Origin of the sequence: Paraburkholderia kururiensis JCM 10599 = LMG 19447, from assembly GCF_003986935.1 — a bacterium.
Classification (GTDB): Bacteria; Pseudomonadota; Gammaproteobacteria; order Burkholderiales; family Burkholderiaceae; genus Paraburkholderia; species Paraburkholderia kururiensis.
This window is the reverse complement of sequence record NZ_RJZE01000008.1, coordinates 114,203-171,873: the sequence shown is the minus strand read 5'-3', so window position 1 is coordinate 171,873 and position 57,671 is coordinate 114,203. Positions and strand designations below refer to the sequence as shown.

Sequence of the window (57,671 nt, the reverse complement as noted above, 5' to 3'; positions counted from 1 at the left end):
GGTCGATCTTCGGTCTCTCCGTAACGGGTCTGGAAGACGTGATGTGGGCCGTGCACAGCTTCATCGGCCAATGGGTGGCCTGGCCGCTCGTCGTGATTCATGCGGGCGCGGCTCTCGTGCATCACTTCGTGCGTAAAGACGCGGTGCTCAAACGCATGCTGCCGCTCGCGCAGCACGACGAACCCGCCACCGGGGCGCCCACTGCCGCCACTCAGCCCAACCACCGTTAGCCCCGCCGCAAGCCGTTCCCGTACTTCCGAAGCGATCCCGAAATCACGAAGCACCGCGCTCAAGGCTGGAGTCTCTCCGCCTTGAGGCCGGCTTCGTGAGGGATGCGTTCGTCCGCGAAATGCCGGTCGTTCCCACGCATGTGCAGATCGCGCCCACTCCATCCGCAAGCATTGAAAGCGATTCAACTCACTCGAGGAAACGACATGAAGACAAAACGATTCCGGCGCACCGCCTGTGCAAGCACCACCCTGAAAACCACACTGAGCGCCACGCTCGCCGCCAGCCTCCTTTTCGGCACCGGCATGGCCGTGGGCGCGGACCCCGCTGCACTGGACCGGCTCACGCCATCGGGCGCGGAAAAAGAAGCCAACAAGGACGGCACCATTCCCGCGTGGCAAGGCGCCGAAGCGCCGTTGCCCGGCTGGGAATGGGGCAAGCTGCGCCTCGCGTACTGGAAGCACAAGGACGAAAAGCCGCTCTTTTCCATCGATGCCTCGAACGTCGATAAATACGCGGACCACCTTTCCGCCGGCGAGGCCGCCATGATCCGGCAAACGAAGGGCTATCGCATGGACGTCTACCCTTCGCACCGCACCTGCGGCGTGCCCGACTTCGTTGCGGCCAACACGCGCAAGAACGTGGGCACGGCCAAACTCAACGACGACGGCTGGAGCATCAAGGACGCCACCGTGCCGGGCTACCCGTTCCCCATTCCATCCACCGGCGTGGAAGCCATGTGGAACGCGAAGCTGCGCTATCGCGGCGTGGGCATCGACTACAAGAAGACCATCACCGCCGTGTCGCCACGCCGCGGCGGCAGCGAATGGATTCGTGCCGAGTCCGAGCAGACGCTCTTCATTCCGTGGGGCGAGAAAGGATCGCACGCGCTCTCGTCCTACCCGCCCGTCGAGTTCTATGTGTACTTCGCCTATCTCTCGCCCACGGCGCTCGCGGGCCAGGCACTCGCCATCACGCAGTATCTGAACCAACCGGAAAACGAGACCTTCTATTACTTCCCGGGCCAGCGCCGCGTGCGCCGCATGCCGGCCTACTCGCATGACGCGCCGCAGATCGGCATGGAAAACCAGTACACGCTGGACGAACCGAACGTGTTCAACGGCGCGCTGGACCGCTTCAACTGGAAGCTCGTGGGCAAGAAGGAAATCTACGTGCCCTATAACGACTTCGGCGCCTTCGACTTCCAGTCGAAGTTCGAAGACATCGCCCAGAACAACTTCATCGCGCCGAGCCATCGCCGCTACGAGTTGCATCGCGTATGGGTGGTCGAAGCCACGGTGAAGGCCGGCATGCGGCACTCGGCCCCGCGGCGCGTGGTGTACCTGGACGAAGACAGCTGGGCCCCCGTGCTGATGGACGACTTCGACGGTCAGGACAAGCTTGCCAAGATGCGCGAAGGCTTCCTCATTCCCGTCTACGAAACCGGCACCTGCGACGTGATGGCCATGGTGCAGAACAACCTGGCCGAAGGCCGCTACGTGTTCGACACGCACGCTGCCGGCGTCGGCAAGGACGTTCGCTATTTCACGGAACCCACGGGGCCGCGCATGCGCGCTGACTTCTACACCGCTGAAAACCTGCGCGCCATCAGCGAGCGCTGAGTCGTTCCCGCTGGGTCATTCCCGCTCAGTCATTCCGGGTCGTTCCAGCACCCACAAAACAGACAAGCCAAGGAGATCAACCATGTCCGGTGTCCAGGGGATTCGCATGCGCACGGCCGCCGCATCTGTCTGCGGTCTGCTTTCAGCAGTCGGCGCGCAAGCGGCCGACTTCGAGTTCAGCGACGTAAGAGGCAGTTTCGATTCGACCATCTCGGTAGGTACCGGCATACGCGCCAAGTCGCCCGCCTGCGATCTCATTACGGCGGGCGCGACCGGAGCAGGCGCCCCGGCCGGCTGCCTCGCGCCCACGTCTTCCATGGGCGATCAGGGCAACCTGAACTACGCCAAAGGCGATGCGTTCACGACGTACCTGAAAGGCAGTCACGAACTGCTGCTCAAGATGCCGGACGACTTCACCTTCCTCGGGCGGGTGAACTGGATACGCGACTTCACCGCCACGCACACCACCGGCTACCTGAGCCCGGCCACGCCGTCGTATCTCACGAGCGGCCAGGCGTCCGATGCGAGTTCGGACCTGCGTTTCAAGGCTCGCCTGCTCGACCTCTGGGTCAGCAAGTCGTTTCAGCTGTTCGGCGAAACGGCGCGCGTGCGCGTGGGTAATCAGGTCATCAGCTGGGGCGAAAGCCTGTTCCTGCCGGGCGGCATCAACGCCACCAATGCCATCGACGTGATGCGCCTCTCGCAGCCGGGCACGCAGCTGAAAGAAGCGGTGCTTCCCGCGCCTATCGCGAGCTTCGCAACGGGCCTCGGCCACGGGCTCAATCTGGAGACCTATATCCAGAGCAACTGGAACGGCAACTACCTGCCGCCTTCGGGCAGCTATTGGTCGTTCGCCAACGGCATGGGCCGGGGCCACGACGCCTACGGGCTCATCGAGGTCAAGCCGAAGAACGGCGGGCAATGGGGCACCGCGCTGCGCTGGCAGCCCGCGGGCACGCCGGTGAATCTCGGCTTCTACGTGATGAGCTACAACGACAAGTCGCCGAATTTCAGCACGAACGCGGGCGGCACGGGCCATTCGGGCTGGGCGTATGCCGAAGACCGGCGCCTCTTCGGCATCAGCGCGAACATGCCGATAGGCGACTGGGCCATCGGCACCGAACTGTCGTATCGCCCGCGCGATGCCGTCGCGCTCAACCCGGCCGTGAGCGGCTGCGCGTCGAACAACGGCAACTGCTGGGCCAACGAAAAGAAGTTTCAGTGGCACCTTACGGGCATGCTGAGCCTCACGCCCAGCAACGCCCACACCATCCTGAAGCTGCTGGGGGCGGACACCGCCACGCTCATGGCCGAAGCCGTGGTGGTGAGCTACCCGGGCCTCAAGCAGTACTACGGCAACGACCCGATTTCCGCAGGCGCATGGGGATGGGGCCAGGAGTACAGCGCCAACGGCACGCCCAGGCCCGTGGGCACGAAAACGTCGTGGGGCTATAACCTGGACTTCAGCTGGGTGTACGACGGCAAACTGATTCCGGGCTGGCAGGTGATTCCCGAGGTCTATTACTTCCAGGCCGTGAGCGGTAGAACGCCGAATGCCGTGGGCCAGTTCATGGAAGGCGCGAAGTCGGTCAATCTCGTCGTGACGTTCATCCAGAACCCGGCGAACTGGCAGGCCGCTATCAACTACTCCGCATTCTTCGGCGGCAAGAGCGTATTCGACCAGCCATATCGCGACCGCAATTTCGTCGGCCTCACGCTGTCGCGCAACTTCTGACCGAAGCCGTCCCCTCTCAAGCAAACCGTTCCCGCGCCATGCCCACTCCGCCCGACACCACCACGGCGCTGCAACGCGCCGTGCTCCGCTTCGAAGCATTCGTCTTTTCTCACCGGCGCCTCATTCTTGCCGCCCTCGCCGTGTTCACGCTCGTCATGGCGTGGTTCGCCACGCAGTTGCGCATGGATGCGGGCTTCGACAAGCAGATGCCCGTCGGGCACGAGTACATCCAGACGTTCGAGAAATATCGCAACGACACCTTGGGAGCGAACCGCCTGAACATCGTCGTCAAGGCGCGCCACGGCAACATCTGGAATGCCGCGGCGCTCAAGCGGCTTTACGACGTGACGCAGGCGGTCATCTTCCTGCCCAACATCGAACGGCTGGGCGTGCAGTCGCTGTGGACGCCCAACAGCTTCGTGAATGAAATTACCGAGGACGGCTTTCGCGCGGACCCGCTGATCGACAGCACGATCACGCCCGCGCAACTCGATAGCGAAACCATCGGCAATATCCGGCGCGCGGCAAGACAAGGGGGCTTCGTCGGCACGCTGGTCTCGCGCGACGAAACGAGCGCGATGATCACCGCCGAGCTGCTCGAATACGACGCCCACGGCGCCAAGCTCGACTACGTGGATTACAACCATCTGCTCGAACAGCGCATTCGTTCGAAGTTCGAAGACGGCGACTTCGAAATCCAGATCATCGGTTTCGCCAAGCAGATAGGCGACATCGCCGACGGCGCGCGTTCCGTGTTCAAGTTCTGCGCCATTGCGTTGCTGCTCACGGCCGCCGCCGTGTACTGGTACTGCCGCTCGCTGCGCTTTACCCTGCTCCCCGTTCTGTGTTCGCTCACGTCACTGGTCTGGCAGTTCGGCACGCTGCGCCTGCTCGGCTTCGGGCTCGATCCGCTCGCGGTGCTGGTGCCGTTTCTTGTGTTCGCCATCGGCGTGTCGCATGGCGTGCAGCAGATCAACTACATCGTGCGCGGTATTTCGCATGGGCATTCCAACTTCGACGCGTGCCGCGACAGCTTCAGCGGACTGCTGATTCCCGGCACGCTCGCGCTCGTCACGGCGTTCGTCTCGTTCATCACGCTGCTCTTGATCCCCATTCCGATGGTGCGGGAGCTGGCCATCGCGGCTTCGCTCGGCGTGGCGTACAAGATCGTCACGAACCTCGTGATGCTGCCCGTGGCAGCCTCCTTCTTCAACGTGAGCAAGGCCTACGCGGACAAGGCGCTGGTTCGCCGTGAACACCAGGCGTCCTGGCTGCGCGTGGTGGCTCGCGTGGCGGAACCGCGCAATGCGCTCGTCGTGCTGGCGCTCACCGCCTGCGTTTTCGCGGTGGCGGTATGGCAAGGCCGCGATCGCGTGGTGGGCACGTTGCAGCCAGGCGCTCCCGAACTACGCGCCGATGCACGTTTTAACCGCGACGCCGTGGCTATCTCCAGCAACTTCGATACGGGCCTCGACTGGCTGACGGTGATCTTCGAAGCGCCGCCGGAGAGTTGCAACAACGTCAACATCGGCCTCTACCAGGACCGCTTTACGTGGGCCATGCAGCACGTGGACGGCGTGCTTTCCGCAGCGTCTTACTCCGCACAATTGAGGCTCTACAACGAAGGCTATAACGAAGGCAATCCGAAGATGAGCGTGGTGCCCATCGACCCTGCCAATTACGCCGCGCTCTCCACGGAAATTGCGCGCGTGCGCGGCACGATGCGCAAAGACTGCAGCATGACCGCCGTGAACCTCTTCCTCACCGACCACAAGGCCACCACGATCCAGCGCGTCATCGACGCGGTGAAGGCGTTCCGCACCACCAGCGCGCCGCCGGGCGTGAGCATGCGGCTCGCCTCGGGCAATGCCGGCGTGCTGGCCGCCATCAACGACGAAGTGGCCAGAAGTGAACTGCCGATGATGCTTTACGTGTACGCGGCCATCGTGATTCTGGTGTTCCTGGTCTATCGCGATCTGCGCGCTGTTATCGCGTGCTGTCTGCCGCTGACGGTGGGCACCTTCGTGGGCTACTGGTTCATGAAGGAACTGCAGATCGGCCTCACGGTAGCCACGCTGCCTGTGATGGTGCTCGCGGTGGGCATCGGCGTGGACTACGCGTTCTATATCTACAACCGCCTGTTGCTGCACGTGGCCAACGGCCAGCCCACCGTGAAGGCCATCGAGCACGCAATTCTCGAAGTGGGCACGGCCACCATTTTCACGGCCATCACGCTCGCCATTGGCGTGGCGACGTGGTCGTTCTCGCAGCTGAAATTTCAGGCCGACATGGGCAAGCTGCTCGCCTTCATGTTCATGGTGAACATGGTGATGGCGATGACCGCGCTGCCCGCCATGGTCGTCTGGCTCGAAAAGCTCTTCCCGCGCCGCCGCCCCGTGCACGCAACCGGACTCCAACATCATTGAACGCCGCCATGACTTCTCGCCTCTCTGCTCTCGCCTGCGCGGCGCTTCTGTCTTTGCCGCTCGTCGCCCTGGCCGCCGTGACGACGGACAACGTGCCACCCGCACCGTTGGCTGCACCGGCCGCCTCCGTGCCGTATGCGGCCTCGGCCACGATGCTGGGCACTGCCACAGCCGGCTCGCGCATCGTCGCGGTGGGCGACCATGGTGTCGTTCTGCTCTCCGATGACGGCGGCAAGACCCACCGGCAGGCGAAACGCGTGCCGGTGGACGTCACGTTGACCTCCGTCTCGTTCGTCGATGCGCGGCAAGGCTGGGCCGTGGGCCACTGGGGCGTCGTGCTGCGCACCACGGACGGCGGCGAAACCTGGCAACTGCAACGCAGCGACACGAAGACCGACCGTCCGCTGTTCGCGGTCCACTTCTTCGACGCGGATCACGGTGTGGCCGTCGGCCTGTGGTCGCTGACGCTGGAAACGTCGGATGGCGGAGCGCACTGGCGAGCAGTCACGTTGCCCTCCCCCGGCGAGGGGCAACGCGCGGACCTGAATCTGCAAGGCCTCTTCGTGGACGCACAGGACCGGCTCTACGCGCCGGCCGAACGCGGCATGGTGCTGCGTTCCGACGATCGCGGCGCGCACTGGCGCTACCTCAGCACCGGCTACAAGGGATCGTTCTGGACCGGCGCAGCCGCTGCCGACGGCACGCTGTTTGTCGGCGGCCTGCGCGGCTCGCTGTACAAGAGCGCCGATCACGGCGAAACGTGGCAACGCGTGGAAACGCAGAGCAAGTCGTCCATCGCGTCGCTCGTGCTGTGCGGCTCGACTATCGTCGGCGTGGGTCTGGATGGTCTCGTCGTGCACAGCGACGATGGCGGAGCGTCGTTTGCCTCCAACGTGCGCCAGGACCGCTTGCCGTTGACGGCCGTGGCCTTCGATGCGTCCTGTCATGCCGTGCTGTATTCGCGAGAAGGTGTAGTGGCCGACGCACCCATCCAGGCACTCGCAAAATAAGGCACATCAGGCGCGACGGCGGAAGCGAAAGAAGCGCCTGCGCCTACATCGCGCAGACAGCGCTTTCGCGTCGCTCACTGCACCGCATACGCCAGTGTCGGCGCCGTCTCCTTCCGTGCGGGCGGATCGCTGCGCGGCGAGCTCTCGTGCCTCACGCGCTCCACGCAGTACCGAAGCTGTTCCTTCATCTGCGCGATCAATGTCTGCCGGCGCCGGAACGCCGCTCGCTTGTTCGACGGCACCTGGTCGATCGTGCGATGCGGCGGCACCAGCGGCAACGCGAAACGGTCCCCCGCTCGCGTTCCGCCCAACTCTTGCCAGAACGCGTCGTAGTCGGAGCGGAACGCGTCGGTGCCTGCACTCGATACATGCGCCGAGCGCGCCACCGCTGTGAGCGAGCGGATATCCAGCAGCTCGCACAACGCGCCGATCGCCTCCATGACCGCCGCCTTCGGGCGCAGCCCATGGCTCGCCCGCGTGGCGATGCGCACGCGCTCGCGGTGCTCACCGCCCGGCCCCTGCAGGCCACCGATGAAGAGCCCCGGCGTGCGCGTGTCATATCGCATTTCGAGCGTGAGCGTGGCCCATGCGAGATCGACGCCGGTTTCGGCGTCCGTGCATGCGACGGTCAACAGTCCCTCGCGCCGGCAGCGCGTCACGCTCTTCAGCACGATCGAGAACGGCGGACACGCGGCCAGCACGACGTGCTCGCCCATCAGATAGATACGCCGCGTGAGCGCGTCGCCCAGCAGGCGTTCCATCAGAACGTGGTGGTCCCGAATCATCGCTACACGCTCAAGCGCGCCCAGATGCAACTGCGCGAGCCCATGAAACGGCCGCTCCGCAAAGCGCCGGTCGTGCCGCGCGATATCGGCAAGCACCCGGTGCTCCACAAGCGCGTTGAACCAGCAACGGGCGGCGCGCGGATGAAGCGCCGCATACATCCAGATGCGCACTCTTCTGAACCGCGATTTCAGATCGCTGCCTGGAACGAACTCGGGGAGAAAACGCAATGCGTGTGCGACGAGCATGTTGGTGTCTCGCGTAGTGAGGTCAGTCCCGCGTCGTGTCGAGATGCGGGCCGGTGTGGGCGTCGACGACTTCCGGCGTCGACGTATCGATGTGTCCGTTCCAGCCGCCGCCCAGCGCCTTGTTCAACGCGACGTAGTGCGTCGTGAAGAGCACCCGGCTCTGGATCAGCGCGTCCTCGGCCAGATAGAGCGAGCGCTCTGCCGTGAGCACGTCGAGAAAGCTCGTGGAGCCGGCGCGATACAGCAGGCGAGCCAGATCCGCGGCGGTGCGGTACGAGGCAGCGGAGGTGCGCAGCGCCGCGATGCGTTCGTTCTCCTGGTACAGCGCGACGCTCGCGCCTTCCACGTCCTTCAGTGCGTTCAACACGGCCGCGCGCCACGCGATGAAGGATTGGTCCCGCTCGGCCTGCGCCACTTCGACACCGGCCTTGAGCCGCCCGCCGTTGAAGAGCGGCACCGTGAGAGAAGGTCCGAACGCCCAGCCGATCGAGGAGCGCTGGCCCAGGTCGCCCGGCCGCGTGGCCGAGGTTATGAGACTTCCCGTGAGGCTCACGCTCGGGTAACGCGCGGCCTCGGCTTGCCCCACTTTGGCCGTGGACTGCGCGTACCGACGCTCCGCAAGACGCACATCGGGACGCGCAAGCAGCACGTCTGCGGGCACGCCGAGCGAGACGGGCAGCGTCGGCGTGGGCAGCGGCTCCGGCTGTTCCATGCGGTCGAGCAACGCCTCGGGCGGCTGGCCTGTCAGTACGGAAAGGCCATGCACGGTCTGCGCATAAGCGGCCTCGAAAGCAGGAATGGCGGCCCGCGTGCTTTGCGCCTGCCCCGCCGCGTTGGCTGCATCGAGCCCCGAGGAAGCACCGGCCTCGAACTTGAGGCGCGTGATGCGCGCTGTTTCCTCCTGCGATGCAGCCGTGTCGCGCGCCAACGCGAGCCGCGCCTGATAACCGCGCGCCTGCACATACGACGACGTCACATCGCCGATCAGCGTGAGGAGCGCTGCACTGAGCCCCCACTGCGCCGCGTCGACGCCGTACTTCGCGGCCTCCTGGGCCCGCCGGCTCGCACCGAACAGGTCGAGTTCCCAGCTTGCGTCGAAGCCTGCCTGGAACAGGTCGCCTGCGTTGCCCGTGCCTGAGTTGATGTTGGTGGTGGACGAAGTGGTGGACGAAGTGGTGGAAGAAGCGCCCGGCGACATGCGGCCCGGTCCCCCGGAGCGCGTTCCGGAAACGCTTGCCCGCAAAGACGGCCACGCAGTGCCCGCCGCCTGCCGATAGAGCGCACGCGCTTCGCGCACCTTCGCCCGCGCCGTGGCCACGTCGAGATTGCCGGCAACCGCTTCGTCGATCAGCCCATCGAGCAAGGGATCGTTGAGCCGCGTCCACCACTGCGCGAGTTCGGGCCGGCTGGCGGGCGTCATGGCGCCGACGCTGGCCCATTTATCGGGCACAGCCATCTCGGGTTGCCGATAGTCGGGGCCCACGGCGCACCCGGCGAGCACGAGACCGCTTGCAAGCGTCACCGCGGTGCGCGCATGGCATGTCGCGGTCACGCTCATGACGATCGATGTGATGGCGTTCATCGCGGACCATCCCTGTCGTCTTCCTTGTTGTCGTCCATTCGCGCGGCCGGGAACGCCATGCGCACCGCCACGAACAGCAGCGGTACGAAGAACGCGCCCAACACCGTGGAGGCAACCATGCCGCCCATCACGCCTACGCCGATCGCGTTCTGCGCGCCGGAGCCTGCGCCTGTGGCAAACGCGAGCGGCGCGACGCCAAGAATGAAGGCGAACGAGGTCATCAGAATGGGCCGCAGCCGTTGCGTGGCCGCTTCGAGCACGGCATGAGCGGCGCTGGCGCCGCGGGCCTCGCGATCCAGCGCGAACTCCACGATCAAAATGGCGTTCTTCGCCGCAAGCCCGATGGTGGTCAAGAGCCCCACCTTGAAATAGACGTCGTTGGTCTGACCGAAGGCGAGCGCGGCCACCACGGCCCCCGCAATGCCGATGGGCGCGGCCAGCATGACGGCAAGCGGAATGGTCCAGCTTTCATAGAGCGCGGCGAGGCAGAGGAACACGACGAGCACCGACATGGCGTACAGCGCGGCCGCCTGATTGCGCGAGAGGCGCTCCTGCCAGGACAGCCCGGTCCACTCGTGGCGGTAGCCTGCAGGCAGTTGCGCGGCAATGCGGTCCATCTCCTTCATCGCCGTGCCGGAACTGACGCCCGGCGCCGCTTCGCCCTGAATTTCCACGGCGGCGCTGCCGTTGTAGCGCTCCAGTTGCAGGGGACCGGACGTCCACCGGCCGCTCGCGAACGACGAGAACGGCACCATTGCGCCACCCGCGTTGCGCACGAACCAGCTGCCGAGGTCGGACGGCTGCATGCGGAAATCGGCGTCGGCCTGCAGATAGACCTTCTTGACCCGGCCCCGGTCGATGAAGTCGTTCACGTAGTCGCTGCCCCACGCGATGGAGAGCGTCGTGTTGATGTCGTGCAGGTTCACGCCCAGCGCGCTCGCCTGTTCCTCGTCGATGTCCACGGCGAATTGCGGGGCGTTCTCCTGGCCGGCCGGGCGCGTATTCGCGAGCAGCGGGCTGCGGGCCGCCGCGCTCAACAACTGGTCGCGCACGCCCATCAAGCGGTCGCGCCCGGCGCCGTTGCTGTCTTCCAGATAGAGATCGAACCCGTTCGAGGTACCCATGCCTTCGATGGTGGGCGGCAGCAGCGCATACACCTGCGCGTCCTTGATACGCGCGAACGCTTCGGTGGCACGCTGCACGACAGCCTCGGCCGAAAGCCGCTTCGAGCCCCGCTGGTCGAAGTCCTTGAGCCGCACGAAGGCGAGCCCCACGTTCTGCCCCGAGCCGCCAAAGCCGAAGCCCTCGATCGTCATGACGCCTTCCACTGCGTCGCGCTCGTTGTGCAGGTAGTAGTGCGTGACCTCGTCGAGCACGCGGGCGGTGCGGTCGCTCATGGCACCCACCGGCAACTGGACGGACGTCATCACCATGCCCTGGTCTTCCACCGGCAGAAACGACCCGGGCAGCCGCGTGAAGAGCCACGCGAGCGCAACGAGAAGCGCCACGAACGCGAGCAGGAACCGGGTGCCGCGCGCCATGACGCCCCGCACGCCCTCGCGATACGTGAGCGAGCCGTGTTCGAAGGTACGCATGAACCAGGCGCCAAAGCCGCGTCCGTTGTGATTGCCCTTGTGGTTTGCATCGCGGCGTTTGAGCAGGGTTGCGCACAACGCCGGCGTGAACACGAGCGCCACAAGCACGGAAAGCAGCATGGCCGTGACGATGGTGATAGAGAACTGGCGATAGATCACGCCGGTTGCGCCGGAGAAAAACGCCATCGGCACGAACACGGCGGAGAGCACCGTGGCAATGCCGATCAGCGCGCCCGTAATCTCGCCCATCGACTTGCGCGTGGCCTCGCGTGCGGAAAGCCCCTGCTCCGCCATCACGCGCTCCACGTTCTCCACCACGACGATGGCGTCGTCCACCAGCAGGCCGATGGCGAGCACCATCGCGAACATCGTCAGCGTGTTGATCGAATAGCCGGACACGGCGAGCACGCCGAGCGTGCCGAGCAGCACCACGGGAATGGCGAGCGCCGGGATCAGCGTGGCGCGCACGTTCTGCAGGAACACGAGCATGACGATGAACACGAGCACCACGGCTTCGGCCAGGGTCTTCAGCACTTCGTCGATGGAGCGCGTCACGAACGGCGTGGTGTCGTACGGATAGAACACCTTGACGCCCGCGGGCAGCGTGCCGGAAAGCGCATGGATGGCAGCCTTGACCGCTCTCGCGGTATCGACGGCATTGGCGCCCGTGGCGAGGTTGATGCCAAGGCCCGACGCCGGCATGCCGTTGTAGCGCGAGACATAGGTGTAGTTCTCCGCGCCAATCTCGACGCGCGCCACGTCTCGCAGGCGCACGATCGCACCGTCTGCCGCGCTCTTCACGATGACGTCGCCGAATTCCGCCGGCGTTTGCAGGCGGCTGCGCGCCGTGACGGTGGCGTTGAGCTGCTGCCCGGAGCGCGCCGGCTGGGCGCCGAGCTGCCCCGCCGATACCTGCGTGTTCTGCGCTCTAAGTGCAGTCTCGATGTCGCTCGGGATCAGCGCATAGCGCGCCAGCTTGTCGGCGTCGAGCCAGATCCGCATCGCGTAGCCCGAGCCGAACAACTGCGTGTTGCCGACGCCGGGCACGCGCTTGATGGTCTCGTTGAGCGTGCTGCCCACGTAGTCGTCCAGATCGGCGGACGACAATTTGCCGTCCACGGACGCGAAGCCGATCACCATCAGAAAGGCCGCCGACGATTTCGTCACGGAAAGCCCTGTGCTCTGAACGATCTGCGGCAACTGCGAGACGACGAGTTGCAGCTTGTTTTGCACCTGCATCTGCGCCACGTCGGCGTTGGCGTCCTGCGTGAACGTGAGCCGGATCTCCACCTCGCCCGTGGCGCTGGAGGTGGCCGACATGTACAGAAGATGGTCGAGACCCGTCATGCCCTGCTCGATCACGCGCGTGACGGAGTTCTCCACCGTCTGCGCATCGGCGCCGGGGTAAGACGCGCTGATCGATATGGTGGTGGGCGCAATCTCGGGATACTGCGCGACAGGCAGCGTTCGCAATGCAAGCAGCCCGCCCAGCATGACGGCAATGGCGATGACCCACGCGAATACGGGGCGCCTGATGAAGAATTCCGACATCGCGCCCTCAGCTTCGGCTTGCCTGCCGGTCGCGGATCAGCGCCGGGCGTGGGGCGCCCGGCGAATCGGCGTTATCCGCGCGAGCTACGGCACGCGTGGGACGAACCGCGCCCGTCGCCTTGTCGAGTTCGACGTGCACCGCCGTCACGGCGTCGCCTTCTCTTACGAGCTGGCTACCTTCCACGATCACCTGGTCGCCATCGGCCACGCCAGTCTGCACGAGCCAGTCGTTGCCGACCTGCCGCGCACCGGTCAAGGTCTGCTCCACCACCTTGCCGTTGCGCACGAAGAGCGCCGTGGCCTCGCCGCGCAGGCCCCGGCTCACTGCGCGCTGCGGGATCAGAAACGCGTGGGGCGCAGTGCCCTCGTCGACCCATGCCCGCACGTACATGCCGGGCAGCAGCAGACGCGCGGGATTGCGCAGCACGGCTCGCAGGACGTAAGTGCCCGTCGCCTGGTTCACGCTCGATTCGGCGAATTCGAGTTTGCCGGCGTACGGATAAAGCGTGCCGTTCTCGAGTTTCAGCCTCACGCCTACGCCGGAACCCGCCGACTGAAGACGTCCCGATTCGATTGCCTCGCGCAGCGCGAGCAGACTCGCGCTGGACTGCGTGAGGTCCACGTTGATCGGATCGATCTGGCGGATGGTGGTCAACGCTACGGCCTGACCCGCCGTGACGAGCGCGCCTGGCGTGAGCGAAGACCGGTCGATGCGGCCCGAGATCGGCGCGCGGATGGTGGTGTAGTCGAGCGCGATTCTCGCCGTCTCCACGGCGGCTTTGGCAACGGCTACGTTGGCGCGGGCCTGCGCGAGCACGTCTGCCGCGTCTTCGTATTCCTGCTTGCTGACGGCGTTGCGCCTGACGAGGTCGCTATAGCGGTCGGCCTTCGCCAGCGCGCCGGGCACCGCGGCCTCGGCCTTCACGAGCGCTGCACGTGCGCTGTCGTACGCAGCCTGATAGGTCGCCGGGTCGATCTGGTACAGCGCCTCGCCGGCCTTCACCTCGCCGCCTTCGCGGAAAAGACGCTTCTGGATGATGCCCGTGACCTGCGGACGAACCTCGGCCTCCAGCGAGGCCACCACACGTCCCGACAGTTCGGTGGTAAGCGGCACCGCCTGCGCACGCAGCATCACCACACTGACCTGCGCGCGCGGACTTTCCTGTGCAGCGCCTCTATTCGCGGCGCCACCGGGATCCTTGCATGCAGCAAGGGACATCAGCACCACCGCAGCGGCCACGCCCTTCGCGATGCGCTTGCCTTTCATGTAGAACACGTTCTCTCCAGTACTTCACAGGTTTTCAGGCGCTTCATCCGCGTGAAAAAAAGCCGACCCAGAAAGCGGTCGGCCAAATGGCTCCTGGCACTCCGAGGGTCTGGCCGGAGCCTTGTGCAAACAGCGTTCAATTCATTTCTCGCGCTCGCATGTGGGTTTGCATCTGTGCTTTCACAAAATCCGCAATCTCGATGCGATGCCGCATATGCGCGAGGAACGGCTAGATCATCGGAGCGCAGCGCCCATATCGTGTTGAGATACTGTTGAGATTCAATGGAGGCAGCGCCGTTGCACGGATTTTTCGTATTCAAATGCCATCCATTGAATCTCGATTAAACGTCCATAATCGGCTGAAATAATTGGCCCGCTTCCTCAAGAGCAACAGCTCTTTTTTTCACCGGCCACAGGCCGGTATTTTTTTCTGCATTTTTTGGTTAACGATCCTAAATAAAAACAACCATCGGCCGATAACGGAGAAAGGTTGCCCGATAACGATGCAATTTCCATCGCCGGCAACCTGACCGCACGTTATCCATCTCTTACTTTCAAGAGGTCACCGATGCTCAATATCAATACCAACATCCTGTCGCTGACGACGCAGACAAACCTCTCCGGTTCACAAAGCGCCCTGTCGCAAGCGATCAACCGCCTGTCGTCGGGCAAGCGTGTGAACACCGCCGCGGACGACGCCGCCGGCCTCGCCATCGCCACCAGCCAGACCGCTGCCATCAATGCACTGAATCAAGGCGTGATGAACGCGAACAACGGCATCTCGATGGTGCAGACCGCGTCGGGCGCGATCTCGTCGACCGTGGCCAACCTGCAGCGCATTCGCCAGCTGGCCGTGGAATCGGGCGACGGCTCGCTCGGCTCGGCAGCGCAAGCGAACCTGCAAACCGAAGTGGCCACGCGTCTCACGGAAATCAACCGGGTGCAGACGCAGACCACGTTCAACGGTCAGGCCGTGCTCGGCGGTCTGGGCAGCGTGAACTTCCAGATCGGCGCGTCGGCGAACCAGACGATCACCGCCAGTTTCGGCTCGACCACGTGGAACGCGGCAGGCCTCGGTGTCTCGGGTGTCGATATCTCGACCACCTCGGGCGCGCAGAACGCCATTACTGCAATCGACGCAGCGCTCTCGCAAGTCAACAACTTCCAGGCAACGCTGGGCGCAACGCAGAACACGTTCCAGTCGGCCATCAGCAACACGCAGACGCAATCGACCAACCTGAACTCCGCGCGGGCGCAAATTGTGGACGCGGACTTTGCTTCGGAAACGGCGAATCTTTCGAAGGCGCAAGTGCTGCAGCAAGCCGGTATCTCGGTGCTTGCGCAAGCGAACTCGCTGCCGCAGCAGGTGTTGAAGCTCTTGCAGTAAGCACAAAAAACGGCGGCACGCGGAGACACCGCGCGCCGCTCACGTGCTGCGAGCGTCGTTTTTTTCTTGCTCCGCTTCTATTGAACCCGCATCGCCTTACCGGCGATGCAGCGTCCCCGGCATGCCGGCCCCGCCGAACAGCTGGTTCAGATAGCGGGTGTTGTTCTGCATGGTGGTCATGAGCACGTTGAGCGCCTGAAACTGCGCGTTGTACTGTGCTTTCAGCGTGTCCTGGTAGTGCTTGAGCTGCGTCATATGGTCCGTCAGCTTGCCCAGGTCGGCGTTCAATGTGCGCGTGCGTTGATCGAACGTGCCGCTCGGCCTCGTGTACGTATCGATGAACGTATTCAGCTTCACCCCGATGCCGTTCGTCGAGTTGAACAACGCCGACATCGCGGAGCCCGCGCCCGTCAGCGCCTTTTGCAGCGTTGTGGCGTTCACGGCAAGCGTACCGTCATGTTGCAGGTCGATGCCGATGGACGAGAGGCTGTACGTTCGCCCTCCAACGGCGACACCGCCGCTGATCAGGCTGCCAAACCGATTGGTGATGGCGTTGGTCATCGCATCGCCCAGCAGCGGCCCCGCGCGCGAAGCCAAAGGCTGCGACGCATCCCAGGTCAGGCTCTTCTCCGTTGCGATGTAGTGGTTGTAGGCGGCGACGAAATCGGTAATGGCCTTCGTTGACGCTGTCGTATCCCGCTCGACCGAAACGGTTTGCGTGGTGCCCACGGCCTCTGCGGTCAGTGCGAGCGTGATGCCGGTCAGCGCTCCCTCGACGGTGTTGCTTGCGCTGGTTACGGTATTGCCGTCGATGGAAAATTTCGCGTCTTTTCCCGCAGTGATTTGCGTAAAGGCCGACGTATTGAGCTTCGCGCTGAGACCGCTGCCAGCCGATATCGAAATCGTGCTTGCAGCGCCGGTCTGCCTTGCCGTGAGCACGAGATGCTGGCCGTCCGTCGCGGTGACGATAGCGGCCGAAACACCCGGGTTGTCTGCGGCCGCATTGATCGCTTTCGCGACGCTCGCGAGCGAACTGCCCGTGGCAACGTTGATCTGCATCGTGCGGCTGCCCACGCCGACCGTCAGCGTGCCGCTGCCAGGGCTCGCATCGCGCGCGAACGCCTGCGACGAAATCTTGTTGGCGGTTGCAATGTTGGTCACCGCCACGCTGTACGTGCCGGTCGCCGCGCCCGTCTTGACCGTCGCCTTCAGACCGCTTCCGCTCACGGCCACCGTGAGCGCGTTGAGCGCCGTGCCGTCTGTGAAGCCGCGCAACGCGGATTGCAGCGAGGCAAGCGCAGCCTGAATCTTCCCCACCGCCGAAAGCTCCACGTTGTCCGCGGTCTGCTTCCGGCTGAGCATGCCAGCTTGGCCCGCGGTCTTCGCGGTGACGAGCGCGGCCACCAGCGTATCGACGTCGATGGACGAGCGGGTCGCGCCGCTGATCACGGACTGCGTTGCTTGCCGGATCAATGCGCCGGTATCGCTCGAGGAAGGGGCGGTCGTCGTCATGCGCATGCTCCTGTCAGACGGTGTGTGTTCCTGCTCCCGCTAGTGACGCATGCTTCAGTTGAGGCTCCGTCGAGTTTCTATGGATATCTGATGAATTTCGCCTTCTGACCCGCCTCTCATGCAACGCGCGACGCCTGCGCGTCGAGATACCGTCGAGATTCCATGAACGCCGTTGTGCGCCGCTGCGTTCCACCTCAGCATGTTCGCAGCCGGGCGGCCGGCCTTCGATGGTCGCCAGCATCATCCCAACGCGGGCGGCTTCAACTGGAAACGGAGACCATCATGGGTTACCAGCAAGGACTGAGCGGACTGGCAGGCGCATCGAAAGACCTCGACGTGATCGGCCACAACATTGCGAACGCGCACACAACCGGCTTCAAGCACGGCCAGGCGCAGTTCGCCGACATCTATGCAAATTCGGTCGCCACCGCGGTGCACAACCAGATCGGACTCGGTTCGCGGCTCGCCGGCGTCGAACAGAATTTCTCGCAAGGCACCATCACGACGGACAACGTCGCGCTGCACGTTGCCATCAACGGTAACGGCTTCTTCCAGATGTCGAACAACGGCGCGCTCACCTACTCGCGCGACGGCGTGTTCCAACTCGACCGCAACGGCTTCGTCACGAACGCGGACGGCCTGAAGCTGATGGGTTATGCGGCCAACGCGAACGGCATCGTGGAAACCGCGAACACGGTTGCGCTGAAGGTGCCGACGACGAACATTGCGCCCACCGCCACGAGCACCATCACGGCGAGCCTCAACCTGAACGCGCACGATGCGCTCAAGCTCGGCATGCCCACCGTCACCGCCTCGGGCGCGCTCGCGAGCAAAGGCGCAACGATCACGGACGGCACGCAAGGCACCAACGCGGACACGTGGACCCTGACCTTCACGAGCCCCACCACCTATAACCTGACGTCCAGCGCCGGCGCATCGCAAACGGGACTGAGCTACGCCGCCAATGCGCCGATCAAACTCGGCATGGGTGAAACCGTCACGCTCACCGGCGTCGCGGCAGCGGGCGACAAGGTCACCGTGACGCCCAACCCGATTGCCTTCAACGCCGCGGACAGCGCCACGTACAACTTCTCGACGTCGGTGCCCGTATACGACTCGCTCGGCGGCCAGCAACAGGTGTCGATGTATTTCGTGAAGAAAAGCGCCGGCATGTGGGACGTGTACGCAGGCCAGCCGGGCAACGTGCCCAGCACGCCCATCGGCAGCGCGAAGTTCGATACGTCGGGCAATCTGACTGGTACGGTAGACGCTTCTGGAAAACCGACCACCACGGCGCTTGCGTTCAACTTCTCCGTGACGAACGGCAACGGTTCCGCCACGCCGCAACCGTTGCTGCTGAAGCTTGGCGGCACAACGCAGTTCGGCAGCAAGGACGGCATCAACGCGCTGGCGCAGGACGGCTATTCGGCGGGACAGCTCACGAGCTTCACGATAGGCAACGACGGCACGCTCACAGGCCGGTACACGAACGGACAGACCATGGCGCTGGGCCAGATCGCGCTCGCCAACTTCGCGAACCAGAACGGACTGGTGAATCTGGGCAACAACCAGTTTCAGGAGACGTCGTCTTCCGGCGTCGCGCAAATATCGGCACCGGGTTCGACGAACCACGGCACGCTGCAAGGCGGGGCAACCGAAAACTCGAACGTCGATCTGACGAACGAGCTGGTCAAGCTGATCACCGCGCAGCGCAATTACCAGGCGAATGCGCAGACCATCAAGACACAGCGCATGGTCGATCAGACGCTCATGAACATCTAATGCGCCGCAAGACGTGCGCGAGTCGTTCCTGCCGCAAACGCGCGCAGGAACGACGGAAATTCAACTCATCGATCCAACGAGTTCGGCATACATGCCGGAGCGTGCGACCAGGTTGTCGTGGTCGCCGCGCTCGACGATGCGCCCCTTGTCGAGCACGATGATCTGGTCCGCGTCGCGCACCGTCGAGAGCCGGTGTGCGATGGTGATGGTCGTGCGATTCTTCGCCAGCGCGGCAAGCGCTTCTGCGAGCAGGCGCTCCGTTCGCGTATCGAGCGCGCTGGTGGCTTCGTCCAGCAGCAGAACAGGCGGATTGCGCAGCACGGTGCGCGCAAGCGCGAGGCGCTGCTTTTCGCCGCCCGAAAAGCGATAGCCGCCTTCGCCCACGCGTGTCGCGTAACCTTGAGGCAGCGAGGCGATCAGGTCGTGGACCTGGGCCACGCGCGCGGCGGCCACGAGTTCGTCGTCAGTGGCGTCCGGTTTCGCGAAACGCAGATTATCTGCAACCGATGCGTTGAACAGATACGGCTGCTGCGTGACTACGCCGAGCATCTCCGTCAGCGATGCAAAGCTCAGATCGCGCACATCGACGCCATCGTAAGTGATGCTTCCGCCCTCCACGTCATACAGACGCGCCAGCAGATAGGCCAGCGTGGTCTTGCCCGAACCGGTGGGTCCGACGATAGCCACGTGGGACCCCGCGGGGATGTCGATGCTGACATCGCGAATCGCCGGTACGTCGCTGCCTTCGTAGCGAAACGTCACGTTTTCAAGGCGCACGTTGCCGTGCATCGCGGTGCGCACCAGCGTCACGGCATGCGGACGTTCCGTGATGCCAACGGGTTTGTCCAGGTACTCAAAGATGCGCGCAAACAGAGCGCGGGCGGTGCGCAATTCGACGCTCGCGGCAAGAATTTCTTCAAGCGGCCAGAACAATTGCTCCTGCAACGTGATCATCGCCACCAGCGTGCCAATGGTCATTGCCATACCGAAATCCATGAAGGCCGCGCCGGCAAGCAGCGTGAGTGCCGGCAACACGGAAAGCGCGAAGTAGACGAGGCTCCATTCCCACTGCCCCGCGGAGTGCGAGCGCACCTCGAGGTGCGCCACGTCGCGCGACGTGCGGGTGAATCCGCCTAGCAAATGACGAAGACGGCCCGTGGTACGCGCAAGCACGATGCCGCCAACGGACAGCGACTCGTGGATGGTCGACGACAAATCGGCAATGCGTTCCTGCTGCTCGTGCACGATAGCTTCACGCATGAGGCCGATCCGGTATTGCAGCCACGCAAGGCCCGGTATGACGGCGAACGAGAGCAGCGCAAGACGCCAGTCGAGCACGAGCATGGCGATTGCTGTCATGACGACCACGCTCGCATTCCGGGCGGCCTCGACCGCGGTGTGCGTGACGAGCGCCTGCAGACCGCCGATATCGCTGGCAATGCGTGCCTGAATTTCGCCCGACCGCGTGTTCGTGAAGAACGACAACGACAGATTCTGCAGATGCCCATACACGCGCACACGCAGGTCGTGCATGATGGCTTGCCCGATCCGGGTCGAAACGAATGTCTGAATGGTGCTCGCCACGGCCGTAGCCGCCGCGATGGCGACCAACACCGCAGCAAGACCCAGGAGAAGCCGGAAATTGCCTTGCGGAAGCGCTTCGTCGATGATGCGCCGGATGATGAAGGGGTTGGCCACGCCCGCAATGGAGGCGAACACCATCAATGCCGGCACGACGGCAAACTGAAGCGAATAGGGCTTGAAAAGCGCAAGTACTCTGCGCAGGAAAACGTGCCGTGCAGCAGGCGCGTGGCGACTCATGGAACACCTCAGGTTGACGAACTGACGCGTTTCGTCAGCACGTGCATCTTCGGTTGGCTGTCGCCACAGCGCATGGAGGTTCGATGGAGATTCGATGAAGAGTCGCGCCACGGCCGCTCATACAGCGCACCCATATAGCGGCTATGGCGATCCGGACGCACAAAGAAAAAAGGCCAACCCGCAGGGCTGGCCAGGGAGGCTCCGATACTCACGGACCAACGCCCGGAGCCTCAGGCAAACAACATCAGACTTCGGGGTCGCGCTTCGGCTCGCACATTGGCTCGCACATTGGCTCGCACATTGGCTCGCACATTGGCTCGCACATTGGCTCGCACATGGGCTCACGCATCGGCTCATATACCTGGCAAAACGAAAGGTTCGACATGGGCCACGAATTGCCGGTGCTATCCGTCAGAATCCAGTCGCCTGCCTTCACTTCGCGCCACCCGTCGGGCGTCGCGATCATCCACTTGCCGCCGCGAGACTGAACCCGAGGGTGCTTTTCAGGAAAAAACCACCGGCTGGCCTCGACAACGACACCATCCCGCCTGCGAAATCGCATCCCCGCACCTCGTATCGTTTTTCCGATATTTTGTCTGACCTGCCGCAGCATTCCTGCCGTGTTTCGTACCACGCATTGACCGCGATACAGGCGTGCGCCCATCTTAGGCGCGTGGCCGCCAAAGAGTGTTGAGATACCATTGAGATTCCGTGGAGACCATTAACCGACGCCCCGCCCTGTGCCAGCATTACAGGCGTAAGCAGCCGAATGCGCGCTGTCGAGACCCGAGATAGAAGCATGAACAATGCGCTGATCCTGATTGCGGAAGACGAACCGGAAATTGCCGAAATACTCGATGCGTACCTCGTGCGCGAAGGGTTTCGCACCTACCGCGTGACCGATGGGCAAACCGCCATTGATGTGCACCCCGTACTGAAGCCGGACCTCGTGCTGCTGGACGTCAAGATGCCGAAGAAGGACGGCTGGGAAGTGCTCGTCGAATTGCGTCGCCGCAGCAATACGGCCGTCATCATGCTGACGGCGCTCGATCAGGCCATCGACCGCCTGCAGGGTCTGCGTTTTGGCGCGGACGACTACATCGTCAAACCCTTCAATCCCGTGGAAGTCGTCGCGCGCGTGCGCGCCGTGTTGCGGCGCGTCGGCGTTTCGCGCTCGCCAGGGCTTCTACGCGCCGGCAAGCTCGAAATCGATACCGAGCGATACGTGGCCAAGGTGGTGAGCGAGGCCGGCGAAGCGCCGCTTGCGCTCACGTTGACCGAGTTCCGGATATTGGCCCACCTCGCGAAGTCGCCCACCCGCGTATTCAGCCGCGGCGAACTGGTGGACGCCTGCCTGCCCGGTGGCGACGCGCTGGAACGCACTGTGGACAGCCACGTCTGCAACCTGCGCAAGAAGCTCGACCAGGGCGGTGCACCAGGCATGATGTCGGTGGTGCGCGGCGTCGGCTACCGGCTCATGGAAAGCTGATGCCGACTCAAGAAGGGCCGATGCCGCAGCGCAACCGGCTGAGCCGGCAGATCGTGATGTCGATGGGGCTCGTCGCGGTCATCACGACGCTGATCGCGTTCGTGGGTTCGTTCGTGATCTACGGTTTGCTCTATACGTTCATACCTCTGCCGCCGGGGCCGCCCGAGGACATGCTCATCCCGCAGGCGCCGGACTACCTGATCTTCGCCGCGCTGCTGCTCGTGGCGCTTATCGTCGCGGTCATCATTGCCTTGCGCCTCGCGAGGCGCATTCTCGCTCCGCTCAATTCGCTCGCGGAGGGCGCACGCCGCATCGCGGCAGGCGACCTCGCCGCCCGCGCCGTGCCAGGCGATCGTTCGCTCGGCGAAACGGCGCATCTGGTAGACGACTTCAACACGATGGCAATGAAACTGCAGGACATGGCCGCCGACATGGCCGCCTGGAACGCCGCCATCGCGCACGAACTGCGTACGCCGCTCACCATCCTGAAGGGTCGCCTGCAAGGCCTGAGCGACGGGGTATTCCGCCCCGACGAAGCGCTGTTCCGTGGGTTGCTGTTTCAGGTGGAGGGCCTCTCGCGTCTGGTGGAAGACCTGCGTGTCGTCACGCTGCAAGACAGCGGCCGCATGCAAATGCGCATTGAGCCAACCGAGATCGGCGCCGAAGTCGAGCACGCCGTCGATTCGATCCGCCCGGCGCTGGAGGAAGCCGGCCTTCGCGTCGAACTCCATATCGTGCCCGTCATCCTGCGCTGCGACGGTCCGCGAATCCGGCAGGCGTTGCTCGCGTTGCTCGATAACGCACGTCGCTATGCGCATGCTGGCCGGCTGCGCATCGAGGTGGAGCCCCGCGACACGCATGTGGTGCTGCGCGTGGAGGACGAAGGCCCTGGCCTCACCCCGGAATTCGCACGCCACGCCTTCAATCCCTTTACACGCGGCGACGCATCGCGCTCGCGGGAGTCCGGAGGATCCGGGCTCGGTTTGTCCGTCGTGCGAGCCATCGCCATGGCTCACGGCGGCGAGGTACGTTACGTTCAATCGAGCGTGGGCGGCAGTATCTTCGAAATCGATATTCCGCGCGCGCCGCTTCCCGAACCGTGATACCGCGTGCAGCGTGCGGAACCTGTTTAAGGCGTGTACGTGCCCAGCCGCCGATAGTGCTCCGCCGATACCCGACGCAGCCGCGCGGCCAACGCCACACCGAGCAGCACCGCGAGCGGCACGAGCGAACACAACGCGTCGGCCAGCCAGCCGCTCGCGCCCGTCAACACATCGAAGTGCCTGATCGCTGTAATGAGCACGTAAGTCAGCAGCACGCACGAGACGGCGGGCAATGCCTGCGTACGTACCCAGCTCTCGCGCGCGGCGGAATGAATTCCCGAGCGCCGACGAAAGAAGCCGATCACGGCTGCCGAGGTAATCGCCATGAGCAGGATCACGCATAGCGTCGCCACGTTCGAGAGCCAGGCGAACAACTGGAGCACCGGGTCTGCGTGCAGCAGCGCGAATATGCCCACCACAACCGCTGCAATGAACGATTGCAGCAGCGAGCCGACGTGCGGGCTCTGATGTCGCCCGTGTGCACGTCCGAGCACTTGCGGCAACAAACGGTCGCGTCCGCTGGCAAAGAAATATCGGGCCGCGGAGTTATGAAAGGCGAGCAACCCGGCGTAGATGCTCACGATGAACAGCACACGGATCACCTGCGTGAGGCCATGCCCCGCATAGCGGTCGGAAAGGCCGTAGATGAACGTAGTCGGATCCTGCATGGCTTGCAGCGCAGGAACGATCTTGTTCGCGCCGGCCCCCACCACCATGGCCCACAGCGAAAGCGAATAGAACGCGCCAATGAGCAGCACGGCCGCAAATGTCGCAATGGGAATGGCGCGCTTCGGGTCGCGTGCTTCCTCGCCGTAGATCGTGGTCGCTTCGAAGCCGATGAACGCGGCGAAGCAGAACAACAGCCCGATAGAAGGCGAACCGCTCGATACGGCCGCGGGTTTGAAGGCATCCAGATTGACGCCCGCTTCGCCGCCTTTCAGCAGGATGCACGCGTCGAGCACGAGAATGGTCAGATACTCGGCGGTCACCATCACGGAGAGCAGGCGCGCCGACAGATCGATCTGCCGATACCCGAGTATCGCGACGCTCGCCAGCGCCATGAACGAATAGACCCACCAGGGCAACACGAGATGGAAAGCCGTTGAAACGGTGTCCGAAACAACCGCGCCGAAGAGACCATAGACGCCAATCTGCAGAATGTTGTAGCAGAACATGGCGAGCATGCCTGCGCCACCCCCCAGAAGGCCACCCAGGCCGCGGCACGAAAACGCGTAGAAACCCCCGGCATTCGTGACGTGGCGCGCCATCGCGGTATAGCCGGCCGAGAACGTGAGCAGAATGCCGAGCGTCACGAGCAGCAGCGCGGGGGTGCCGGGTCCATTGCCGAGCATGATGCCGATCGGAAAGCCGCCCGCCAGCACGCTCAACGGGCTCGCCGCCGAGACGACGAAAAAGATGATGAATCCGATACTCAAGGCACCTTGCCTGAGCCCGGGATGCGGGGCCTGCGTCTGCTGAAGCATTACGTCTCCTCCGTCATGTGTCGGTATAGTCGGGCCAGCGCACCGCCCGCAGATCCGCTGCCGAAGAGCGAGGCGAAGCGCCCGCTGACGATCCGGCTACACGAACCCGATATTAGAAGTCCATTTTTCGCGCTGTTATCCCGAATCGGCACAATGCAGGATTGGCGATAAACTACCACGCCATAAATCGAAATTTCCCTGCTGAAATCCCGCAATATGAGCCTGCCGGGTAAGGTCGAAACTGACCGCAGCCGCCCTTGCTACGGCCTTTCTGCACAATACATTTCGCTACGGACCGTTCATGTCGAGCCTCACCAAAATGCTCTCCATCCTTGACGTCTTCTCGTCTTCGGCCATGTCGATGACGGCAGAAGGCATCGCCGAACACATGGGTTTCTCGCGAACCACGTGCTACCGCTACGTTAAGGAACTGGTCTCCGTCGGCCTGCTCGTGAGCCACAACGGCGCCTACACGCTGGGGCCGCGCATCATCCATCTCGACTACAACATGCGCCAGTCGGACCCGATGCTCATGGCCGCCACACCTGTGGTGCAGAAACTCGCGCAGCTGACGGGCGGTGACGCACTCGTGTCCACCTTGTACGACGAACAGATCATCAACGTCCTGCACGAAACGGGCGTAGAAAACCTGCAACTCGGTTTCGGGCGCGGACGCATCATGCCGCTCTTTCATGGTGCGTCTTCGAAAGCCATCGTCGCCTCGATGTCGCGTACCCGGCTCAAACGTCTACATGAACGACATCGCGCGGAAATGGGCGAATTCGAAGACTGGACCGCATTCTGGCGGCATTGCCAGCACATCGTGGAGAGCGGTTACTGCCTTTCGCGCGGCGAACTGGACCAGGGGTTCGTCGGTATTGCCGCGCCCATTGCTGCCGCGAGCAACGGCGACATCAACAGCAGCGTGTCGCTCGTGTTTCGCGAAGAGCATTTCTCGCTGTTCGACCAGAGCGTGCTCGGCAAACTGCTCGTCGACGCGGCCACGCGCATCGGGCAAGCCATCTGAACCGTCGACACGCGTCGTCGTTCAGTTGAGCTGCGTAACGAATTTCGTGACCAGATAGCCGTCGAAGGTCTCCGTTCCGCCTTCGCTACCGAAGCCGCTCTCTTTCACCCCGCCGAATGGAATCTCCGCCGGGCCCATGCCGAAGTGGTTGATGTTGACCATGCCCGCCTCCAGGTTTCGGCTGATGCGATGCGCGTTGCGCGACGACGTAGTGAACGCATAAGACGCGAGCCCGAAAGGCAGCCTGTTCGCTTCGTCAATCGCCGCGTCGAGTTCGTCGAACGGCACGAGTGCCGCAATGGGACCAAACGGTTCTTCGCACATCAACCACGTATCGGAGCGAGGCGCCAGCACAACAGTCGGTGCGAAGTAATGGCCGCGACTGAAGAGCCGCGTGCCGCCCGCCGCGATTTCCGCGCCCTTTGCTTTCGCATCGCTCACGAAGGCTTCCATTTCGGCAAGCCGCCGTGCATGTGCGAGCGGGCCCATCGTGACGCCGGGCTCGAGGCCGTGGCCCACGCGAATGGTCGCCATCGCGTCGAGCCATGCCGAGACGAAGCGCTCGTACACGCGGCGTTGCACGAAGAAACGCGTGGGCGAAACGCATACCTGCCCGGCGTTGCGAAACTTGTAGGCGGCCAGCATGGCGGCGGCGCGCGCCACGTCGGCGTCGTCGCAGACGATCACGGGCGCGTGTCCGCCCAGTTCCATCGTCATGCGCTTCATGTGCGCACCCGCGAGCGCAGCCAGTTGCTTTCCGACGGGCACCGATCCCGTGAAAGAGATCTTGCGCACCTTCGGAGATTCGATGAGTTGCGCCGATACTTCGGACGGCACGCCCCACAGCACGTTCAGACAGCCCGGTGGCAGCCCCGCGTCGTGAAAGACGCGTGCCAGCGCGACGATCGCACTGGGCGCTTCTTCCGGTCCCTTCAACACCAGCGTGCAGCCCGAGGCGAGCGCGGCCGCAATCTTGCGCAACGCCTGGTTGAACGGAAAATTCCACGGCGAAAACGCGGCGCACACGCCAACCGGTTCGCGCAGCACCGTCTGCTGCACGTCGGGCGAGCGGGCCGGCACGACGCGCCCGTAGATGCGCCGCCCCTCTTCGGCATGCCACTCAAGATGCTCGGCAGACGACGCCACCTCCGCTATCGCCTCCTGCAACGGCTTGCCCTGATCCATCGTGATATGGCGACCAATCTCGACCGCACGTTCGCGGATCAACGCGGCTGCCCTGCGCAGAATGTCGGAACGCGCGAGTGGCGACTCGCGTTTCCACCGCTCGAAGGCGCGATGGGCGGCATCCACGGCACACGCAACGTCGTCGGTATCGGCGAGTGGAAGTTCTCCGATGACCTGCTCCGTTCCGGGATCGAACACAGGACGCGTGCGGCGATGGCCGGCGGCATGGAAAACCCCGTCGATATAGAAGCAAAGCGACGGGTAGGCCGACTCATGCGCCGGCGATGCAGAAACATTCGTTGGCATAGGCGTATTCAGCGGGTTTCAATGTAAGCACCTCGATCACGCAGGCTAAAACCAGACACTACTGAGGCGGACGGCGCGCGAGCACGCCACCGATTTCCTGCTTGAGAATAAGGTTCTCTTGCCGCACGAGCAGAGGGCGCACCTTGCCGCGGAAATCTCTGAATGCAGCGTCGGCCATCAGTCGCACGCGGCGTTCAGTGCGGTCCTGAAGCGACTCGAAGCCCCACAGATACACAAGCTGGTTGAGCGGGCCGACCTCGGTCGTGAAGCAACCGAGCATCGTGCCAAGAATGCGCTCCTGCGCCTCGCGGCCGTGCTCCGCGTACAGCCTCAAATATTCCGCTGTGCCGCCCGGCACGAGCGTGTAGATACGCTGTTCAACAAACATCGGCTTCCTCCAGTTGTGGGGACGCGAACGCCTGAAAGCGGCTGGCCAGATCGGCCAGCCCTGCCACGTCAGTCTGCGCCGCGACGTAACGGTCAGGGCGTACGAGCACGATAGGCCCTGGGTGCTGATGGAACCACTCCGCCAATACGTTATCGACGTCTTCTACACACTCGCTGCCATATGCGCTGTCCACGCGGTCTTCACGGGACACCCCGCTGCGCGAACGACTCACCTGAACGAATTTCACGCCGAGCGCATGCCAGTAGCTCCGGTCGTCAGCCGACAAATGCGCGAGCGGATCGCAACGCCAGCCGATGATGGCGAACCACGGACCCAGTACGTCGTCCAGCTTGCGACGCACGCCGTCCGCAGTTTCCACGTCGGGCTGAACGATCATCCTGCCCGTCGCGACAGAAGTGCCCAAAGTGCCCGGCAACACGACGCCGTTCGTGTAGCTCGGCATGGGCTTGAACCGCATCTGCAACACGTAGTTGCGCAGAGCAGGCGCGAAGCGCGCAAGGCTGAAGAAACTGTCGCGCAGCCAGGCCGCCACGCGATTCGTGGGCATGAGCATGGCCCCGAAGGTGTCGGCAAGACTGATCATGGCGCGCACGTGATCGAGCCGTTCGGACTCGTAGGTATGCAACACCTCGGGCCGCAGGCGCCCTTGCACGACGCCAGCCAGCTTCCACGCCAGATTGCCGACGTCACGCAGACCCGCGTTGAGGCCCTGGCCGATCCAGGGCGGTGTCAGATGCGCCGCATCGCCGATCAATGCGACACGGCCCACGACAAATCGACTGGCGATGCGCGAATGGTGCGTGTAGGTTCGCGCGCGCACGATCTCGATCTCGTCGACGTTGCTCACGTACGGCGCAATCAATCGTCGGATCGATGCAGGAGTAGCGATCTCTTCCTCGTTCTCGTGAGGAAAGACGAGGAATTCCCAGCGTCGGTAGTTGAACGGCAGATACACACAGACGTTGGGCCGGCGCGGATCGCACACGAGTGCCGTGCAGGGCTGGTCCATGTCCGCGTTCCTGACATCAGTCACCACCCATTTGATGGGATGGGTCGTGCCCTCCAGCTTCACGCCCAGCATCTCGCGCAGCGGACTGCGACCGCCGTCCGCGGCCACGACATAGTCGGCTTCCAGTGCGTACGTCTCACCGTCTACGCGGCGAACGCGCAGCGTCACGCCTGTGTCGTCCTGCTGCAGGTCCACCACTTCCTCACTCAAGCGAAGCGAGACGTGCGGATAGCGCGCGAGCCCCGCACGCAAGGTCTTTTCCGCAAGCTGCTGCATGAAGATGTTGCGCCGCCACCAACCGAATTCGCGCCCCGAAGGCCGGATGTCGGCAAAGCATCGTCCGTTCGCCTTGAACATGCGCAGCGGCACGTTCTGGATGATGTCGCGGCAGAGTTCGTCTGCGAGTCCTGCGGTCTGGAACAGGCGTAGCGCTTCGTCGTCGATGCCCACCGCGCGCGGAAACTCCACGATTTGCGGGGTCTTTTCGATCACCACGGTGGCGATGCCGTACAGCCCCAGCATGTTCGCCATCGCGACACCATTGGGCCCGGCGCCCACGATGACGACCGACGGCCTGTATGTGTTGTCCGTCTTCACCGCTCAGGCCCCCTCGCGCCATACCGCGTCGTTCAGATGATCGAGCCACGCACGCAGCGCCGCGTTGAATGCGGCAAGCTGGTCGTCGTGAACGTAGTGCGTTGCCTGCGGAATGCTCACAGTGCAGATCTGCGGCGAAGCCGCCGCCATCTTTTCCAGCGTCGCCGCGGACAGGAAATCCGAATCGCTTCCACGCAGCACGAGCGTGGGCATCGCGAGCCCCGTCACGAACGGCCACAGATCAACCAGTTGCGCTGGCGTTGCCGCAAGGCGCGCCGCCGCGATGCCGGCGGCGTCATGCCGCCAGACGATGCGGCCGCTTTCGCCGGTCTTCAGGGAGTGCGCAACGCGCGACTCCAGTGCGGTGTCCGAAATGTTGGGGCGCTGCCGGCGCCAGAATGCGCGGGCCTCATCCCATGAATTAAAGGCATCGGGCGTGTCGCGCAGTTCGCGTCTGATGCGCTCCGAACCCTGGGAGCTTGCCGACGCGCCGGGTCCCATGTCTTCGACCACGAGCCCAGCCAGGCGCTCAGGATGTTTGCCCGAGTAGACGAACGCGTTGGCGCCGCCCATCGAATGACCGACGAGCACGAACCGGCGCAGCCCGAGCGCGTCCACGAGCACTTCGAGATCGCGGGCATAGGCCTCGGCGTAATAGTTGCGATGCGGGTCCCAGTTGCTCAAACCGCGGCCGCGCTGGTCAAGCGCGATCACACGGTAACTATCGGCCAACGCTGCAGCCACGGGCTCCCACGTGTACGCATAGCTGCGCAGACCGTGCAGCATCACGACGGGCGGCGCATCCTCGCGTCCCCAGCTGATATGGCGCAGCCGCAGCCCGTCGTTAACAATCCAGCCTTCCTGCACCGGCAAGGTATTCATCGCTCGCTCTCCAGGGCATCGATCCGCTTAGACGAGCCCGTCCTTGCCGACAATCTCCGAGGACTTCAGACCACCGAGCCGCGCATGCAGACGGCCGCGCGTCGCGAAGGCGAAGATCGCCACCACTTCGTCGGCGCCAGGAGCGTCGGGGACGAGACACGTGACGGTGTCGTAGTGCGAGCGGACATACAACGCGTCCTTGTGTGCGAGCGGCACGTCGATGACCGTGTTGATGCCCCCGCGCTTGCCGGTGGACGGCACCCACGCCTTGCCGCCGCCAAGCGCCTCACGCACCGGTTCGGCAAATATCGCCGTCAGCAATGCGTTGCCGTGCTCGTACTCGCCGGCCGAGCCGACGAGACAGGCTTTGCCATAGCTCTCGATATTGCGCTCGCCACTCAGCTCGCGGATTCGGCGGGCAAATTCGGCACCCAATGCCGGCGAGGGGTTCACGAGTTCTTCGAGGTTCTGGCTGAAGCGCCCGGCGTACGGGTTATGAATGACCGCCGCGATCACGATCTTGCGCAGCGGTTCGCCGTCGGCCAGTTCACCGGACTCGTTGGCAAGCGTATCTTCGATCTGCGTATACCACTTGCGAATATGATAGGTTTCGAAATTGGCGGTCTTGCTCATCTGAAGTACTCCGAAAGTTATTGGCGGGACGTGTGCGGCACATCGGTCGCGCGCTTATTCGAACAACGGTTCCAGCTGCGTCGGATCACTGGGCGCGTGGTGCCGGTTCAACACGCGCTTTCCTTCTTCGTCGTCCTTCACTGTCTCGCAGAAGAATTCGAGCCGGTTGCCGTCCGGGTCCGTGAAGTACACGCCGATACCCACCTTGTGGTCCGTGATCTTCACGATGGGCACCTTGCGCCGCAGCAGCATGCCGTAAAGGCGACGCAGTTCCATGATGTCGCCGGCAATCTCGAGGCCATAGTGCTGCAGGCCGATCGTGCCGAGTTCAGCGTCCGAGGCCGCACGAATCAGCGCGATATCGTGGTGCTTCTTGCCGAACGACATGAACACCCACTGTTCGCTGCGTGCCGTCTCGGCCATACCGAGCACTTGCGCATACCATTCGCTCGAGGTGACGGGGTCGCGCACGAAGAGCGAAAGGTGCGTTCTCTGAATCTGCGGTGTGCGCAGCGGCAACCCCGATGCATTCGCCGCACGCACACGTTCCTCGATTTCCGAAGGCGTCATGGCTGGTCTCCCTCTTCAATCAATGCGTCGACTGGACATGAGCGACAAGCGGTGCCTCGAATGGCGTCCACGCCACCGCCGTGATCTCGCTGAACTCGCGCCATTGCTTTGTCCAGCGGCGGCCACCGTCGTGCGAGCAGAAAAGATGACCATATTTGGTGCCTGCATAGACCCGCTGCGGCTGCGCCGCATGCACGCCGAAGGCCCAGAAGGTCGAGTTCGGCGGCATGTCGAGTTCCATCTCGATCCATTCGTGACCGCGGTCGTGCGACCGGTAGATGCGTGTGCGGCTGCCGGGTGTGCCGTCGCCGATCGCCATGAGCAGATCGCCGTCCGGCCCCGGCAGTTGCGTAACGGTCCGCGTGTAGTAGAGGCCGTCGAAGCGCTCACGCGAAAGTTTTCCGTTCCATGTCTCGCCGTCGTCCTCGCTCACGTAGACCGCGTTGACGGTGAGCAGCACCGTGGTCTTCGCTTTGTCGCTTGTGGCGGGCAGCACGGCGATGGCGTGAATGTCGCTGTTGCGGATCGCCGTACCGGGACCGTCGATGCGCGTCCAGCTCGCGCCCGCGTCGCGACTGCGCCAGGCCCCACCCTCTTCCAGGCCGAACCAGACGTCGCGACTGTTATCGGGATCGACACAGATGGTGAGCAGCCGTGGACGATGAACGCCGGAACAGAACTCGGGGAACTCGGGCGTCGCACGCGTCCACGTGAGCCCGGCGTCGGTCGATTTGTAGAGCGCTGCACGCGAGGGCGCGCCCGTACCGGCATAGAGCACGGAAGGATGGTTGGGGTCGATCGCGATGGACCACACCGTCAGGCCGTTCAGCAGGTTTGTGGGCCGGTGCCAGTGCGCACCGCCGTCGTCGCTGATGCACAAGCCCGAGTCCGCTCCGGCGTAGATGCGCGAGGGCGTCGAAGGGTCCACGGCAAGCGCGCGAACGATGCCGTCGAACTCGATGGGTTCTTCGAGCCCGAGACGATGCCAGGTCTTGCCATCGTCATTGGAGCGCAGAATGCCCTGCCCCGCCGTTGCGACCAGTACAGTTGCGGTCATGAATCGATACTCCTCGTGTCAAAGGAAAATGCCGCGCGTGAGGCCGCCGTCGCAGCCCACAGATTCGCCGGTGATGGAGCCGGACTTCGGCGAGGCGAGAAACGCCACGATCCAGCCCATTTCTTCGGGCTGCAAAACACGGCGAATCGGCGTGGCTTTCACGTAGTTGGCCTCCACCTGACTGGCTGTGAGCCCCTGTTTTTGCGCTTCCTTCTCATAAAGCTCATGAATGTGCGGAGTCTCCACCACCCCCGGATGAATCGTATTCACCGTGATGCCGTCAGGGCCCAACTGGTCCGAAAGCGTCTTCGTCATGTGCACGACGGCAACGTTACGCATGCCGGAAAGCTGCTTGCTACCGCGGCCCGTCAGCCCGCCGATGTTGATGATCCGGCCGAAGCCGTTGCGACGCATGTACGGCGCCGCGGCCTTGGCACAGCGCAGATAGCCGACCACCTTGATGTCGATGTCCTGCAGCAACCCGTCGGGATCCGCGTTTTCCAGTTCTGCGCGCACGAGGCCGCCCGGATGCGCGGCACCGTTCAGCAGGATGTCGAGCCGCCCGAAGCGTTCGACGGTTGCCGCCATCGCCGCTTCCACCGAAGCCATGCTCGTGGTGTCCACGCTGACCGGGAGAATCGCGCCAACACTGTCGCCGGCCGACGCGAGCGCCTCGCGAATTTCCGCTGCCGCGCTTTCGAGATGCTCCATGCGGCGAGCCGCAATGGCAACGTTGACGCCTTCGCGAGCCAGTTCGAGTGCGACCGCCTTGCCGATCCCCATGCTGCCGCCCGTAATGAAGGCGACCTTTCCTTTGAGTTGCAGATCCATGACGAAACCCGTAGAGATTCAGGAAGTAGTGAAGTTGAGATTCAAGGCAGGCGCATCTCGATGAGCCGCGGCCCTTCCGTGTCCGCGAGCGCGCTTGCAAGAGCCTGTTCGAGCGCTTGCGTGGTGCTCACTGCTTCGGCCGGCACGCCGTAGCCGCGCGCAAGCGAAAGCCAGTCGATGGGGGGATCGTCGAGCAGCGTGAGGCGACGCGAGTTCGGGGCGTCGTCGGGAAAACCACTGCGCTTCAGTTCGGTCTGAAGGATTCCGTAACGTCTGTTCGACGCAATCAGAATGACGATGGGCAAGCGCTCCCGCGCCATGGTCCACAGCGACTGGATCGTGTATTGCGCGCTGCCGTCCGACTGCAGCGCAAACACACGACGATCCGGGCACGCCACCGCGGCACCCAACGCAACCGGCAAACCCTGACCGATTGCGCCACCCGTATTGGTCAGAATGGTGTGCCGACGAGCACGTGCCGATGCCGTCACGAACGGATACCCGCAGGTGCCGCCTTCCACCGAAACGATCGCGTTGTCGGGCAATGCATTCGAAAGAATGCGTCCCACGGCCTGCGGCGTGAGCGGGCCGGCATCCACCGGCCAGTGGCCCGTTTCCACGCCAGGCACGCCGGCTACCGCTTCGATGCGCTGAACCAGCGCCTCCAGCGCCTCGTCGGCGGCCTCGCCTGGCGCGGCCAACGTGAGAATGTTCTCGGGCGCCGCAAGCTCGCCCGGAATGCCTTCGTAGGCGAAGTACGTGACGGGCGCGCGCGCACCGGCGAGCACGACGAGGCGCCCGGCCAGTGCTTCGCGTGCCGGCTCCGGGAAATAGGGCAGCCGGTCGATGTCGGGCAGGCCGCCGCCCCGCTCTGTCCGCGCGGGGAATGTCTCGCTGAAGCACGTCGATCCCGTAGCCGCTGCAATTCGGGCAGCGGCCCGTTGACCGCGAGCGGAGAGCGCGCGATCGCCCATCAGAAACGTGATCGGCGCGCCTGCAGCCACCAGATCCGCGACAGCCGCGACGTTTGCGGGGTCGAACGACGGTGTCGCAATCTTCGGTATGCCTGACGGGTTCGATGCAGGCGAATTCACGGATTGCAGATCGACGGGCAGCACGAGCGTCGCGACGCCACGCTGGGCGCCCATGGTCGCGGCGATGGCGTCGTTCGTATCACGGCCGAGATCGGCTTCGGTCGCCACGCTGCGGTACCAGACGGACACGGGACGGGCCAACGATTCGATGTCGGATGTGAGCGGCGCGTCGTACTGCAGATGCGCGCGCGCGTGGTCGCCGACGATGTTGAGAATGGGCGTGCGGGCGCGGCGGGCATTGTGCAGGTTCGCAATACCGTTCGCGTGCCCCGGTCCCAAGTGCAGCAGCGTCATGGCGGGCTTGCCCGCCATGCGGCCGTAGCCATCCGCCGCGCCTGTGCAGACGCCCTCGAACAACCCCAGAACGGCCCGCACGCCGGCCACCAGATCGAGCGCACGGACGAACGGCATTTCAGTCGTGCCGGGGTTGGCAAAGCAGACGTTCACGCCCGAATCGCGCGCGGTCTCCAGCACGACGCATGCGCCGTTGCGTTGGTCGGGGGCCATGTTGGGTGTCTCCATGCGGTCACGCTCGGTTTGGTTCGGTTGGCGTGACTATAATCCCGCAATTGGAGATTTGTCAAAAATCAATCATCGAGCCTATGGAGTTTGATCTGACGCTCAATCACCCACATTTTTCGATCTCATAGAAGGCTAAGTGAGCACCATCCGTCGTCTATGCCAACATGGTGAACTATCTACAATACCGTTTTGTGGGATTCTCGTACACGCTTAGCCCATACGAAGGCACGGACACTGCCCCTGGTTGTGACGAAGACGGACGCCCAGCCTGCATGCGCCGCAAAGCGCCCGCGCCGTAGCGGCGCCGACATGCGCAGGGCACGCCGGCGCCCACTTCCCATAGCGGACTAGAACCGGTGCCGTACGCCCACGATCACGAGTTCCTGCGTTGCCTTCCCTCCGTCCACGTAGGCGTCGGATATCACCGCCTGCGCCGCGCCCGCGCCGTTGCTGCCTGACGCATGGCCGTAGCTCATCGTGCCGTACACGTCCGTGCGCTTGCTGAGTGCGTAGTCGGCAGCCAGCGTGACTTGCTGATACGTTGCGGATGAATCGCCGTGCGACTTCAGGTAGTTGTACCCAACCTCGTACAACAACGCCGGCGTAGCCTGCCAGGCTGCAAACACTGAACCGTTGTTGTAGCGTTCTGCATTCCTGAAGGTCGAGTTTCCATCGGCGAGATACTCGGCGTAGCTGTAGTAGCCGCCCAGCGTGACGGAACCCACTGCGTACGTTGCGCCCGCGCGAGCGATGTTGATCGCGCTGGCCGTTGCGTAGGCATTGTTGACCGGCGAAAGGAAGATGCTGTCAGCGCTGCTCGTGCCGCGCTTCGACAACACCGTGTTGCCATTGTCGATGTGCGCGTAGCCGCCCGCTATCGTCAGCGGTCCGCGGCTATAGGAGAGTGCCGCGTTGTATGCCTGCCCCGAGCCCACTGAACCGGCCACCCCGCCGAACCCATACATCGCGGCGGCCTGCAGCCCGCCCCACGACGGGCTCGTCCATTTGACGGCGTTACTGTTGCGCACCGATCCGTCCGCGTTGTCCACGTCGCCCGGCGCGGTGAAGTACTCGAGAAAATTGTCGCCCTGAATGGGTAAAACGAGATCCTGCAACGTATCCTGTTGACGGCCCATCGTCACTGTGCCGAACGCACCCGCCAGTCCGACATAAGCCTTGCGGCCGAACAGCAACCCGGAGTTCATCTTGCCGTTGTTGACGTTGAAACCGTTCTGCAAGTTGAACAGTGCACTCAGCCCGCCGCCCAGGTCTTCCGTACCTCGCAAGCCCCATTGGCTGATGGACATCTGCCCGGACTGCAGTTTGATTCCGTTACTCGCGCCGCCTGTGTTGTGCGTGTACTGGATCGATTCATCGATGACACCGTAGAGCGTCACCGAACTCTGCGCGAAGGCGTTACTGCACATGCCGGCGGCACATGCCAACGTGGTCGATGCTATCCATTTCATTGCTTTTTCTCCGTCGTTGCGTGGTCAAGGGAAGTCGATCAGAAGCGCGCGACATTTATGTCTGAATATTTTGTATACCTAAATTTATTGCTGACACGATTGCAAACTTCCGGGCGATGCCGACCGCCCGGAATTCAGCAGCGTTCTAGCCGCACGCGCTCACCGGCCTTGCGCTTCGCGTGCCCGGTGCCGGAACAGACAGATCAATTCGCTCGCCACGTGTGCCGCCGCGAGCGCGGTAATGTCCGCATGGTCGTATGCAGGCGCCACTTCGACTACGTCTGCGCCCACCATATCGATCGACGTCAGCCCGCGAATGATCGACAACGCCTGCGCCGTGGAGAGACCGCCGGGTACGGGTGTGCCGGTACCCGGCGCGAACGCCGGATCCAGACCGTCGACGTCGAACGTGAAATAGGCGGGCCGCTCGCCGACAATTTCGACAATCTTCTGGACCGTCGCCTTGACGCCGTATTCGTGCACCCACGGTGCGTCGAGCACGTGGATGCCCATGAAGTCGTCATTCCACGTGCGTATGCCGACTTGCACGGAGTGCTCCGGATCGATGAGCCCCTCCTTCACAGCCTTGTAGAACATCGAGCCGTGGTTGAGGCTGTCCGGTTGATCGTCGGGCCACGTGTCGCAATGTGCGTCGAAATGGATCAACGACAACGGCTTGCCATACTTCTGCGCATGAGCCACGAGCAACGGGTAGCTGATGTAGTGATCACCGCCCAGCGTCAGCATTTTCGAACCCGCGGCGAGTATGGCGTGGGCGTGGGCAACAATGGCCTCCTTGACGGTGGACGGATTGTGCACGTCCAGCCAGCAATCGCCGTAGTCGATCACCGCGTAGTCGTCGAACGGATTGATACCCCACGGATAAGGCAGCAATACGCCGAGCTGACTGCTCGCGGCACGAATCGCGCGTGGACCGAGCCGCGCGCCAGGGCGATTCGTCGTGGCGATATCGAGCGGCACGCCGGTGATCGCGAGGTCGATGCCGGTCAGGTCCTTCGTGTACAGGCGACGCATGAACGACACGACACCCGCGTACGTGTTCTCTTTCGAAGAGCCATACGGCGACTCGCGGCGAATGGCGCCGTCGCCGCGCAAGACTTGCTGCTTTTCCATTATGTGTCTCGCCGTTGTGTGTCGGCGCCGCGAATGACGGCGCGTGTCAGATGCCCAATGCGCATCCGTCCTTGCGGTGATCGGAAGCACCGATCAGCGTGCCGGCATCCCAATCGATGCGGATGGCCTGCGCGCCGCCAATCGCCCAGTTCGGCGCAACCAGTTCCACACCACGTCGCGTCAACGCCTCGCGCACCGCAGCCGGCAACGTGCTTTCGGCTTCCACCAGACGCGTGCCGGGCCGTGGGAACAGGCGCGGCAGGTCCATGGCCGTCTGCATGTCAAGGCCATAGTCGAGCACCTTCGACAGAAAATGCGCATGCCCCATTGCCTGATAGTGGCCGCCCATCACGCCGAACGTCATCTGCACCTTGCCGTCGCGCGTCACCATGCCGGGGATGATGGTGTGCATGGGCCTTGCGTGCGGGGCAATCGCATTCGGGTGCCCGGCCTCCATCGAGAAGCTCTGCCCGCGGTTGTGCATCATGACGCCGGTTTCGGGCGCCATGATGCCGCTGCCGAACGGATGAAACAGCGAATTGATGAAGCTCGCGCAGTTGCGTTCTTTGTCGACCACGCAGATATAGACCGTGTCCTTGTGTTCGGCGGGCTTTACAGGCGGCCTGTCGTGCATGGCATCGCCTGCGCCGACACGCGCGCGCAACGCACTGATCGACGCATCGGACAGCAGCTCGTCCACGTCCATCTGCCGGCTACGCGGATCGGCCAGCAGCACGTCGCGCAGTGCATAGGCCACGCGTGTCGCTTCGATTTCGCGGTGCAGCCGGTCCGCCCCAAGCGGGTCGTCGTTGGCTTCGAACTGTTCGAGCATCTTCAAGATCAACAGCGCGACGATACCCTGCCCGTTCGGCGGACATTCGTGCACCTCGTAACCGCGAAAGCTCGCCTTGATGGGCTTGACGTATTCGCCGTGAAACTGCGCGAAGTCGTTCATCGTGTGGAGGCCGCCCATGCCGCGCAAACGCGCAACGATATCTTCGGCGATGAACCCCTCGTAAAAGGCTCGTGCGCCGGACTGCGCGATCGCCTCAAACGTGCGGGCGAGCAGCGGTTGACGGTGCACGGTGCCCGCACGCGGCGACTCGCCGTCTATCAACATGTGGCGCCGGCTCGTTTTGTCCAGCGACAATAGCTGCGCCTGATGCGCCCAGTCCGCTGCCGCGCGCGGTGCGACGGCGTAGCCGTTTCGCGCCAGCTTGATTGCCGGCGCGAGGAGCTCGGAAAGCGGCAGCGAACCATGATCGCGCGCCAGTGTGGCCCACGCATCCACGGCGCCAGGCACCGTTACCGCATGCGGCGAATGGCGCTCGATAGTAGACACGCCCAGCGCACGAAGCGACTCCACGCTGGCTGCTGCCGGCGCCCAGCCCGAACCGTTGAAGCCGACGATGTCGTCGCTGCCGCGCCGCGAATAGAGCGCAAAGCAGTCACCGCCTATCCCCGTTGACCCCGGTTCCACGACGCATTGCACGGCGCACGCGGCAATTGCGGCGTCCATCGCGTTGCCGCCTGCTTCGAGAATCCTGACTGCGGCCAGCGTGGAAGCAGGATGCGAAGTCGCGGCCATTCCTTCCGTGGACATGACGAGCGAGCGGCCCGGCTGTTCGAAATCTCTCATGTATCCCCCAAACTCAGCGATGAGCCAGCGACTGCCGCCACGCGAGCGTATCGTCCAGCGCTTTCTTCGAACCGTCGAACATCTGGTCGATCTGATCGTGCGTGATGATGAGCGGCGGACAGAAGTTGAACGTGTCGCCCAGCGCGCGCGTAATCACGCCATGCGTGAGCGCACGCGCGCCCGCATACGTGGCCACGCCTTCGGAAGGCGGGAACGGTTCCTTCGTCTCTTTGTTTGCGACCAGCTCGACGGCCGCAAGCAGCCCCGCACCCCGCGCCTCGCCGACGAGGGGATGCGTGCCAAGCTCGGCCAGGCGCTGCTGGAAATGCGGCATCACGCTGCGTACGTGTTCTAGAACGCCGTCTTCTTCGTAGATGCGTAGCGTCTCCAGAGCAACGGCGGCACACACCGGGTGGCCGCTATACGTGAAACCGTGGCCGAAGGTACCGATCTTCTCGCTTTCTGAAACGAGCCCGCGATAGATCGCATCGTTCACCATCAGCGCGGAAATGGGCAGGTAGCCGGCCGAAAGCTGCTTGGCCATCACGATCATGTCGGGACGCATGCCGTACGTCTGCGAGCCGAACATGTTGCCCGTGCGGCCAAAGCCGCAAATAACCTCGTCGGCCACGAGCAGAATGTCGTAGCGCTTCAGGACCGCCTGAATCTTCTCCATGTACGTGGCGGGCGGAACGATCACGCCGCCGGACGCCATGATGGGCTCCGCGAAGAACGCTGCGATCGTTTCGGGGCCCTCTTTCAGGATCAATTGCTCAAGCGACTCGGCGCAGCGCGTCGCGAACTGCTCCTCGGTTTCGCCCGGATTCGCGTAGCGATAGTAGTGCGGGCAGTCCGCGTGCAATATGCGGTCAATGGGCAGATCGAAGTCGCGGTGGTTATTCGGCAAACCCGTGAGGCTTGCCGATGCGATCGTCACACCATGATAGGCACGCACTCGCGAAATGATCTTCTTCTTGTTCGGTCGGCCGATCGCATTGTTGTAATACCAGATCAGCTTGACCGCAGTGTCGTTGGCCTCCGATCCCGAATTCGCGAAGAACACCTTGGACATGGGCACCGGCGCCATGGAGATCAGTTTCTCGGCAAGCAGGATGGAAGGCTCCGACGATTTGTGTCCAAACGCGTGATAGAACGGCAGCTTTCTCATCTGCCTGTCCGCGGCATCGGCGAGCCGTTGCTCGCTAAAACCCAGCGACGCACAAAACAGCCCGCTCAGTGCTTCGATATAGCGCTTGCCTTCCGTGTCGTAGACGTAGACACCTTCGCCACGGTCGATCACCATCGGGCCAACGTCGCGATGCAGGCTGAGATTCGTATAGGGGTGAAGATAATGATCAATGTCGTTCTGTTTCAGGTTTTGCATGGGATCTTCCCGGTGTCGTCTCTTCCACGAATGAATGACTATGTGTTTGCCGCCCGCCGTGCTACTTCACTGCGCCGGACAGGAACTTCTGCAGACGCCCGCTTTTCGGTGTCTTCAATATTTCGCGCGGATGCCCTTCTTCCTCCACCACGCCCTGATGCAGGAACATGACGTGGTTCGACACCTCGCGCGCAAAACCCATTTCGTGCGTGACCACGATCATCGTGCGGCCCTCTTCCGCGAGGTCGCGCATCACCTTCAGCACGTCGCCCACGAGTTCGGGGTCGAGCGCTGACGTCGGCTCGTCGAACAGCAATGCCTCCGGCTCCATCGCAAGCGCGCGGGCAATTGCGACGCGCTGCTGTTGCCCGCCGGACAAATGGGCCGGATAGGCATTTGCAAAGCGCGACATTCCTACCTGTTCGAGATAGCGCTTCGCACGTTCGGTGGCCTCCGCCTTGCTGAGCTTCAGAACGTGCCGCGGTGCTTCGACGACGTTCTCCAGCACCGTCATGTGCGCCCACAAATTGAAGTGCTGAAACACCATCGCGAGCTTGGTGCGCATCTTGCGCAATTGCGCCGGGTCCGAAATGCGGATCTGGCCATTCCTGTCCATGGAGGTTCGCACCTCGCCGCCACTCAACGTCACGCGGCCCGATGAAGGCGATTCCAGAAAGTTGATGCACCGCAGGAGCGTGCTCTTGCCCGAACCGGACGAGCCGATCACGCTGATCACGTCGCCCTGCTTCGCGGCCAACGAAACTCCTTTCAATACTTCGTTTTCGCCGTACCGCTTGTGAAGATTCTCGACAGATAGTGCGTTCATGTGAGGTGGCTCTAGCCTCTGGCCAGTTTGATAAACGGTTGTGCCCGCAGATGCGCGAGGTATCTGCGTTCGGTCAGTCGGATCAGGAACGTGAAGAGGGTGGTGAGCCCGAAATAGACCGTCCCAACGGAAATGAAGGCCTCGAACGGCGCGTAATAGTTCGCGTAGAAATCGCGTGCGGCACCTGTCAGGTCGATCAGCGTAATGGCGCTCACCAGCGACGTGCCGTGCAGCAACAGAATGATTTCGTTGCTGTAGACCGGAATGAACCTGCGCAACGCAGAGGGCAGCAGAATGCGGCGCCACGCCGTCACCCGACTCATGCCGTAGGCCTGCGCGGCTTCTATTTCTCCGTATGGCGTCGTCCTGATGGCGCCCGCGAGAATCTCCACCGTGTACGCACAGGTGTTCGCAGTGAGTGCGATCATGGCGCAGCTGAATGGGTCGCGCAGCAGCAACAGCACCGGATTGCCGCGTTGCCACCCGTCCTGCACCCACTGGAATTGACCGAACCCGTAGTAGACGATCATCAGCTGCGCAAGCAACGGCGTGCCGCGCATGAACCATGTATACGCCGCCACCGCTCCGCTCGCGAGACGGTTGGGCGACACACGCAACACCGCAAGCGGAATGGCGATCAGGAGACCGAGCGCCAGCGAGTACACCGTCAGTTGAATGGTGACCCAAAGACCGTTTGCGTAGGCGGCAAACAGTGGAGCCATTTCTTCGTAGTTCATCGGTGCAGACTCCCTTCACGCACGCCCCGGTTCAATCGCACACGTGTTCTTGCGAGGCACGCGGTGGAACCCGACGTCACCAGCAGATAGACGGCGCATGCAGCGAGATAGAACGTCATGGGCGCCTGGGTCGTGCGGCCGGCCTGGTCCGCGATGAACATGACGTCCTGCAAACCGATCAGCGATGCAATGGCAGTGGTCTTCAACAGCACGAGCCAGTTGTTGAGTGCCGCGGGCAACGCGAGGCGCACCATCTGCGGAAACAGAATGCGGCGAAACGCGAGCCATCTGGAAAAACCGTATGCGCGGGCGGCCTCCATCTGACCGGCCGGTACGCCGAGAATCGCGCCGCGAAACGTCTCGGTGTAGTAGGCACCGAAGATGAAGCCGATGGTGAGCACTGCGGTCGCGAAGGCGTTGACGTCTGGCGCGTGAAGGCCGAAAGCGGCGGCAATCCGGTTCAGAACGATCTGGCCGCCGTAGAACACCAGCAGCATCATGACGAACTCGGGCACGCCGCGAATCAGCGTCGTGTAGGCCGTGGCCACGGAGACCAGAAAACGCGATGGCGACAGCTTGGCCATTGCCCCCGCCATTCCCACGCAAATGGCCAGCACGACGGAGAGCAGCGCGAGCACGAGGGTTACCTCGGCGCCTCTCAGCAATGCAGGTAGATATCTCTGCAGCTCTGACATGACTTTCCTTCAGCCCCTCTCAGGACCACGCGTGTCGAACATGCCGGCGGCCTTCACGCCGCCGGCTTCGAGACGGTCAATAAATGTCGAAATCGAAGTACTTCTTCTCGATCGACTGATAGACACCGTTGGCGCGAATGGCGTTGATCGCCTGGTTCAACTGCAGGCGCAGATCGTCGTCGGACTTGCGGACCGGAATGCCGTAGCCCTCGCCCAACAGCGTCTTCTGCTCGGGCGTCGTCCCGACAATGGGCGCGCCGACGAACTTGAAGTTGGCACCCTCGGGCTTCGTGAGGAACGCCGAGTACGCAGCGGTTGCATCCTGCAAAGCGGCGTCGATGCGACCGGAGCGCAGATCGAGATACACCTCGTCCTGCGTCGGATAGCGGACCAGTTGGACGCCGTTCTGCACCCAGTACGCGGTTGCATACTTGTCCGCCAGCGTGCCGCGCTGCACCCCGACGCGTTTGCCTTTGAGTTCAGCCAGCGTCGCATCCTTGATCGGGCTGTTCTTCGCGACGACGAGCCGGCGCGGCGTGTTGTAGTACTTCTCGGTGAACGCCACTTTCTGCTTGCGTTCTGCGGTAATCGCGACGGACGCGACGATCGCGTCGATCTTGTCCGCCAGCAGCGCCGGAATCAGGCCGTCCCAGCTAATCTGCACCAGCGTGCAGTTCGCGTGCATCTGCGCACACAGCGCGTGAATCATGTCGATGTCGAATCCAACGGGCGTGCCGTCCGGCTGCATCGACGAGAACGGCGGGTAAGCGCCCTCGAAGCCGATGCGGATGTCCTTCCACTCCCTGGCGTGAACGTTCGTTGCGCCCAGCACGAAAGCCATGAGCAGTAGAAATTTCTTCATACCTCGCTTCATATCGATACCCCAGAAAAGATCGCTTTTGAAATGACTGCGGGTTTAAAGCCACACCTTGAAAATCATATTTCTGTAGCACTTCTTATCAATTTTGACGAAAGCCTTTCAGGCTTTGCGAAGAGATTCAGTTCCCGGTGGTCATCCACCGGCGCAGGGCGGGCACGGTCGCTTCGATGTGTTCCCGCACGGCCGATTCGAGCATCAGTGGATCGCCCGCCTTGATAGCGCTGATGAGCGTCATATGTTCGTCGCGCGACGTCATCGGTTTGTCATCCAGGCCCAGCCATAGCCGCATGTGCGGCTCCACCACTGCATGCAGACCCGCGATTTGCGCGACGAGACGCTGACGCCCGCATAGCTGGCAAAGGTACTCGTGGAAACTGCGATGGACAGTGACCCACTGCTGGACGTCGGACTCGACGCGCTCCATCGCATCGATCAGTCGCGCGAGTTCGGCAATGTGCTCAGGCGTGATCTTCGGCAATGCCATGCGCGCGGCCAGCCCTTCAAGCACGCCGCGCATGCCAAACACTTCTTCCATCTCGTCCGCATCGAGGCCGCGCACGACCGCACCGCGATTCGGCCGGATGACGACCAGGCCTTCGCTTGCAAGCCGGCGAAACGCCTCGCGCACCGGCATGCGGCTCGTTTTGATTTCCGCGGCGATCTCTTCGGGAACGAGCCGGTCGCCGGCCTTGAACGTGCCCATACGAATGCGGTAAAGCACATATGCGTAAGCCTCTTCCTCCGCCGTAGCAGGGAAACGGCCCAGCAGCGATTGGGGGCGTGTGTCCATGTTCATGGGTTGCCGCTTTGCGCGAGACGCAGCACGTCGCAGGCGACGCACCAGTGGCGGCCCCCTTCTTCTCTGCTTGCGTGGCTTGCTTGACCTGCGCGTGCTTGCCGTCTGCCATCTTGCCGGCTATCGATTCGCTTCATGAAAGTATTTTGTAATAGTGGATATTTGTATCTATGGATGCACTATAAGTCGCCAAAAATCGTGTCGAGTAGGGGATATCCCTGATGATCCCTGGTGGTGAAGACGGAGATCGGGGAGAGGCACGCCGGCATGGCATCGCCCCGGAGAGGCGGCCGGCACGCGGTGAATCTTTACTGCTGTGGCAGTCCGCCCGTCGCCCTCATTCAAACCGGACACAATAAACAGGCGGCAAATGTGCCGAAACCAGTTGCCAGCTTTCGCCGCCATCGCCGGATGTCCATAGCGATCCCGTTGTCGACCCCATCGCGAGCTGTGTGCCGGAGTCGTCTACCGCGAGCCCGTGCCGATATACGAGGTCATACGCCGGTGCGGCCGGCAACCCGTTCGAGAAACGTTCGAACGTGCGGCCGCCGTCGCGGGTGCGTGTGACGACGAGCCGGCCGTCCACCGGGATCCGGCACTCGTCTTTCACTGCGGGCACGAACCACGCGGTGTCCGGCTCCCGCGGATGCACGGCCACTGCGAAGCCGAAGCTCGATGGCTGCGCTTCGATGCGCTGCCAGTGCGCCGCGCCGTCGGTCGAGCGGAAGATTGAGCAGTGATGCTGTGCCCAGAGCGCCTCGGGGTTCGCCGCGCATTGCACGACGCGGTGCGGGTCTTGCACGTTGGCCTCGCCGCGCCGCTCCGGCGGCATGTAGTCGGCCTCCATGCCCTCGGCAGTGGGGTGCCAGGTCGCGCCGCCGTCGGCGGTTTGCCAGACGCCGCCGCACGACACACCGACTGTCACGTGGCGACTGTCGCGCGGATCGACCATGACGGAGTGAATCCCCGGAGCGTCATAGCCGCCTCCGAACCATTCGCGGCGTCCCGGCCGATCCCACAGCGCGCGGTTGAGCACCCACGTGTCGCCATGATCGTCGGAACGGAAAAGCCCGCCTGGAATCGTGCCCGCCCACAAGACGCCCGGCTCGTCCGGACCGCCCGTCTCCAGCGACCAGATTTGCTGAAGCGTCCAGGCAGGGGCCGGCGGGCTGGGCGTCGCGGCGCTCGCATGGTCCGCGCCGGTGTCTGCCGTCCCGCTCGCGCCCTCGCCGGTGCGCGCCTCGTCGGCTGGCTGCGGCGGGTAGACGGGGACCGCACACGCTTCCCACCCGGCCATGCCCGCGCGCCGACGATGCAGCTTCACGCCGAAGTGGCCGAGATTGAGCGCGGCATAGAGCGATCCGTCGCGCGGATCGGGCAGCACCATACTCACCGGTTCGCCAACAAAATGCGGCTCGCCGAGACTCCAGTTGCCCTTGCCCTCGGCTTTCAGAACGAACAGACCTTTGCGGGTTGCGACAAGCAATCGATCACTCATGTCGGGTGTCTCCTGCGAGGCGGCGTCGCTGCTTCAGCGCCTGCTTTGGGTGCTCGGGTACGGATCGCTCGCTCTATCCGCCCGAGAGTGCCTGTACGACGTAGACCCGGCTTTCCTCGCCGAGCACATCGGACAGATGTTGTCGGTCGCGCACCGGCCGGCCGTCGATGAACACGGCGAGATGCCGCCGCAGTGAGCCCTGGTCATCAAGTATGTAGCCGCGCAGCGGAGGCTGCGCCGTAAAGACGGCCTCGAGCGCTTCGCCCAGCGTGCTTGCATCGATCTCGCGCTCGGGCGTTGCGATATGCCGCTGGATCGAAGCGGCGAAGAAGATATGCGCCATGGCGGGTAGCGGCGCAGGAATGGCCGCGGCCGCTGGTTCTGTAGTTTAGGCGATCCGTTCGTTCGAAGCCGACTCACGCGTGAGCTTGTCCAACACCTGAACTGCATGTTTCAAAAGCTCGCGCTCTTCCTCATTCGTTCTCGACAGAAGCTGCATCGTCAGCCACTCCGTTCGCGCAGCCCTGTCTTTTTTAAGTTGTGCCCGGCCAGCCGGGGTCATATGCACGAGATAAGCGCGACCATCCTCGGCATCCTGCACCAGGCTCAGAAGTCCTTGATCGACCAGTTTCATCACGATCAGGCGCATGGTCTGATGCGTCACGCCCCTACCGGCCGCCAGCATCGCGATGCTGACCGGCCCCGTGCGTTCGAGAAAGCCAAGCGTTTCGTTCTGGGCATTCGACTGCGTTCCGCTGTGCTCGCGCACCGCTCGCACGAGGCGACCTACAACGTCGCGAACCGATTCGGCGAGAAGTGCGGCACCGCGTGCAGATGCCGGCGAAGTCTTCGGAGAGGATTTACCCATATCGAAAACTTCACGCCTTCTGCAATTGCGCAATGACGGCGGCCAGCGTGTTGACGCCCCAATGCTCCACGTATTGGCCATCGCGCACGCGAACAATATCGATGACGTCGATCGAGACGGTGCGCCCCGTTGGCTCGATACCGAACAGCGGTCCCGCATGACGACCCGTGATGGTCTTTCGCGTGGCGACCTTGTCGCCCTCGCATAGCTGGTCATGAACGTGAACCTGCATGTCTGCAAGCGCGGGACGCAACAGGGTGTCGAACGTCTTCCACATGGTCTCGGCGCCCCGCAGCGCAGCATCAGGCGCAGACCAATTAACGAAATCGGGCGCCATTAAAGCGTCGAACGATTCACGATTCCCGTCCTGGATGACTTCGCGGTTGAAGCGCATTCCTACCTGTTTGGGGTGATTCGAGTCCATGCTGGGTGCCTGTCGAAAAGTGGCGGTATCGGCATACTATACAGCACAGCTGTATATATCAAGAGCGAACCGCTTTCTGCCTCCGGCCCCGTTGGAGCCACTCAACGTTCTCGACCATGGACAGTGGGTGAGATTAGCTGCGCGCGATCTCCCTGAGAAATCTTTCGATCCGGCGATCGGGAACGATCCACATCGCGGCGACGAGCGCATACAGAAAGTAGGACGCGGCGGGTGCAACAAAGGCCAGTGCGATGCCGGCGAGGTAAAGCACGGGCGAAACCTTGCCCTTCCAGTCGGCACCCAGAACCTGCCTCATCACTGACGCTTTACCCTGGGCATGCATGATCGTGATCTGGAGCACGTACCAGGCGAGCGCACTGGTGAGCAGCGATACCCCATACAGCGCCGTGGGCAGCGGCGCGAAGCCGTGTTCCCCGGCCCATGCGGTCGTAAACGGAATCAGCGAGAGAAAGAACAGCAAGCCGAGATTGGCCCAAAGGATGCCGCCCGTGACGTCCTGGATCAGGTGGGCGAAGTGATGGTGATTGTTCCAGTAAATCCCGACATAAATGAAGCTGAGAACATAAGACGTGAACGTCGGCCACAGCGCCAGCAGCGCCTGAAACGTCGCGTCGTGCGGAGCGTGCATTTCAAGCACCATGATCGTGATGATGACCGCCACGACGCCGTCGGTGAAGGCCTGCAGTCTTTCGGCTCTCATATGGAGTTCCTGAAAACGTTATTGGTGTTCATTGCCGGTCCACAAGCGAAACGCCGGGAAACCCCGGCGTCGATCTAATCCGATGAGGGACTGGCAGACCCGGAGGTGGATGCGTGCTCACCCAGCGTCACACTGTTCGCGAGCACTTTGATACGTTCAGCCGTGTGGTTGTCGAGCGGCGTGTACACGATCATGCCAAGATCCGGCCGACCATCGACCGAGAATGCCGAGTACTCGAGCTCGATCGGCCCCAGCTTCGGGTGCAACAGACGTTTCACGCCACCATCGGCATGGTTGTGCAGATCGTTCTCACGCCACAACGCTTCGAATTCGGGGCTTGTTCCACACAACTCATCGACGAGCTTGCCGGCCTCCGAAACGAGGCCCGCACGCGCCACGTCGGCTCTGAACGCACCCACGACAAAACGCGCGACGCTCTCCCAGTCATGCTGCACCGCCCGCACGCGCGGATTGCCGAACAGGAAACGCAAGATATTGCGTCCATCGGGCGGCAGTGCGCCGTAGTCGGTCAGCACGACGGCGGCGGCGCGGTTCCACGCGACAACGTCCCAAACAGGATTCTTGACGATAGCGGGACTGGATTGCAGTGAATCGAGAAAGCGCTGCAGCCGAGGACTGACGTCGCGGACGGCCGGGTATCGGACTTCCGGTGGTCTGCCCAACCCGAGCATGAACAGATGTTCGCGCTCGGCGTTCGTGAGCATCAGCGCGCCGGCAATGCGTTCGAGTACGTTTGCAGAGGGCGCTCCGCCCCGCCCCTGCTCGAGCCACGTGTACCAGGTGGAACTGATGTTCGCCCGCTGCGCCACTTCCTCGCGGCGTAGACCCGGCGTGCGCCGACGCCCCGAATATCCGAAGCTCGCGGGATCGAGCCGCGTGCGGCGGCTCTTCAGGAAGTCGCCGAGCGATGTGGGCTGGGTGACCGGCATGAGATTCCTGTTAGTCGTTTTACCGGGATAACGTCACTACTTTAACGGAATAAAAAATCGACAGATAGTTCAGGAAGTCAAGACCAGAGGAGTTGACGATGCGAATCTTTTTGACGGGCGCGACCGGTTTCATCGGTTCGGCCCTCGTTCCCGAACTGATTCAGGCCGGGCACCAGGTCACCGGAATGACCCGTTCGGAAGCCGGTGCACAGGCGCTTAGAGAGGCTGGCGCCGAGCCCCACCATGGCACGCTTGAAGATGTCGAAAGCCTGAAACGCGGCGCCGCGAAGGCCGATGCCGTGATCCACCTCGCGTTCGACCACGACTTTTCACGCTTTGTTGAAAACTGCGAAAAGGACAAGCGCGCGATCGCTGCGCTCGGCTCGGTGCTGACCGGCTCGGATCGGCCGCTTCTCATCACGTCGGGTACGGGCGTGGGCATCGGTGAGCACGGCGAACTCGCGCGCGAGGACGTCTTCAACACGACCCATCCCAATCCGCGCATCGGCTCGGAGATCGCAGGAAACACCCTGCTCGACGCAGGCGTGAACGTGTCGGTGATGCGGTTGCCGCAAGTGCATGACATGCGCAAGCAAGGACTGATTTCGGTCCTGGTGGCGATCGCGCGTGAGAAAGGTGCCGTGGCCTATGTCGGCGAGGGCCGCAACCGCTGGCCGGCAGGGCATCTATCCGACGTCGTACGGCTTTATCGGCTCGCGATCGAAAAGGCGGAACGAGGCGCGCGGTATCACGCGGTGGGAGAAGAGGGTGTCAGCAGCCGCGACATCGCCGAATCGCTCGGGCGCGGCCTCAAGCTGCCTGTCGTGTCGATCGCGCCGGAGCAGGCGCAAGCCCATTTCGGCTGGATGGCCATGTTCGTCGGAATGGACATGCCGGCCTCCAGCGCGTTGACTCAGGCTCGCCTCGGTTGGCGGCCAACCGGGCCGTCGCTCATATCGGACCTGGACCAGGGGCGATATCAGTAGCTACGGCGCCAACCTGCACAGCATCCCTGTCCACCGCACCAAGGCCGATGGCCCGGGCGGGCTGCGGCCTTGGTCCAAACATCCATCAGCGTCAAAGAATGCGGTTCAAGGCGTCGGCGAACCTGGCGACCGCGCCTTCGACGTCATGCAGTTTGTCGAGGCCGAACAATCCGATGCGGAAGGTCTTGAAGTCTTCGGGTTCGTCGCATTGCAGAGGAACGCCGGCTGCCACCTGCAAGCCGGCCTCCGCGAATTTCTTGCCGGATCGTATGCCGTCGTCGTCGGTGTAGCTGACCACGACACCCGGGGCCTGGAAGCCTTCGGCCGCCACGCTTTTGAAACCTTTGCCAACCAGCAGCGAACGAATGCGCGCGCCGAGTTCGAGCTGCTCCGCTCTCACTTTGGCGAAGCCATACGCCTCGGTTTCCTTGATTACGTCGCGCAGTTTCGCGAGGCTGTCCGTAGGCATCGTGGCGTGATAGGCGTGCCCGCCGTTCTCATAGGCCTCCATGATCTGCAGCCATTTGCGCAGATCGCACGCGAAGCTCGTACTGGTGGTCGCTTCGATTCTTTCGCGGGCCACCGGACCGAGCATGACCAGCGCGCAGCAAGGCGACGCGCTCCAGCCTTTTTGCGGTGCACTAATCAGGACATCCACGCCCGTGGCCTGCATGTCGACCCAGACCGCGCCGGACGCGATGCAGTCCAGCACAAACATGCCGCCCACGGCGTGCACGGCGTCGGCCACGGCACGCAGATAGGCATCGGGCAGCAGCATGCCAGAGGCGGTTTCGACATGCGGAGCAAAGACCAGATCGGGCTTGCTTTCCCTGATCGCGGCGACCACTTCGTCGATGGGGGCGGGTGCATAGGCGGCCTGCCTTCCCGGTTCGACGGGACGCGCCTTCATCACGATCGATTCGGCGGGAATGCCTCCCATCTCGAAGATCTGCGACCAGCGGAAACTGAACCAGCCATTGCGGATGACCAGACACTTCCTGTTGGTCGCAAACTGCCGGGCCACGGCTTCCATGCCGAAGGTCCCGCTGCCCGGGACCACCACGACGGACTTCGCGTTGTAGACCCGCTTCAACGCACCGGATATGTCGCGCATGACTCCCTGGAAGAGTTGCGACATATGGTTGATAGAGCGATCGGTGTATACGACTGAATATTCGAGGAGGCCCTCGCGGTCGACATCGGGAAGTAAACCTGGCACGCTCGCCTCCGGTAAGGAGTGGACAATACCCGCAAGTATGTCCCACTTTTTCACAGACGGTTGCGGCTTGTTGGCAGGGTTTCTATGGAGCCCTTGCCCCAGCCCACGGAATACCCACTTGATATAGATCAACCCTCTCCCGCAGAAATCATTATTCAAATTAGATCGTTTTTTGAAACACGCGTTTAAGGTTTTGCACCTTTAATAGGGGCGCAACCGATGGGTAGATATTACTGCCCAGGCGCAGCCATCCCTAATTCGCCCGGATAACAAAAAGAGTATCCGTCGACGAAATAAGCATGGAGCCGGCAGTTCAGCCTCCCTGCGGAGCAGAACCTTTCTTCAGACGACTGAGATAGAAACAAAACCACGCTGTGCTCAAGCGTTGAACACGTCCATTTTGAGCGCCGTCCTCTGCATTCTCGATTCCCCCCATCAAGAAAAAACTTCAGCGAACGTAAACGCGCTCATATCGCTATTTGAGTATTCCCGAATATCGAACCGCACTCGTTCTCGTGCCGTTCAAAGATTATCCATAAGCCGATGACGCATACGCAAGATAGATTGGCCTGGCTGGCAGCCCCCCTTCTCGGATGTGCCGGCGCACTGGCTTGCCTCGCCTTTTCGTCGTTCAGCGTCGGCGGTGCCGCCGTCGGCGCGGGGCTTGCAATCGCCGGCATCGTGGCCGGCGTGCGGCAGCGAAACACCAGCGTGCGCGTCTTGCAGCAGCTGTTACGGTACTTCGATAGCCAGCGCGCGTTCAGCGACGAACTTGCGCCCGTCTGGGCCCGGCACATCGAATCGTCGCGCGCGCAGATGGAAGAAGCGATCACCGCGCTGAGCGGACGGTTCGGCGGTATCGCGTCGCGGCTCGACACCGTGCTCGGCGTTTCGACAAACCGCGACGGGACATCGGGGGGCAACGACGTCTACGCATCGAGCGAGCTCGAGTTGCAGGCCGTCGTCCAACGGCTGCGCGCGGCGGTGGACAGCAAGACCGCCATGCTCACCCAGGTGCAGGGGCTGCACGGCTTCGTCGACGAACTGCGCGACATGGTGGAAGCGATCAAGCTCGTCACGCAGCAAACGAATCTGCTTGCGATCAATGCGGCTATCGAGGCAGCGCATGCGGGCGACGTGGGGCGCGGATTCGCGACCGTTGCGCAGGAGGTGCGCGCGCTGTCGCGCAGATCGAGTGAAACGGGCGTGAGCATCGCCGCCAAGATCGAGACGATTCGGCACGCGATCGTCTCGGCATGCAACGCCGCCGAGCAGACAGCGGAGCACGATACCGTCGCCATGTCCGACTCCCAACACGCGATCGAGCAGGTCCTGGTTCGATTTCGCGAGTTCACCTCCTCGCTTGAATCGGATACCGAACTACTGCGCGGCGAGAGCCGCAGCATAAAGGCCGAAGTATACGAAGCGCTGGTCCAGTTGCAGTTTCAGGACCGCGTGAGTCAGATCATGCAGCACGTGAAGGCCAACATCGAGCGCCTTCCGTCTGTCGTCGACCACCACTGTGCGCAATACAAAGCCGGTGCTGAGATGCCGACACTCGACGCCGCGGAATTGCTCGGTGAGCTGGAGCGCACCTATGCAATGGCCGAAGAGCGTGCGCTGCATCGAGGCGACGTGCATACCAAAGCGCACGCCCAGACCCAAACGCAAGCATCAGCGTCGAACTCCGACATTACTTTCTTTTGAGGACAACCATGGCTAAGACCATCATGATCGTCGACGATTCCGCGTCGGTGCGGCAAGTCGTCGGGATCGCGCTGCGAGGCGCGGGTTACGAAGTCATCGAGGGATGCGACGGCAAGGACGCACTGACGAAGCTGCATGGACAAAAGGTTCATCTGATGATCAGCGACCTCAACATGCCCAACATGGACGGCATCGCGTTCATCAAGGCGGTCAAGCAGATGCCCGCCTACAAGTTCACGCCGATCGTCATGCTGACCACGGAAAGCCAGGACACGAAAAAACGGGAAGGACAGTTGGCCGGCGCCAAGGCATGGGTCGTCAAACCGTTTCAGCCGCCTCAATTGCTCGCCGCCGTCGAAAAGCTGGTGTTGCCTTGAATCGCGAAGAAGCCGGAGTCATTGCGATGGATGCCACCTATACCGCGCCGATCGACGTGCCGATGACGATCTATCACGCCGCGGAACTCAAGGAGTTCATGCTCGATGCGCTGGAGCGCAGCGGCTGCGTGCGCTTCGACTTGTCGGCCGTTCCCGAAATCGACTGCGCCGGCGTGCAACTGCTCATCGCCGCGCAGCGCCGTGCCGCGGAGCGCCAACAGGTCTGTGAATTCGTCGCTGCAAGTGATGTCGTGCTAACGACACTCGCGCTGCTCGGCCTGCCCCAGACACTGACGCAGGCGCAATCGCCGGCCCAAACGCTTTCGGCGCTTCAGGAGCAAGCTTTATGAATATCGACGACGCACTGCAGACCTTCATCGCCGAGAGCCGCGAGCTGCTCGGGATGATGGAAAGCGGCCTGCTCAGCATGCGCGAGAGCGCCGACCCGGGCGACGAAATCAACGCCGTTTTCCGTGCGGCGCATACGATCAAAGGATCGTCTGGACTCTTCGGCATCGACGGCATCGTAGCGTTCACGCATGTGGTCGAAAGCGTGCTCGACCGCGTACGGGACAACGAGATCGGCATCGATGAATCACTGATCTCGTTGCTGCTCTCGTGCGGCGATCACATCGGCCTGCTCGTGGAGCTCACGGCGGAAACAGGCAATTGCGCAGACGAGGCGCTGCTCGCACAGGCGCAGCCGCTCGTCGATGCGCTGGGCCGCTATCTCTCGGCGCCGCAGCATGCGGCGCAACCGAAGTCCGATATCGCAACGGACGACCGTGCTGAAGCGGTCGCGGCATCAGGCATGCAGCGTTGGCTTGTCTCGCTGCAATGCGGCGAGCCCGTGTTGCGCAACGGGATGGACCCGCTCTCGATCATCCACTACCTCGCCCGGCTCGGCGAAGTCACCCAGGTGTGCGCGAATGGCGACCGCGTTCCGTCGCTCGACGTGCTCGATCCCGAAGCCTGTTTTCTCGGGTTCGAAATCGAGCTGCTCAGCGACGCGGGTCGGCAAGCTATCGAAGGGGCATTCGAGTTCGTCCGTGAGGACTGCGAGCTGAAAATCCAGACCGATAGCGAGCAAATCGCAATGCCACCGGCCGCACCGGTGCAGCCGGTGGCCGAATCGCCAGCCGACGCCGTCTCGATGGTGGAGGAGGCCTTGCCGGGCCAGAGCGCAACGGCTGCCGCCGCGGCGCCTGCGCGCAGCGGCAGCGCCGCGCGCGAGAACAAATCCGCCGACTCACACTCGATTCGCATTGACGCGGACAAGCTCGACCACCTGATCGATCTCGTCGGCGAACTGATTACGGCATCGGCAAGCACGGAGCTTGCCGCACGCAAGACGCAGAACACCGAGCTGCGCGAATCCGCGGCAACGCTCAATGGTCTGATCCAGAAAGTGAGGGACAGTGCGCTGCAACTGCGCATGGTCAAGATCGGCGCGACGTTCAACCGCTTTCGCCGCGTGGTGCATGACGTCGCGCAGGAACTCGGCAAGCGCATCGACCTGGTCGTCGAGGGAGAGGACACGGAACTCGACAAGACGGTGGTCGAGAAGATTGGCGATCCGCTGACGCACCTCGTTCGCAATTCGATGGACCACGGCATAGAGCCGGCGGACATTCGCCGCGCGCGCGGCAAGCCGGAACAAGGGACCGTGACGCTGAACGCCTTCCATGATTCGGGCTCTATCGTGATCGAAGTGAGCGACGATGGCGGCGGCCTCGACCGGAATCGCATCCTCGCCAAGGCGGTGGAGCGCGGGCTCGTCCCACCGGATGCCGCACTCTCCGACGACGAAGTCTATGCGCTCATTTTCGAGCCGGGCTTTTCGACGGCCGAACGCGTCACGAACCTGTCGGGGCGCGGCGTCGGCATGGACGTGGTGAAGCGCAACATCACCGCGCTGCGCGGCAGCATCGGCATCGATAGCCGCCCGGGGCTCGGCACCACGATTTCGGTGAGGCTGCCGCTCACGCTCGCCATCATCGACGGCTTTCAGGTTTGCGTCGGCGATTCGATCTTCATCCTGCCGCTGGATGCCGTCGAGGAGTGCGTCGAATTCTCGTCGAGCGGCGTGCATGACTACACGGATCTGCGTGGGCAGGTGCTGCCTTTCATTCGACTGCGTGAGCGTTTCGAACTGGAGGGTCCGGTCAGTTCGCGCCCGAACATCGTCGTCGTCAAGCATGCCGGGCAACGTTTCGGTCTGCTTGTCGATCGGCTCCTGGGTGAAGGGCAAACCGTCATCAAACCGCTGTCGAAGGTATTCGGCAAAGTGCGCGGCGTGAGCGGCTCGACCATCCTTGGTAGCGGCGACGTCGCCCTGATTCTCGACATCGCCGATTTGATGGCAATGGCCGGACCCATGGGGTCGAACTCCGGGAGCCCGGCTCTCGCAACCTGTTAGGCCCTGAGGATCCGCCCCATGACTCGCTTGACACAGCCCCAGATCCTCTCGCCGGACGCAGCACAGCGCTCGGCGCAATACCTCACGTTTCTGCTTGGCGGGGAGATGTTCGGCATCGGCATTCTGACCATCAAGGAAATCATCGAATTCCACGAGGTGACGCCGGTGCCGATGATGCCGCGCTGTGTGCGGGGCGTCATCAATCTGCGCGGCGCCGTCGTGCCGGTCGTCGATCTGCAGGCGCGCTTCGGGCGACAACCCACGCCTGTTACCAAACGCACCTGCATCGTCATCGTCGAGCTGGGCACGAGCAGTGAAATTCCCGTGATCGGCGTGGTTGTCGATGGGGTGAGCGAAGTGCTCGACATCACAGCGAGCGACATCGAACCCGCGCCGGCGTTCGGCGCGCAAATGCGCACCGATTTCATCGCAGGCATGGCGAAGGTGCGCGATCGCTTTGTGATTCTGCTTTCCGTCGAGGACGTTCTCGCGATCGACGAACTGGCCGCGCTCGCAGGAGAGCAGCAGCTTGCAGCCCCCGCGCTCGCATAGAACCGTTGTATTGAATCCGCTCTTCGCTTTCGCCCGTCTTCCAGGAAACATCATGAACTCCAGCCATTCCTTCGCCTCGCACCGCCTCTGGCTGTGCGCGTCAACGAGCGCAATTGCACTCGCCATCATCGCTATCCTCGGCGCATTGCATGCTCTGCCGCCGGTCGTCACGATCGGGTTGTCCATCGTTATCGGATTGGCCGCCGTCGTCGCCTGCACGGCGTTCGACCGCGCCGCGGCACGCCGCATCGCGCTCGCGCGCCAGATGGCGCTCGAGATCGCGGCCGGCAAGGTCAACGTCGCGACGCCCCACGAGCACCTGGCGAGCGATGCGCTCATCGCCGCGCTCGACGAAACGCGAACCACGCTGCGCACATTGAACGACGAGCTCACGCGGATGTCGCAGAGTCACAACGAGGGTGACATCGACGTGACGATCGACCTCTCCCATGTGAAGGGGGACTTTCGTGCCATGGCCGACGGCATCAACAAGATGGTCGGCGGGCACATCGCGGTGAAGAAGAAGGCAATGGCCTGCGTGGCCGAATTCGGGCGCGGCAACTTCGAAGCGCCGCTCGAGCAGTTCCCCGGCAAGAAGGCGTTCATCAACGAAACGATCGAACAGGTGCGCCGCAATCTGAACGGCATCATCGCGGAGATGAACAGGATGTCGGCCGAGCACGACAAGGGCGATATCGACGTGATGATCGCCTCCGAGAATTTCGACGGTGCGTTCCGCTCCATGGCCGACGGCATCAACAAGATGGTCGGCGGGCACATCGCGGTGAAGAAGAAGGCAATGGCCTGCGTGGCCGAATTCGGACGCGGCAACTTCGAAGCGCCGCTCGAACAGTTCCCCGGCAAAAAGGCGTTCATCAACGAAACGATCGAGCAGGTGCGCCGCAATCTGAAGGCGCTCATCACCGACACGGCCGCGCTCGTCACGTCGGCTCGCGCCGGCCGGCTCGAAACGCGCGCCGATGCGAGCGCGCACCAGGGCGATTTCCGTCGCATCGTGGAAGGCATCAACCAGACCCTCGACGCCGTGATCGAGCCGCTTAACGAGGCAGGCCGCGTGCTCAAGGCCATCGAAGGCGGCGACCTCACGCAAACGGCCAGCACCGCGTTCGAAGGGCAGTTGAAGGCACTCTGCGAGAGCGTAAACAGCACGGCGACCAAGCTGGCCGAAGTGGTGGACGAGGTGAACGGCGGAGCGATGTCGCTGGCGAACGCGTCGGAAGAAGTCAGCGCGGCAGCGCAGTCGCTCTCGCAGGCTGCGAGCGTGCAGGCCGCCAGCGTCGAGGAAACGAGTGCCTCGCTCGAGCAGATGACCGCATCGATCTCTCAGAACACCGAGAACTCGCGCGTGACCGACGGTATGGCGAGCAAGGCAGCCAACGAAGCGAACGAAGGCGGGGACGCAGTCAGGGCGACGGTCGGCGCCATGAAGCAGATCGCGCAGAAGATCGGCATCATCGACGACATCGCCTACCAGACCAATCTGCTGGCGTTGAATGCCGCCATCGAAGCGGCGCGCGCGGGCGAACACGGCAAGGGCTTCGCCGTGGTGGCGGCCGAAGTGCGCAAGTTGGCCGAGCGCAGCCAGGTGGCCGCGCAGGAAATCGGCAACGTGGCGGCTTCGA

General features: G+C 63.1%; 49 protein-coding genes (2 of these 49 running past the window's edge). 17 read left to right on the top strand and 32 right to left on the bottom strand.

All coding sequences use genetic code 11. The features are described from left to right. The 5 genes from PKKP23_RS11860 to PKKP23_RS11840 form a co-directional block, all read left to right on the top strand. On the top strand, positions 1 to 230 hold the end of the coding sequence (locus PKKP23_RS11860) for a cytochrome b (protein ID WP_017775066.1). Its footprint begins 445 nt before the window's first position; only the last 230 of its 675 coding nucleotides appear in the window; the start codon falls outside the window, past its left edge; it ends in the stop codon at positions 228 to 230. 204 nt (positions 231 to 434) lie between these two features. Then, positions 435 to 1,850, top strand: coding sequence for a DUF1329 domain-containing protein (locus PKKP23_RS11855; protein ID WP_126877023.1), 1,416 nt, complete (start codon positions 435 to 437; stop codon positions 1,848 to 1,850). Positions 1,851 to 1,956: 106 nt separating this feature from the next. Beyond that, entirely contained in the window at positions 1,957 to 3,585 is a 1,629-nt protein-coding gene (locus PKKP23_RS11850) for a DUF1302 domain-containing protein (protein WP_017775064.1), read from the top strand. 38 nt (positions 3,586 to 3,623) lie between these two features. Continuing rightward, on the top strand, positions 3,624 to 6,011 hold the full coding sequence (locus PKKP23_RS11845) for an efflux RND transporter permease subunit (protein ID WP_126877022.1): 2,388 nt from the start codon (positions 3,624 to 3,626) through the stop codon (positions 6,009 to 6,011). A gap of 8 nt (positions 6,012 to 6,019) precedes the next feature. After that, complete coding sequence (locus PKKP23_RS11840; RefSeq protein WP_126877021.1) at positions 6,020 to 7,021, top strand: WD40/YVTN/BNR-like repeat-containing protein; 1,002 nt, start codon at positions 6,020 to 6,022, stop codon at positions 7,019 to 7,021. A 74-nt stretch (positions 7,022 to 7,095) separates the two neighbouring features. Here the strand turns inward: PKKP23_RS11840 and PKKP23_RS11835 are convergent, their stop codons facing one another. From PKKP23_RS11835 to PKKP23_RS11820, 4 genes are read right to left on the bottom strand one after another with little or no spacing between them, the layout of a single operon-like run. Continuing rightward, positions 7,096 to 8,052, bottom strand: coding sequence for a VirK/YbjX family protein (locus PKKP23_RS11835; protein ID WP_126877020.1), 957 nt, complete (start codon positions 8,050 to 8,052; stop codon positions 7,096 to 7,098). Positions 8,053 to 8,074: 22 nt separating this feature from the next. After that, positions 8,075 to 9,634, bottom strand: a complete 1,560-nt coding sequence (locus PKKP23_RS11830) for an efflux transporter outer membrane subunit (RefSeq protein ID WP_126877019.1) — start codon at positions 9,632 to 9,634, stop codon at positions 8,075 to 8,077. Further along, complete coding sequence (locus tag PKKP23_RS11825; RefSeq protein WP_126877018.1) at positions 9,631 to 12,780, bottom strand: efflux RND transporter permease subunit; 3,150 nt, start codon at positions 12,778 to 12,780, stop codon at positions 9,631 to 9,633. Before PKKP23_RS11825 ends, PKKP23_RS11830 begins: the two co-directional genes overlap by 4 nt. 7 nt (positions 12,781 to 12,787) lie before the next feature. Next, on the bottom strand, positions 12,788 to 14,047 hold the full coding sequence (locus PKKP23_RS11820) for an efflux RND transporter periplasmic adaptor subunit (RefSeq protein WP_240658950.1): 1,260 nt from the start codon (positions 14,045 to 14,047) through the stop codon (positions 12,788 to 12,790). Between the two features lie 568 nt (positions 14,048 to 14,615). Here PKKP23_RS11820 and PKKP23_RS11815 point away from each other — a divergent pair. After that, positions 14,616 to 15,434 carry a flagellin domain-containing protein gene (locus PKKP23_RS11815; protein WP_017775057.1) on the top strand — a complete coding sequence of 273 codons (819 nt, stop codon included), beginning with the start codon at positions 14,616 to 14,618 and terminating at the stop codon, positions 15,432 to 15,434. A gap of 96 nt (positions 15,435 to 15,530) precedes the next feature. Here PKKP23_RS11815 and fliD read toward each other — a convergent pair whose 3' ends face one another. Beyond that, positions 15,531 to 16,946 (bottom strand): flagellar filament capping protein FliD, encoded by a 1,416-nt coding sequence (gene fliD, locus PKKP23_RS11810; protein WP_126877016.1) that lies wholly within the window; start codon positions 16,944 to 16,946, stop codon positions 15,531 to 15,533. A 282-nt stretch (positions 16,947 to 17,228) separates the two neighbouring features. On the opposite strand from fliD, the gene PKKP23_RS11805 reads away from it, so the two are divergent. Then, positions 17,229 to 18,728: a flagellar hook protein FlgE gene (locus PKKP23_RS11805; protein ID WP_126877015.1), complete on the top strand. Its 1,500-nt coding sequence runs from the start codon at positions 17,229 to 17,231 to the stop codon at positions 18,726 to 18,728. 60 nt (positions 18,729 to 18,788) lie between these two features. Here PKKP23_RS11805 and PKKP23_RS11800 read toward each other — a convergent pair whose 3' ends face one another. Further along, a complete protein-coding gene (locus tag PKKP23_RS11800; protein ID WP_126877014.1) occupies positions 18,789 to 20,549 on the bottom strand; it encodes an ABC transporter ATP-binding protein in 1,761 nt (586 codons plus the stop codon). A 799-nt stretch (positions 20,550 to 21,348) separates the two neighbouring features. Between PKKP23_RS11800 and PKKP23_RS11790 the strand changes: the two genes are divergently transcribed. Together PKKP23_RS11790 and PKKP23_RS11785 are read left to right on the top strand one after the other, a co-directional pair. Next, on the top strand, positions 21,349 to 22,038 hold the full coding sequence (locus PKKP23_RS11790) for a response regulator (protein WP_017775052.1): 690 nt from the start codon (positions 21,349 to 21,351) through the stop codon (positions 22,036 to 22,038). After that, positions 22,038 to 23,141: an ATP-binding protein gene (locus PKKP23_RS11785; RefSeq protein WP_126877013.1), complete on the top strand. Its 1,104-nt coding sequence runs from the start codon at positions 22,038 to 22,040 to the stop codon at positions 23,139 to 23,141. Before PKKP23_RS11790 ends, PKKP23_RS11785 begins: the two co-directional genes overlap by 1 nt. A 26-nt stretch (positions 23,142 to 23,167) precedes the next feature. Here PKKP23_RS11785 and PKKP23_RS11780 read toward each other — a convergent pair whose 3' ends face one another. Then, positions 23,168 to 24,625 (bottom strand): APC family permease, encoded by a 1,458-nt coding sequence (locus tag PKKP23_RS11780; RefSeq protein WP_017775050.1) that lies wholly within the window; start codon positions 24,623 to 24,625, stop codon positions 23,168 to 23,170. A 301-nt stretch (positions 24,626 to 24,926) separates the two neighbouring features. Between PKKP23_RS11780 and PKKP23_RS11775 the strand changes: the two genes are divergently transcribed. Further along, positions 24,927 to 25,652: an IclR family transcriptional regulator gene (locus tag PKKP23_RS11775; RefSeq protein WP_017775049.1), complete on the top strand. Its 726-nt coding sequence runs from the start codon at positions 24,927 to 24,929 to the stop codon at positions 25,650 to 25,652. A gap of 21 nt (positions 25,653 to 25,673) precedes the next feature. Here the strand turns inward: PKKP23_RS11775 and PKKP23_RS11770 are convergent, their stop codons facing one another. From PKKP23_RS11770 to PKKP23_RS11655, 24 genes are all read right to left on the bottom strand, one after another. After that, the gene (locus PKKP23_RS11770) at positions 25,674 to 27,143 is read right to left on the bottom strand and encodes an NAD-dependent succinate-semialdehyde dehydrogenase (RefSeq protein WP_126877012.1); all 1,470 of its coding nucleotides are present in this window, start codon (positions 27,141 to 27,143) and stop codon (positions 25,674 to 25,676) included. A gap of 58 nt (positions 27,144 to 27,201) precedes the next feature. After that, entirely contained in the window at positions 27,202 to 27,531 is a 330-nt protein-coding gene (locus PKKP23_RS11765; protein ID WP_017775047.1) for an NIPSNAP family protein, read from the bottom strand. Beyond that, positions 27,521 to 29,158 (bottom strand): bifunctional 3-(3-hydroxy-phenyl)propionate/3-hydroxycinnamic acid hydroxylase, encoded by a 1,638-nt coding sequence (locus PKKP23_RS11760; protein ID WP_126877011.1) that lies wholly within the window; start codon positions 29,156 to 29,158, stop codon positions 27,521 to 27,523. The genes PKKP23_RS11765 and PKKP23_RS11760 overlap by 11 nt, the downstream gene beginning before the upstream one ends. Positions 29,159 to 29,161: 3 nt before the next feature. Then, positions 29,162 to 30,040, bottom strand: coding sequence for an alpha/beta fold hydrolase (locus tag PKKP23_RS11755; RefSeq protein ID WP_126877010.1), 879 nt, complete (start codon positions 30,038 to 30,040; stop codon positions 29,162 to 29,164). Positions 30,041 to 30,067: 27 nt separating this feature from the next. After that, positions 30,068 to 30,673, bottom strand: a complete 606-nt coding sequence (locus PKKP23_RS11750; RefSeq protein WP_017775044.1) for an amino acid synthesis family protein — start codon at positions 30,671 to 30,673, stop codon at positions 30,068 to 30,070. A 54-nt stretch (positions 30,674 to 30,727) separates the two neighbouring features. Next, the gene (locus PKKP23_RS11745) at positions 30,728 to 31,243 is read right to left on the bottom strand and encodes a VOC family protein (RefSeq protein WP_017775043.1); all 516 of its coding nucleotides are present in this window, start codon (positions 31,241 to 31,243) and stop codon (positions 30,728 to 30,730) included. A 19-nt stretch (positions 31,244 to 31,262) separates the two neighbouring features. Beyond that, a complete protein-coding gene (locus PKKP23_RS11740) occupies positions 31,263 to 32,300 on the bottom strand; it encodes a WD40/YVTN/BNR-like repeat-containing protein (protein ID WP_126877009.1) in 1,038 nt (345 codons plus the stop codon). An 18-nt stretch (positions 32,301 to 32,318) separates the two neighbouring features. Next, a complete protein-coding gene (locus tag PKKP23_RS11735; protein WP_126877008.1) occupies positions 32,319 to 33,131 on the bottom strand; it encodes an SDR family NAD(P)-dependent oxidoreductase in 813 nt (270 codons plus the stop codon). Positions 33,132 to 33,172: 41 nt separating this feature from the next. Then, the gene (locus tag PKKP23_RS11730) at positions 33,173 to 34,732 is read right to left on the bottom strand and encodes an acetolactate synthase large subunit (protein WP_126877007.1); all 1,560 of its coding nucleotides are present in this window, start codon (positions 34,730 to 34,732) and stop codon (positions 33,173 to 33,175) included. 362 nt (positions 34,733 to 35,094) lie between these two features. Further along, positions 35,095 to 36,216 carry a porin gene (locus PKKP23_RS11725; RefSeq protein WP_126877006.1) on the bottom strand — a complete coding sequence of 374 codons (1,122 nt, stop codon included), beginning with the start codon at positions 36,214 to 36,216 and terminating at the stop codon, positions 35,095 to 35,097. Between the two features lie 159 nt (positions 36,217 to 36,375). Further along, on the bottom strand, positions 36,376 to 37,350 hold the full coding sequence (gene speB / locus PKKP23_RS11720; RefSeq protein WP_126877005.1) for an agmatinase: 975 nt from the start codon (positions 37,348 to 37,350) through the stop codon (positions 36,376 to 36,378). A gap of 46 nt (positions 37,351 to 37,396) precedes the next feature. After that, positions 37,397 to 38,989: a gamma-glutamyltransferase family protein gene (locus PKKP23_RS11715; RefSeq protein ID WP_126877004.1), complete on the bottom strand. Its 1,593-nt coding sequence runs from the start codon at positions 38,987 to 38,989 to the stop codon at positions 37,397 to 37,399. A 13-nt stretch (positions 38,990 to 39,002) separates the two neighbouring features. Beyond that, complete coding sequence (locus PKKP23_RS11710; protein WP_275094569.1) at positions 39,003 to 40,409, bottom strand: aspartate aminotransferase family protein; 1,407 nt, start codon at positions 40,407 to 40,409, stop codon at positions 39,003 to 39,005. A gap of 25 nt (positions 40,410 to 40,434) precedes the next feature. Next, a complete protein-coding gene (locus tag PKKP23_RS11705) occupies positions 40,435 to 41,199 on the bottom strand; it encodes an ABC transporter ATP-binding protein (RefSeq protein WP_026121496.1) in 765 nt (254 codons plus the stop codon). 11 nt (positions 41,200 to 41,210) lie between these two features. Continuing rightward, a complete protein-coding gene (locus PKKP23_RS11700; RefSeq protein WP_126877002.1) occupies positions 41,211 to 41,936 on the bottom strand; it encodes an ABC transporter permease in 726 nt (241 codons plus the stop codon). Then, positions 41,933 to 42,631 (bottom strand): ABC transporter permease, encoded by a 699-nt coding sequence (locus PKKP23_RS11695; RefSeq protein WP_026121495.1) that lies wholly within the window; start codon positions 42,629 to 42,631, stop codon positions 41,933 to 41,935. Before PKKP23_RS11695 ends, PKKP23_RS11700 begins: the two co-directional genes overlap by 4 nt. 76 nt (positions 42,632 to 42,707) lie before the next feature. Beyond that, positions 42,708 to 43,493 (bottom strand): ABC transporter substrate-binding protein, encoded by a 786-nt coding sequence (locus PKKP23_RS11690; RefSeq protein WP_017775032.1) that lies wholly within the window; start codon positions 43,491 to 43,493, stop codon positions 42,708 to 42,710. Between the two features lie 136 nt (positions 43,494 to 43,629). Beyond that, positions 43,630 to 44,307, bottom strand: coding sequence for a GntR family transcriptional regulator (locus tag PKKP23_RS11685; RefSeq protein WP_126877001.1), 678 nt, complete (start codon positions 44,305 to 44,307; stop codon positions 43,630 to 43,632). Between the two features lie 337 nt (positions 44,308 to 44,644). Continuing rightward, positions 44,645 to 45,805 (bottom strand): WD40/YVTN/BNR-like repeat-containing protein, encoded by a 1,161-nt coding sequence (locus tag PKKP23_RS11680; protein ID WP_126877000.1) that lies wholly within the window; start codon positions 45,803 to 45,805, stop codon positions 44,645 to 44,647. Between the two features lie 73 nt (positions 45,806 to 45,878). Continuing rightward, entirely contained in the window at positions 45,879 to 46,148 is a 270-nt protein-coding gene (locus PKKP23_RS11675; RefSeq protein ID WP_017775029.1) for a MoaD/ThiS family protein, read from the bottom strand. Positions 46,149 to 46,193: 45 nt separating this feature from the next. Next, positions 46,194 to 46,673, bottom strand: coding sequence for a MarR family winged helix-turn-helix transcriptional regulator (locus PKKP23_RS11670; protein ID WP_126876999.1), 480 nt, complete (start codon positions 46,671 to 46,673; stop codon positions 46,194 to 46,196). 10 nt (positions 46,674 to 46,683) lie between these two features. Then, positions 46,684 to 47,097: an ester cyclase gene (locus tag PKKP23_RS11665; protein WP_126876998.1), complete on the bottom strand. Its 414-nt coding sequence runs from the start codon at positions 47,095 to 47,097 to the stop codon at positions 46,684 to 46,686. 133 nt (positions 47,098 to 47,230) lie between these two features. Beyond that, positions 47,231 to 47,818 (bottom strand): TMEM175 family protein, encoded by a 588-nt coding sequence (locus PKKP23_RS11660; protein ID WP_017775026.1) that lies wholly within the window; start codon positions 47,816 to 47,818, stop codon positions 47,231 to 47,233. A 74-nt stretch (positions 47,819 to 47,892) separates the two neighbouring features. Then, entirely contained in the window at positions 47,893 to 48,768 is an 876-nt protein-coding gene (locus PKKP23_RS11655; protein ID WP_126876997.1) for a helix-turn-helix transcriptional regulator, read from the bottom strand. 98 nt (positions 48,769 to 48,866) lie between these two features. On the opposite strand from PKKP23_RS11655, the gene PKKP23_RS11650 reads away from it, so the two are divergent. After that, entirely contained in the window at positions 48,867 to 49,754 is an 888-nt protein-coding gene (locus tag PKKP23_RS11650; RefSeq protein ID WP_126876996.1) for an SDR family oxidoreductase, read from the top strand. Positions 49,755 to 49,845: 91 nt separating this feature from the next. Here PKKP23_RS11650 and PKKP23_RS11645 read toward each other — a convergent pair whose 3' ends face one another. Then, complete coding sequence (locus PKKP23_RS11645; RefSeq protein WP_042300348.1) at positions 49,846 to 50,973, bottom strand: aminotransferase class V-fold PLP-dependent enzyme; 1,128 nt, start codon at positions 50,971 to 50,973, stop codon at positions 49,846 to 49,848. A 681-nt stretch (positions 50,974 to 51,654) separates the two neighbouring features. On the opposite strand from PKKP23_RS11645, the gene PKKP23_RS11640 reads away from it, so the two are divergent. The 6 genes in view from PKKP23_RS11640 to PKKP23_RS11615 are tightly spaced (at most 52 nt apart) and all read left to right on the top strand, a layout consistent with a single transcriptional unit that may run on beyond the window. After that, positions 51,655 to 52,680, top strand: coding sequence for a methyl-accepting chemotaxis protein (locus PKKP23_RS11640; RefSeq protein ID WP_240658923.1), 1,026 nt, complete (start codon positions 51,655 to 51,657; stop codon positions 52,678 to 52,680). An 8-nt stretch (positions 52,681 to 52,688) separates the two neighbouring features. After that, on the top strand, positions 52,689 to 53,057 hold the full coding sequence (locus tag PKKP23_RS11635) for a response regulator (RefSeq protein WP_017775021.1): 369 nt from the start codon (positions 52,689 to 52,691) through the stop codon (positions 53,055 to 53,057). Then, complete coding sequence (locus tag PKKP23_RS11630) at positions 53,054 to 53,407, top strand: STAS domain-containing protein (RefSeq protein WP_240658921.1); 354 nt, start codon at positions 53,054 to 53,056, stop codon at positions 53,405 to 53,407. The genes PKKP23_RS11635 and PKKP23_RS11630 overlap by 4 nt, the downstream gene beginning before the upstream one ends. After that, complete coding sequence (locus PKKP23_RS11625) at positions 53,404 to 55,476, top strand: chemotaxis protein CheA (protein WP_126876994.1); 2,073 nt, start codon at positions 53,404 to 53,406, stop codon at positions 55,474 to 55,476. Before PKKP23_RS11630 ends, PKKP23_RS11625 begins: the two co-directional genes overlap by 4 nt. Before the next feature lie 18 nt (positions 55,477 to 55,494). After that, on the top strand, positions 55,495 to 56,028 hold the full coding sequence (locus PKKP23_RS11620) for a chemotaxis protein CheW (RefSeq protein WP_126876993.1): 534 nt from the start codon (positions 55,495 to 55,497) through the stop codon (positions 56,026 to 56,028). A gap of 52 nt (positions 56,029 to 56,080) precedes the next feature. Further along, positions 56,081 to 57,671, top strand: partial view of a methyl-accepting chemotaxis protein gene (locus tag PKKP23_RS11615; RefSeq protein WP_126876992.1) — the 5' portion only. It continues 431 nt past the right edge of the window; only the first 1,591 of its 2,022 coding nucleotides appear in the window; its start codon is at positions 56,081 to 56,083; its stop codon lies off the right edge, out of view.

What these genes read in the sequence shown, in the direction of transcription:
- PKKP23_RS11835 (WP_126877020.1), bottom strand. Translation starts at nt 8,052, where the DNA reads ATGCTCGTCGCACACGCATTGCGTTTTCTCCCCGAGTTCGTTCCAGGC.
- speB (WP_126877005.1), bottom strand. Translation starts at nt 37,350, where the DNA reads ATGGAAAAGCAGCAAGTCTTGCGCGGCGACGGCGCCATTCGCCGCGAG.
- PKKP23_RS11665 (WP_126876998.1), bottom strand. Translation starts at nt 47,097, where the DNA reads ATGGACTCGAATCACCCCAAACAGGTAGGAATGCGCTTCAACCGCGAA.
- PKKP23_RS11635 (WP_017775021.1), top strand. Translation starts at nt 52,689, where the DNA reads ATGGCTAAGACCATCATGATCGTCGACGATTCCGCGTCGGTGCGGCAA.
- PKKP23_RS11855 (WP_126877023.1), top strand. Translation starts at nt 435, where the DNA reads ATGAAGACAAAACGATTCCGGCGCACCGCCTGTGCAAGCACCACCCTG.
- PKKP23_RS11790 (WP_017775052.1), top strand. Translation starts at nt 21,349, where the DNA reads ATGAACAATGCGCTGATCCTGATTGCGGAAGACGAACCGGAAATTGCC.
- PKKP23_RS11745 (WP_017775043.1), bottom strand. Translation starts at nt 31,243, where the DNA reads ATGACGCCTTCGGAAATCGAGGAACGTGTGCGTGCGGCGAATGCATCG.
- PKKP23_RS11695 (WP_026121495.1), bottom strand. Translation starts at nt 42,631, where the DNA reads ATGTCAGAGCTGCAGAGATATCTACCTGCATTGCTGAGAGGCGCCGAG.
- PKKP23_RS11625 (WP_126876994.1), top strand. Translation starts at nt 53,404, where the DNA reads ATGAATATCGACGACGCACTGCAGACCTTCATCGCCGAGAGCCGCGAG.
- PKKP23_RS11755 (WP_126877010.1), bottom strand. Translation starts at nt 30,040, where the DNA reads ATGAATACCTTGCCGGTGCAGGAAGGCTGGATTGTTAACGACGGGCTG.
- PKKP23_RS11775 (WP_017775049.1), top strand. Translation starts at nt 24,927, where the DNA reads ATGTCGAGCCTCACCAAAATGCTCTCCATCCTTGACGTCTTCTCGTCT.
- fliD (WP_126877016.1), bottom strand. Translation starts at nt 16,946, where the DNA reads ATGACGACGACCGCCCCTTCCTCGAGCGATACCGGCGCATTGATCCGG.
- PKKP23_RS11850 (WP_017775064.1), top strand. Translation starts at nt 1,957, where the DNA reads ATGCGCACGGCCGCCGCATCTGTCTGCGGTCTGCTTTCAGCAGTCGGC.
- PKKP23_RS11815 (WP_017775057.1), top strand. Translation starts at nt 14,616, where the DNA reads ATGCTCAATATCAATACCAACATCCTGTCGCTGACGACGCAGACAAAC.
- PKKP23_RS11670 (WP_126876999.1), bottom strand. Translation starts at nt 46,673, where the DNA reads ATGGGTAAATCCTCTCCGAAGACTTCGCCGGCATCTGCACGCGGTGCC.
- PKKP23_RS11700 (WP_126877002.1), bottom strand. Translation starts at nt 41,936, where the DNA reads ATGAACTACGAAGAAATGGCTCCACTGTTTGCCGCCTACGCAAACGGT.
- PKKP23_RS11800 (WP_126877014.1), bottom strand. Translation starts at nt 20,549, where the DNA reads ATGAGTCGCCACGCGCCTGCTGCACGGCACGTTTTCCTGCGCAGAGTA.
- PKKP23_RS11735 (WP_126877008.1), bottom strand. Translation starts at nt 33,131, where the DNA reads ATGGATCTGCAACTCAAAGGAAAGGTCGCCTTCATTACGGGCGGCAGC.
- PKKP23_RS11680 (WP_126877000.1), bottom strand. Translation starts at nt 45,805, where the DNA reads ATGAGTGATCGATTGCTTGTCGCAACCCGCAAAGGTCTGTTCGTTCTG.
- PKKP23_RS11840 (WP_126877021.1), top strand. Translation starts at nt 6,020, where the DNA reads ATGACTTCTCGCCTCTCTGCTCTCGCCTGCGCGGCGCTTCTGTCTTTG.
- PKKP23_RS11770 (WP_126877012.1), bottom strand. Translation starts at nt 27,143, where the DNA reads ATGCCAACGAATGTTTCTGCATCGCCGGCGCATGAGTCGGCCTACCCG.
- PKKP23_RS11830 (WP_126877019.1), bottom strand. Translation starts at nt 9,634, where the DNA reads ATGAACGCCATCACATCGATCGTCATGAGCGTGACCGCGACATGCCAT.
- PKKP23_RS11820 (WP_240658950.1), bottom strand. Translation starts at nt 14,047, where the DNA reads ATGAAAGGCAAGCGCATCGCGAAGGGCGTGGCCGCTGCGGTGGTGCTG.
- PKKP23_RS11825 (WP_126877018.1), bottom strand. Translation starts at nt 12,780, where the DNA reads ATGTCGGAATTCTTCATCAGGCGCCCCGTATTCGCGTGGGTCATCGCC.
- PKKP23_RS11780 (WP_017775050.1), bottom strand. Translation starts at nt 24,625, where the DNA reads ATGCTTCAGCAGACGCAGGCCCCGCATCCCGGGCTCAGGCAAGGTGCC.
- PKKP23_RS11785 (WP_126877013.1), top strand. Translation starts at nt 22,038, where the DNA reads ATGCCGACTCAAGAAGGGCCGATGCCGCAGCGCAACCGGCTGAGCCGG.
- PKKP23_RS11705 (WP_026121496.1), bottom strand. Translation starts at nt 41,199, where the DNA reads ATGAACGCACTATCTGTCGAGAATCTTCACAAGCGGTACGGCGAAAAC.
- PKKP23_RS11655 (WP_126876997.1), bottom strand. Translation starts at nt 48,768, where the DNA reads ATGCCGGTCACCCAGCCCACATCGCTCGGCGACTTCCTGAAGAGCCGC.
- PKKP23_RS11740 (WP_126877009.1), bottom strand. Translation starts at nt 32,300, where the DNA reads ATGACCGCAACTGTACTGGTCGCAACGGCGGGGCAGGGCATTCTGCGC.
- PKKP23_RS11725 (WP_126877006.1), bottom strand. Translation starts at nt 36,216, where the DNA reads ATGAAATGGATAGCATCGACCACGTTGGCATGTGCCGCCGGCATGTGC.
- PKKP23_RS11715 (WP_126877004.1), bottom strand. Translation starts at nt 38,989, where the DNA reads ATGAGAGATTTCGAACAGCCGGGCCGCTCGCTCGTCATGTCCACGGAA.
- PKKP23_RS11805 (WP_126877015.1), top strand. Translation starts at nt 17,229, where the DNA reads ATGGGTTACCAGCAAGGACTGAGCGGACTGGCAGGCGCATCGAAAGAC.
- PKKP23_RS11660 (WP_017775026.1), bottom strand. Translation starts at nt 47,818, where the DNA reads ATGAGAGCCGAAAGACTGCAGGCCTTCACCGACGGCGTCGTGGCGGTC.
- PKKP23_RS11685 (WP_126877001.1), bottom strand. Translation starts at nt 44,307, where the DNA reads ATGAACATGGACACACGCCCCCAATCGCTGCTGGGCCGTTTCCCTGCT.
- PKKP23_RS11765 (WP_017775047.1), bottom strand. Translation starts at nt 27,531, where the DNA reads ATGTTTGTTGAACAGCGTATCTACACGCTCGTGCCGGGCGGCACAGCG.
- PKKP23_RS11730 (WP_126877007.1), bottom strand. Translation starts at nt 34,732, where the DNA reads ATGGCCCCCGACCAACGCAACGGCGCATGCGTCGTGCTGGAGACCGCG.
- PKKP23_RS11845 (WP_126877022.1), top strand. Translation starts at nt 3,624, where the DNA reads ATGCCCACTCCGCCCGACACCACCACGGCGCTGCAACGCGCCGTGCTC.
- PKKP23_RS11675 (WP_017775029.1), bottom strand. Translation starts at nt 46,148, where the DNA reads ATGGCGCATATCTTCTTCGCCGCTTCGATCCAGCGGCATATCGCAACG.
- PKKP23_RS11620 (WP_126876993.1), top strand. Translation starts at nt 55,495, where the DNA reads ATGACTCGCTTGACACAGCCCCAGATCCTCTCGCCGGACGCAGCACAG.
- PKKP23_RS11690 (WP_017775032.1), bottom strand. Translation starts at nt 43,493, where the DNA reads ATGAAGAAATTTCTACTGCTCATGGCTTTCGTGCTGGGCGCAACGAAC.
- PKKP23_RS11750 (WP_017775044.1), bottom strand. Translation starts at nt 30,673, where the DNA reads ATGAGCAAGACCGCCAATTTCGAAACCTATCATATTCGCAAGTGGTAT.
- PKKP23_RS11650 (WP_126876996.1), top strand. Translation starts at nt 48,867, where the DNA reads ATGCGAATCTTTTTGACGGGCGCGACCGGTTTCATCGGTTCGGCCCTC.